This is a genomic window from Pseudomonas sp. P39-UII1 (assembly GCF_039672635.1).
Lineage (GTDB): Bacteria > Pseudomonadota > Gammaproteobacteria > Pseudomonadales > Pseudomonadaceae > Aquipseudomonas.
On sequence record NZ_JBDFPP010000026.1, the window covers coordinates 1 to 56,553 of the forward strand.

At 63.3% G+C, this 56,553-nt stretch carries 52 protein-coding genes and 1 other RNA gene (1 of these 53 only partly in view); 36 read left to right on the forward strand and 17 right to left on the reverse strand.

Annotated features, from left to right (window positions below; genetic code table 11):
• Window positions 1-78, forward strand: a 78-nt coding sequence (locus tag ABEH27_RS22510; protein WP_146146908.1) for an integrase core domain-containing protein, incomplete at its 5' end; no start/stop codon positions are given.
• A gap of 60 nt (window positions 79-138) precedes the next feature.
• On the opposite strand, the gene ABEH27_RS22515 is transcribed toward ABEH27_RS22510, so the two are convergent.
• From ABEH27_RS22515 to ABEH27_RS22535, 5 genes are all read right to left on the reverse strand, one after another.
• A complete protein-coding gene (locus tag ABEH27_RS22515) occupies window positions 139-357 on the reverse strand; it encodes a YgdI/YgdR family lipoprotein (RefSeq protein WP_346615686.1) in 219 nt (72 codons plus the stop codon).
• Between the two features lie 81 nt (window positions 358-438).
• Complete coding sequence (locus ABEH27_RS22520; RefSeq protein WP_346615687.1) at window positions 439-1,017, reverse strand: BON domain-containing protein; 579 nt, start codon at window positions 1,015-1,017, stop codon at window positions 439-441.
• Window positions 1,014-1,607, reverse strand: coding sequence for a phosphoheptose isomerase (locus ABEH27_RS22525; RefSeq protein ID WP_008097558.1), 594 nt, complete (start codon window positions 1,605-1,607; stop codon window positions 1,014-1,016). Before ABEH27_RS22525 ends, ABEH27_RS22520 begins: the two co-directional genes overlap by 4 nt.
• Before the next feature lie 86 nt (window positions 1,608-1,693).
• The gene (locus ABEH27_RS22530; RefSeq protein WP_346615688.1) at window positions 1,694-2,065 is read right to left on the reverse strand and encodes a YraN family protein; all 372 of its coding nucleotides are present in this window, start codon (window positions 2,063-2,065) and stop codon (window positions 1,694-1,696) included.
• Window positions 2,065-3,882: a penicillin-binding protein activator gene (locus ABEH27_RS22535; RefSeq protein WP_346615689.1), complete on the reverse strand. Its 1,818-nt coding sequence runs from the start codon at window positions 3,880-3,882 to the stop codon at window positions 2,065-2,067. Before ABEH27_RS22535 ends, ABEH27_RS22530 begins: the two co-directional genes overlap by 1 nt.
• Window positions 3,883-4,070: 188 nt before the next feature.
• Here ABEH27_RS22535 and rsmI point away from each other — a divergent pair, with 188 nt between their 5' ends.
• The 18 genes from rsmI (at window position 4,071) to lpxC (ending at window position 23,488) form a co-directional block, all read left to right on the forward strand.
• The gene (gene rsmI / locus ABEH27_RS22540; RefSeq protein ID WP_346615690.1) at window positions 4,071-4,946 is read left to right on the forward strand and encodes a 16S rRNA (cytidine(1402)-2'-O)-methyltransferase; all 876 of its coding nucleotides are present in this window, start codon (window positions 4,071-4,073) and stop codon (window positions 4,944-4,946) included.
• A 67-nt stretch (window positions 4,947-5,013) separates the two neighbouring features.
• Window positions 5,014-5,373: RNase P RNA component class A (rnpB, locus tag ABEH27_RS22545), an RNA gene on the forward strand.
• 307 nt (window positions 5,374-5,680) lie between these two features.
• Entirely contained in the window at window positions 5,681-6,136 is a 456-nt protein-coding gene (gene mraZ / locus ABEH27_RS22550; protein WP_011535546.1) for a division/cell wall cluster transcriptional repressor MraZ, read from the forward strand.
• Window positions 6,137-6,138: 2 nt separating this feature from the next.
• Entirely contained in the window at window positions 6,139-7,080 is a 942-nt protein-coding gene (gene rsmH / locus ABEH27_RS22555) for a 16S rRNA (cytosine(1402)-N(4))-methyltransferase RsmH (RefSeq protein ID WP_346615728.1), read from the forward strand.
• Window positions 7,077-7,370 (forward strand): cell division protein FtsL, encoded by a 294-nt coding sequence (gene ftsL / locus ABEH27_RS22560; RefSeq protein ID WP_346615691.1) that lies wholly within the window; start codon window positions 7,077-7,079, stop codon window positions 7,368-7,370. The genes rsmH and ftsL overlap by 4 nt, the downstream gene beginning before the upstream one ends.
• Window positions 7,370-9,103, forward strand: a complete 1,734-nt coding sequence (locus tag ABEH27_RS22565; RefSeq protein WP_346615729.1) for a penicillin-binding protein 2 — start codon at window positions 7,370-7,372, stop codon at window positions 9,101-9,103. The genes ftsL and ABEH27_RS22565 overlap by 1 nt, the downstream gene beginning before the upstream one ends.
• Window positions 9,100-10,590: a UDP-N-acetylmuramoyl-L-alanyl-D-glutamate--2,6-diaminopimelate ligase gene (locus ABEH27_RS22570; protein ID WP_346615692.1), complete on the forward strand. Its 1,491-nt coding sequence runs from the start codon at window positions 9,100-9,102 to the stop codon at window positions 10,588-10,590. The genes ABEH27_RS22565 and ABEH27_RS22570 overlap by 4 nt, the downstream gene beginning before the upstream one ends.
• Window positions 10,583-11,950, forward strand: coding sequence for a UDP-N-acetylmuramoyl-tripeptide--D-alanyl-D-alanine ligase (murF, locus tag ABEH27_RS22575; protein ID WP_346615693.1), 1,368 nt, complete (start codon window positions 10,583-10,585; stop codon window positions 11,948-11,950). Before ABEH27_RS22570 ends, murF begins: the two co-directional genes overlap by 8 nt.
• Complete coding sequence (gene mraY, locus ABEH27_RS22580) at window positions 11,950-13,032, forward strand: phospho-N-acetylmuramoyl-pentapeptide-transferase (RefSeq protein WP_346615694.1); 1,083 nt, start codon at window positions 11,950-11,952, stop codon at window positions 13,030-13,032. The genes murF and mraY overlap by 1 nt, the downstream gene beginning before the upstream one ends.
• Window positions 13,033-13,038: 6 nt before the next feature.
• Complete coding sequence (gene murD / locus ABEH27_RS22585; protein ID WP_346615695.1) at window positions 13,039-14,385, forward strand: UDP-N-acetylmuramoyl-L-alanine--D-glutamate ligase; 1,347 nt, start codon at window positions 13,039-13,041, stop codon at window positions 14,383-14,385.
• Window positions 14,385-15,596 carry a putative lipid II flippase FtsW gene (gene ftsW / locus ABEH27_RS22590; RefSeq protein WP_346615730.1) on the forward strand — a complete coding sequence of 404 codons (1,212 nt, stop codon included), beginning with the start codon at window positions 14,385-14,387 and terminating at the stop codon, window positions 15,594-15,596. Before murD ends, ftsW begins: the two co-directional genes overlap by 1 nt.
• Window positions 15,586-16,665 (forward strand): undecaprenyldiphospho-muramoylpentapeptide beta-N-acetylglucosaminyltransferase, encoded by a 1,080-nt coding sequence (gene murG, locus ABEH27_RS22595; RefSeq protein WP_346615696.1) that lies wholly within the window; start codon window positions 15,586-15,588, stop codon window positions 16,663-16,665. Before ftsW ends, murG begins: the two co-directional genes overlap by 11 nt.
• Complete coding sequence (gene murC, locus ABEH27_RS22600; protein ID WP_346615697.1) at window positions 16,658-18,106, forward strand: UDP-N-acetylmuramate--L-alanine ligase; 1,449 nt, start codon at window positions 16,658-16,660, stop codon at window positions 18,104-18,106. Before murG ends, murC begins: the two co-directional genes overlap by 8 nt.
• Entirely contained in the window at window positions 18,103-19,059 is a 957-nt protein-coding gene (locus ABEH27_RS22605; RefSeq protein ID WP_346615698.1) for a D-alanine--D-alanine ligase, read from the forward strand. Before murC ends, ABEH27_RS22605 begins: the two co-directional genes overlap by 4 nt.
• A gap of 6 nt (window positions 19,060-19,065) precedes the next feature.
• The gene (locus tag ABEH27_RS22610; RefSeq protein WP_346615699.1) at window positions 19,066-19,935 is read left to right on the forward strand and encodes a cell division protein FtsQ/DivIB; all 870 of its coding nucleotides are present in this window, start codon (window positions 19,066-19,068) and stop codon (window positions 19,933-19,935) included.
• A gap of 14 nt (window positions 19,936-19,949) precedes the next feature.
• Window positions 19,950-21,212 carry a cell division protein FtsA gene (gene ftsA / locus ABEH27_RS22615; RefSeq protein ID WP_346615700.1) on the forward strand — a complete coding sequence of 421 codons (1,263 nt, stop codon included), beginning with the start codon at window positions 19,950-19,952 and terminating at the stop codon, window positions 21,210-21,212.
• Window positions 21,213-21,267: 55 nt separating this feature from the next.
• Window positions 21,268-22,464, forward strand: coding sequence for a cell division protein FtsZ (gene ftsZ, locus ABEH27_RS22620; RefSeq protein ID WP_016488958.1), 1,197 nt, complete (start codon window positions 21,268-21,270; stop codon window positions 22,462-22,464).
• 112 nt (window positions 22,465-22,576) lie between these two features.
• Window positions 22,577-23,488 carry a UDP-3-O-acyl-N-acetylglucosamine deacetylase gene (lpxC, locus tag ABEH27_RS22625; RefSeq protein ID WP_012312873.1) on the forward strand — a complete coding sequence of 304 codons (912 nt, stop codon included), beginning with the start codon at window positions 22,577-22,579 and terminating at the stop codon, window positions 23,486-23,488.
• A gap of 61 nt (window positions 23,489-23,549) precedes the next feature.
• Here the strand turns inward: lpxC and ABEH27_RS22630 are convergent, their stop codons facing one another.
• Window positions 23,550-24,005: a DciA family protein gene (locus tag ABEH27_RS22630; protein WP_346615701.1), complete on the reverse strand. Its 456-nt coding sequence runs from the start codon at window positions 24,003-24,005 to the stop codon at window positions 23,550-23,552.
• 369 nt (window positions 24,006-24,374) lie between these two features.
• Here ABEH27_RS22630 and secA point away from each other — a divergent pair, with 369 nt between their 5' ends.
• The 4 genes from secA to ABEH27_RS22650 all read left to right on the forward strand — a co-directional run bounded on the left by secA (window position 24,375) and on the right by ABEH27_RS22650 (window position 30,216).
• Complete coding sequence (secA, locus tag ABEH27_RS22635) at window positions 24,375-27,110, forward strand: preprotein translocase subunit SecA (protein WP_346615702.1); 2,736 nt, start codon at window positions 24,375-24,377, stop codon at window positions 27,108-27,110.
• Between the two features lie 178 nt (window positions 27,111-27,288).
• Window positions 27,289-28,506 carry a bifunctional glutamate N-acetyltransferase/amino-acid acetyltransferase ArgJ gene (argJ, locus tag ABEH27_RS22640; protein WP_346615703.1) on the forward strand — a complete coding sequence of 406 codons (1,218 nt, stop codon included), beginning with the start codon at window positions 27,289-27,291 and terminating at the stop codon, window positions 28,504-28,506.
• Window positions 28,507-28,642: 136 nt separating this feature from the next.
• The gene (locus tag ABEH27_RS22645; RefSeq protein WP_346615704.1) at window positions 28,643-29,275 is read left to right on the forward strand and encodes a glutathione S-transferase; all 633 of its coding nucleotides are present in this window, start codon (window positions 28,643-28,645) and stop codon (window positions 29,273-29,275) included.
• Complete coding sequence (locus tag ABEH27_RS22650) at window positions 29,272-30,216, forward strand: Nudix family hydrolase (RefSeq protein ID WP_346615705.1); 945 nt, start codon at window positions 29,272-29,274, stop codon at window positions 30,214-30,216. The genes ABEH27_RS22645 and ABEH27_RS22650 overlap by 4 nt, the downstream gene beginning before the upstream one ends.
• A 196-nt stretch (window positions 30,217-30,412) precedes the next feature.
• Here the strand turns inward: ABEH27_RS22650 and ABEH27_RS22655 are convergent, their stop codons facing one another.
• The 3 genes from ABEH27_RS22655 to ABEH27_RS22665 are packed head-to-tail and all read right to left on the reverse strand — an operon-like array spanning window position 30,413 to window position 33,966.
• Window positions 30,413-30,979 carry a cob(I)yrinic acid a,c-diamide adenosyltransferase gene (locus ABEH27_RS22655; protein WP_346615706.1) on the reverse strand — a complete coding sequence of 189 codons (567 nt, stop codon included), beginning with the start codon at window positions 30,977-30,979 and terminating at the stop codon, window positions 30,413-30,415.
• A 1-nt stretch (window position 30,980) separates the two neighbouring features.
• Complete coding sequence (locus ABEH27_RS22660) at window positions 30,981-33,011, reverse strand: ATP-binding protein (protein WP_346615707.1); 2,031 nt, start codon at window positions 33,009-33,011, stop codon at window positions 30,981-30,983.
• A 37-nt stretch (window positions 33,012-33,048) separates the two neighbouring features.
• Window positions 33,049-33,966 (reverse strand): putative 2-dehydropantoate 2-reductase, encoded by a 918-nt coding sequence (locus ABEH27_RS22665; RefSeq protein WP_346615708.1) that lies wholly within the window; start codon window positions 33,964-33,966, stop codon window positions 33,049-33,051.
• Window positions 33,967-34,068: 102 nt separating this feature from the next.
• Between ABEH27_RS22665 and ABEH27_RS22670 the strand changes: the two genes are divergently transcribed.
• The 3 genes from ABEH27_RS22670 to ABEH27_RS22680 all read left to right on the forward strand — a co-directional run bounded on the left by ABEH27_RS22670 (window position 34,069) and on the right by ABEH27_RS22680 (window position 36,880).
• Window positions 34,069-34,554: a YajQ family cyclic di-GMP-binding protein gene (locus ABEH27_RS22670; protein WP_346615709.1), complete on the forward strand. Its 486-nt coding sequence runs from the start codon at window positions 34,069-34,071 to the stop codon at window positions 34,552-34,554.
• A gap of 114 nt (window positions 34,555-34,668) precedes the next feature.
• Window positions 34,669-35,511 carry a mechanosensitive ion channel family protein gene (locus ABEH27_RS22675; RefSeq protein ID WP_346615710.1) on the forward strand — a complete coding sequence of 281 codons (843 nt, stop codon included), beginning with the start codon at window positions 34,669-34,671 and terminating at the stop codon, window positions 35,509-35,511.
• A gap of 124 nt (window positions 35,512-35,635) precedes the next feature.
• Complete coding sequence (locus ABEH27_RS22680) at window positions 35,636-36,880, forward strand: MFS transporter (protein WP_346615711.1); 1,245 nt, start codon at window positions 35,636-35,638, stop codon at window positions 36,878-36,880.
• Between the two features lie 134 nt (window positions 36,881-37,014).
• On the opposite strand, the gene ABEH27_RS22685 is transcribed toward ABEH27_RS22680, so the two are convergent.
• Both ABEH27_RS22685 and ABEH27_RS22690 read right to left on the reverse strand, forming a co-directional pair.
• Complete coding sequence (locus tag ABEH27_RS22685; RefSeq protein WP_346615712.1) at window positions 37,015-38,562, reverse strand: AmpG family muropeptide MFS transporter; 1,548 nt, start codon at window positions 38,560-38,562, stop codon at window positions 37,015-37,017.
• Window positions 38,563-38,605: 43 nt separating this feature from the next.
• Window positions 38,606-38,959 carry an MGMT family protein gene (locus ABEH27_RS22690; protein ID WP_346615713.1) on the reverse strand — a complete coding sequence of 118 codons (354 nt, stop codon included), beginning with the start codon at window positions 38,957-38,959 and terminating at the stop codon, window positions 38,606-38,608.
• A 152-nt stretch (window positions 38,960-39,111) separates the two neighbouring features.
• On the opposite strand from ABEH27_RS22690, the gene ABEH27_RS22695 reads away from it, so the two are divergent.
• From ABEH27_RS22695 to groL, 5 genes are all read left to right on the forward strand, one after another.
• Window positions 39,112-40,122 carry a DUF481 domain-containing protein gene (locus ABEH27_RS22695; protein WP_346615714.1) on the forward strand — a complete coding sequence of 337 codons (1,011 nt, stop codon included), beginning with the start codon at window positions 39,112-39,114 and terminating at the stop codon, window positions 40,120-40,122.
• 92 nt (window positions 40,123-40,214) lie between these two features.
• The gene (locus ABEH27_RS22700) at window positions 40,215-40,946 is read left to right on the forward strand and encodes a DUF2470 domain-containing protein (RefSeq protein ID WP_346615715.1); all 732 of its coding nucleotides are present in this window, start codon (window positions 40,215-40,217) and stop codon (window positions 40,944-40,946) included.
• Between the two features lie 66 nt (window positions 40,947-41,012).
• The gene (locus ABEH27_RS22705; RefSeq protein WP_346615716.1) at window positions 41,013-41,474 is read left to right on the forward strand and encodes an FxsA family protein; all 462 of its coding nucleotides are present in this window, start codon (window positions 41,013-41,015) and stop codon (window positions 41,472-41,474) included.
• Window positions 41,475-41,715: 241 nt separating this feature from the next.
• The gene (locus ABEH27_RS22710) at window positions 41,716-42,009 is read left to right on the forward strand and encodes a co-chaperone GroES (protein ID WP_016488938.1); all 294 of its coding nucleotides are present in this window, start codon (window positions 41,716-41,718) and stop codon (window positions 42,007-42,009) included.
• A 48-nt stretch (window positions 42,010-42,057) separates the two neighbouring features.
• Window positions 42,058-43,701: a chaperonin GroEL gene (gene groL, locus ABEH27_RS22715; RefSeq protein WP_346615717.1), complete on the forward strand. Its 1,644-nt coding sequence runs from the start codon at window positions 42,058-42,060 to the stop codon at window positions 43,699-43,701.
• A 69-nt stretch (window positions 43,702-43,770) separates the two neighbouring features.
• Here groL and ABEH27_RS22720 read toward each other — a convergent pair whose 3' ends face one another.
• A complete protein-coding gene (locus ABEH27_RS22720; protein ID WP_346615718.1) occupies window positions 43,771-44,499 on the reverse strand; it encodes a phosphatase PAP2 family protein in 729 nt (242 codons plus the stop codon).
• Between the two features lie 183 nt (window positions 44,500-44,682).
• On the opposite strand from ABEH27_RS22720, the gene colR reads away from it, so the two are divergent.
• From colR to ABEH27_RS22745, 5 genes are all read left to right on the forward strand, one after another.
• Entirely contained in the window at window positions 44,683-45,366 is a 684-nt protein-coding gene (colR, locus tag ABEH27_RS22725; protein ID WP_003255215.1) for a two-component system response regulator ColR, read from the forward strand.
• Window positions 45,356-46,666, forward strand: coding sequence for a HAMP domain-containing sensor histidine kinase (locus tag ABEH27_RS22730; protein ID WP_346615719.1), 1,311 nt, complete (start codon window positions 45,356-45,358; stop codon window positions 46,664-46,666). The genes colR and ABEH27_RS22730 overlap by 11 nt, the downstream gene beginning before the upstream one ends.
• A gap of 107 nt (window positions 46,667-46,773) precedes the next feature.
• A complete protein-coding gene (locus ABEH27_RS22735) occupies window positions 46,774-47,454 on the forward strand; it encodes a methyltransferase domain-containing protein (protein WP_346615720.1) in 681 nt (226 codons plus the stop codon).
• A gap of 6 nt (window positions 47,455-47,460) precedes the next feature.
• Window positions 47,461-48,162, forward strand: coding sequence for a lipopolysaccharide kinase InaA family protein (locus ABEH27_RS22740; RefSeq protein WP_346615721.1), 702 nt, complete (start codon window positions 47,461-47,463; stop codon window positions 48,160-48,162).
• On the forward strand, window positions 48,159-48,389 hold the full coding sequence (locus tag ABEH27_RS22745) for a hypothetical protein (RefSeq protein WP_346615722.1): 231 nt from the start codon (window positions 48,159-48,161) through the stop codon (window positions 48,387-48,389). The genes ABEH27_RS22740 and ABEH27_RS22745 overlap by 4 nt, the downstream gene beginning before the upstream one ends.
• A gap of 114 nt (window positions 48,390-48,503) precedes the next feature.
• Here ABEH27_RS22745 and ABEH27_RS22750 read toward each other — a convergent pair whose 3' ends face one another.
• From ABEH27_RS22750 to ABEH27_RS22770, 5 genes are all read right to left on the reverse strand, one after another.
• Window positions 48,504-51,548 carry a multidrug efflux RND transporter permease subunit gene (locus tag ABEH27_RS22750; RefSeq protein WP_346615723.1) on the reverse strand — a complete coding sequence of 1,015 codons (3,045 nt, stop codon included), beginning with the start codon at window positions 51,546-51,548 and terminating at the stop codon, window positions 48,504-48,506.
• A 13-nt stretch (window positions 51,549-51,561) separates the two neighbouring features.
• A complete protein-coding gene (locus ABEH27_RS22755) occupies window positions 51,562-52,710 on the reverse strand; it encodes an efflux RND transporter periplasmic adaptor subunit (protein ID WP_346615724.1) in 1,149 nt (382 codons plus the stop codon).
• A gap of 238 nt (window positions 52,711-52,948) precedes the next feature.
• Window positions 52,949-54,046, reverse strand: coding sequence for a DUF1513 domain-containing protein (locus ABEH27_RS22760; protein ID WP_346615725.1), 1,098 nt, complete (start codon window positions 54,044-54,046; stop codon window positions 52,949-52,951).
• A 2-nt stretch (window positions 54,047-54,048) separates the two neighbouring features.
• Window positions 54,049-55,113 carry an imelysin family protein gene (locus ABEH27_RS22765; protein ID WP_346615726.1) on the reverse strand — a complete coding sequence of 355 codons (1,065 nt, stop codon included), beginning with the start codon at window positions 55,111-55,113 and terminating at the stop codon, window positions 54,049-54,051.
• Between the two features lie 18 nt (window positions 55,114-55,131).
• Window positions 55,132-56,553, reverse strand: partial view of a di-heme oxidoredictase family protein gene (locus ABEH27_RS22770; protein WP_346615727.1) — the 3' portion only. Its footprint extends 6 nt past the window's final position; 1,422 of the gene's 1,428 nt are visible here — the last part of the coding sequence; its start codon lies off the right edge, out of view; its stop codon occupies window positions 55,132-55,134.

Sequence of the window (56,553 nt, forward strand, 5' to 3'; positions counted from 1 at the left end):
GTGCAGATCTACAACACAGAACGGCCTCATATGGCCCTGAAAAACAAAACGCCCGATGCTGTGCATCGGGCGTTTTGAGGCCTGTCGGCCTACCTGAACAGATGTAAACCTATTTCAGGACTAGACACATCGCTGCGCTTACAGATCGCTGATCGTGCGAATCTGGTCGCGGTTGATGCGAGTCTGCTTGCCATCGAGTTGCTGGAACTCGTAGAAGCCGGAATCCTGGTCGAATTTCGGCTCGTCAACGGTCTGGAATTCGCGGCCGTCATTCAGGGTGATGAGGCTGGGCGTGGAGCAGCCTGCCAGGGTGGCGAAGGTGCCAAACAGCAGGGCAGGCAGCAAAAGCTTTTTCATGCGGTGTTTCCCGGGTTCTGGAAGGGTGGAGCACGTTCGTTGCCTACACCGGCCCGCGACAGGCCGGCCCAGGCAGAGGCATCAGTCGATGTACTCGAACAGTTTGACGATCTTCTGCACGCCCGACACGCCCTGTACCACGGCAGTGGCCGAGTTGGCTTCTTGCTGGGTCACCAGGCCGAGCAGGTAGACGATACCGTTCTCGGTGATCACCTTGATGCGCGAGCTGGGCACGGCATTGTCGGTCAGCATCTGGGTCTTGATCTTGGTGGTCAGCCAGGCGTCGTTGTTGCGCGCAAGGATGGAGGAGGGCTGCATGACCTGCAGCTCGTTGTGCACCTTCTTGACGCGCTGCACTTGGCCGGCGGTTTGTTCAGCCAGGCTCTTGAGGTCTGCCCGCGGGGTCTGGCCTGCCAGCAGCACAACGCCGTTGTAGCTGCTGACGACGATGTGCGAGCCGTTGTCCAGGTCAGGGCTGGCCTTGGAAATGTTGACCGCGGCCTTGGTTTCGATCAGCGAGTCGTCGATCTTGCTGCCGATGGTGCGTGTACCGCGATCGTCTTCGATCGGCGAGTTACGGGTCGAGGTCAATACCGAGCTGCAGCCGGTGACGCTCAGGCACAGGGTCAGGGCCATCAGGCCGAGGCGCTTGGGGATCATTCTTCACTCCCGAACAGTTGGCTGTCGATCAGATCGCACAGGCAGTGGATCGCCAGCAGGTGGACTTCCTGAATACGTGCAGTGACCGTCGAAGGCACGCGGATTTCCACGTCCTCGGGCAGCAGCAACGAAGCCATGCCGCCGCCGTCACGTCCGGTCAATGCTACGACAATCATTTCGCGATCATGTGCGGCCTGGATCGCTTGAATTACGTTGGCCGAGTTGCCGCTGGTCGAAATCGCCAGCAGAACGTCGCCGGGCTGGCCCAGGGCGCGGATCTGCTTGGAAAAGATTTCGTTGTAGCTGTAGTCGTTGGCAATCGAGGTCAGTGTCGAGCTGTCGGTGGTCAGGGCGATCGCCGGCAGGCTCGGGCGCTCGCGCTCGAAGCGGTTGAGCAGTTCCGAAGAAAAGTGCTGGGCGTCGCCGGCCGAGCCGCCGTTGCCGCAGGCGAGCATCTTGCCCTCGTTGAGCAACGCATTGACCATGACCAGGCTGGCCTGCTCGATGTGCGGTGCCAGGATGTCCATTGCCTGTTGCTTGGTATCGATGCTGGCCTGGAACAGCCGGCGGATTCGGGATTGCATGTCCATCTGGTGACCTTAAGTGGGGCGGTGGCCTTTGCTACGCGCAACAGGGACCAGCCCGCGAAACATAGAGCAATAAAATGGGAGTGGGTTCAGCATTCGAAGGCGTTTTTCAGCCATTGAAGTGGCCGGCCTGCATGGTGGCTACCCTGCAAGGCGACTACGTCGAAGCGGCAAGGGTGGTTGGCCCAGCGAGACTCCTTCTGCAGAAAAAGGCTGGCGGCAAGCACCAGTCGCTTCTGCTTGCGCCCGTCGATACTGCCGAGGGCGCCACCGAAGCCCGCATGCAACCGGTAGCGGACTTCGACGAATACTACTGTATTGGCGTCGAGCATGACCAGATCAAGCTCACCGCCTTTGCATCGCCAGTTGCGCGTCAGTAGCTGCAACCCTTGACCTTGAAGGAACTCAAGGGCCTGGTTCTCTGCAGCCTGGCCAGCGCTGGTTGGCGATGCGTCAGGCATCAGCGAGCGGTATCCGGCAGGCGTTTGACCTGGCCACCCGAGAATTCGGCCCATGGCAGCTGGCGTTCGATGCGCTGGCTGGGGTTCATGCTCAGGCTGCCGGAAAGGCCTTGCACGCGGTTGTCTGGCAGCGCTTTCAGCTGGCCCAGGCGCGGCGCCAGGCTGTAGGCATCAACGCCCATGGCATACAGGCGGCCGAGGCTGCCGGCGGCTTGGGGCCATTGCTGAACTACCTGCTGGCGCAGGCTGTTGGTGGTGTCCAGCAGCCATGGCGTTTCGCAGAAGCGGATGCCGTTCATGTCGTTGTACTGGTTGACGTCACCGCTGGCACTGTACAGGTTCGAGGTGGCGTATACCGGTACGTCGCCGGCGTACTGGAAGTTCAGGGTCGGTTTGATCTGCTGCGCCTGTTGCGGGGTCGAGGCCAGGAAGATGAAATCGATGTCCTGGCGGCGCGACGGCTGCGCAGCAATGGTGCCGCCGACGGTGCTCTGCAGGCTTTGCGCGCGGCCTTCGCTCTGGCGCAGCTGGAACAGGTTGGCGATCTGTTGGGCGAGGGCGACAGGCTGGGCGATGCGCTCGGCGGCGATGATGGTGCCGCCATTGCCTTCCCAATCCTGACGGAAGGCAGCGAGCACGCGGTCGCCCCATTCACCGCTCGGCACCAGGGCCACGGCACGGACCTTGCCGTCGGCACGGGCGCGCCGCGAGACTTCGCGGGCTTCGTCTTCGGCGGCGAGGCCGAACTGGAACAACTGCGGCGGGGCGGTCTGGCCGGCGTCGGCGTAGTTCAGGGCGAGGGTGGTGATTGGCAATTGCGCGTTGGCGGCAAGCTTCTTCACCAGCGGCTTTTCCAGCGGGCCGACCACCAGTTGCACGCCATCGGCCTGGGCCTGGCGATAGAAGTCGTCGAGCGAGCCGATGCGCGAGCTGTCGTACACCTGCACCGCTGGCGCCTGCTGGCCAGCCTGCTGGGCCTGGAAGTGGGCGGCCATGAAGCCGTCACGCAGGGCGCGCGCCACACCGGCCAGCGGGCCTTCCTGGGGCAGCAGCAGGCCGATCTTGGTCAGCGGCTGGCTGGCCAGCTCCTTGAGCCTGGTCAACGGCAGAGGCAGTTGCTTGGCTGCCGGGTGATCGGGGTTCTGTTTGCGCCAGGTGTCGATGGCTGCCTGCTGCTGCTCCAGGGTGCCAGCGCTTTTCACTGCCAGGGCCAGGCTGGTCCAGCCAGCCAGGGTCTGGTTGTTGGCAGGCTGCTGCAGTTGTTCGGCAGGCAGCGATGCCACCAGCGCCCAGATCGCGTCGTTGTTGGCGCTGGCGGCCTGGCCGCTGAGCAAAGGCGTCAGCAGTACACGTTGCTGGGCTGCAGCCAGGGCCTGGCCATCGGCCTCAAGGGCGGCTGCGTGCACGCTGTAGGTGCGCACCTGCTGCTCTTCCGGCAGCTCGGCGATGTGCTGCAGGCTGGGGTGCGACAATGCGCTGAGGGCAGCCTTGGGCTGGTTGCGGCTCATCGCCAGTTCCGCGCTCAGGGTGGCAGCGAAAATCTGCTGGGCAGGCTTGAGCGTATCCATCGGGACCTGCTCGAGAATGCGTGCGGCGCGCGGGTAGTCCTTCTGCTGGTAGGCCAGGTCGGCAGCGCTCAGGCGCAGCAAGGCAGCGTCCTGCGCGGACTTGCTGGTCGCCGCTTTTTCAAGCAGTTGCTCGATGCTGGCGTCCGGGGTGCGTGGCAGCTCGCCCAGGCTGGATGAGGGCGAGCTGGCGCAGGCTGCCAGCAAGGCAGCGAGGCAGAGGGCTGTGAACAGCCGCAGGCAAGCGATCATGTAAAGGTCCTGTTACTCGATCAAGTTGGCCGGCAATTGTACCGAAGCGTTGGCCGGGGCGCGATCATGCTGATTGCAGAACCTTCACTATAGGTGGCTGGGCGGTGGATGCGGGTGAAGTTCTTTGCGCCCTGTTGCCGGCGCTCGGGCTACAATGGCGCCTTTGATCCGAAAGACAGGTGTGCGCAGTGACTGATGTGGCAGGGGCTTCGAAATCCACCGTGGGGACGCTGTACGTGGTCGCTACCCCTATCGGCAACCTCGACGACATGAGCGCCAGGGCATTGAAGGTGCTGGCCGATGTCGCCCTGATCGCCGCCGAGGACACCCGGCATTCGATCCGCCTGCTGCAGCACTTCGGCATCGATACGCCCTTGGCAGCCTGCCATGAGCACAACGAGCGCGACGAAGGTGGGCGCTTCATCACCAAGCTGCTGGCCGGCGAGGATGTGGCGCTGGTGTCCGATGCCGGTACCCCGTTGATTTCCGATCCGGGCTACCACCTGGTGCGTCAGGCGCGTGCTGCGGGCGTCAACGTGGTGCCCGTGCCAGGTGCCTGCGCCTTGATTGCTGCACTCTCGGCGGCGGGACTGCCGTCTGACCGATTCATCTTCGAAGGTTTCCTGCCGGCCAAGACTGCCGGTCGTCGGGCGCGTCTGGAGCAGGTCAGGGAAGAGCCGCGTACGTTGATCTTCTATGAAGCACCGCACCGTATCCTTGAATGCCTGGAAGACATGGAGCTGGTGTTCGGGGGCGAGCGCCCGGCGTTGCTGGCGCGTGAGCTGACCAAGACCTTCGAGACCCTCAAGGGGTTGCCGCTCGCCGAGTTACGGGCATTCGTGGCCGGTGATTCCAACCAGCAGCGCGGCGAGTGTGTGGTGCTGGTGGGCGGCTGGAGCGCACCTGAAGGCGAGCAGGCCATCAGCACCGAAGCGCAGCGCGTGCTAGACCTGCTGCTGGCCGAGTTGCCCCTCAAGCGTGCAGCGGCGTTGGCGGCGGAAATCACCGGTGTGCGCAAGAACCTGTTGTATCAAGTAGCACTGGAAAAGCAGAAAGAGCAGTAGTGGCTATTTGATATAAGTTGCGGTATCGCTTGTTCTTGAGCGCGCGTGCCGTTAACCTTGTCGGCGGAGAGTCGATCGGACAGTCGCTGCCGCCTTTTGTTCCGCAAAAGACGGGGGAGGAAAGTCCGGGCTCCATAGGGCAGAGTGCCAGGTAACGCCTGGGAGGCGCGAGCCTACGGAAAGTGCCACAGAAAATAACCGCCTAAGCACTTCGGTGCCGGTAAGGGTGAAAAGGTGCGGTAAGAGCGCACCGCACGGCTGGCAACAGTCCGTGGCTAGGTAAACCCCACTCGGAGCAAGACCAAATAGGGTTCCATCAGGCGTGGCCCGCGTCGGAACCGGGTAGGTTGCTAGAGGCGTCCAGTGATGGCCGTCGTAGAGGAATGACTGTCCTCGACAAAACCCGGCTTACAGATCGACTCTCCACCTCTTCCCTTCTGCTTGATCGATAGCAGATCCTTCCTGGTAATACCGAAAAGATCTTACTCTTCATAAATCACTTTAACTTCGAACTGCATTCGTTTGAGTCGGTTTGATTTTTCACGTTTTTTTTATCCCCTGGCACACCTTCCTCCTTCCTTTATCGCGCTAAATCTCGGTCCTGTAAGGGTTTTCCTTATGAACGTGCCTTGACGGTGCAGCGGGCGGATTCCTATAGTGTGCGCAAGTGGCAGAAAGTGGGATGAAGTGGGTTTTCTGGCACAAAAAAGCTAACATTGTGGGGAATCGCAGCCGTGTTCCGCGGAGCCAACGCCGTCAGCCTCGATGCAAAGGGCCGTCTCGCAATGCCGAGCCGGTACCGTGACGAGCTCGATTCGCGCTGCAATGGTCAGCTGATCGTGACCATCGACGCCGTTGACCCCTGCTTGTGTGTTTACCCCCTCGATGAGTGGGAACAGATTGAAGCCAAGTTGCGCGCCTTGCCGTCGTTGCGTGAGGAAAACCGCCGCCTCCAGCGTTTGCTGATTGGTAATGCGGTTGACCTGGAGCTCGATGGCAGTGGGCGTTTCCTGGTGCCGCCCCGTCTGCGTGAGTACGCCAAGCTGGACAAGAAGGCGATGCTGGTGGGGCAGCTGAACAAATTCCAGCTGTGGGATGAGGATGCCTGGAACGCAGTTTCGGCAGCCGATCTTGCAGCTATCCAACAACCGGGCGCCATGCCCGACGATTTGCGTGACCTGATCCTGTGACCATAGATAGCGGCTTCAACCACATCACCGTCCTGCTCGACGAAGCTGTCGAGGCATTGGCCCTGCGCGCCGACGGTTGCTATCTCGACGGCACTTTCGGTCGAGGCGGGCACAGCCGTCTGATCCTCAGCAAGCTGGGGCCGCAAGGTCGGCTGCTGGGCTTCGACAAAGATCCACAAGCGATTGCCACCGGGCAAGCGCTAGCGGCCGAAGACGGCCGCTTTGTCATTGTGCAGCGCAGTTTTGCCGAGCTGGGGGCCGAGGTGGCCGAGCGCGGCCTGGACGGCAAGGTCAGCGGTATCCTGCTTGACCTGGGCGTTTCCTCGCCGCAGCTGGACGACCCTGAGCGTGGCTTCAGCTTCCTCAATGATGGCCCGCTGGACATGCGCATGAACCCTGACCAGGGCATCAGCGCCGCCGAGTTCATCGCCACCGCGCCTGCGGAAGAAATCGCCCGCGTATTCAAAGAGTACGGCGAGGAGCGTTTTGCCGGGCGCATGGCGCGAGCCGTCGTGGAGCGCCGTGAAAAGCAGCCTTTCACCCGTACCGCCGACCTGGCCGAAGTGCTCAAGGTCGCCAACCCCGCCTGGGAAAAGGGCAAGAACCCGGCTACCCGCGCCTTCCAGGGCCTGCGCATCCACGTCAACAACGAGTTGGGCGACCTCGAGACAGGCCTTGAGGCTGCACTCGATGCGCTGGAGGTCGGCGGTCGCCTGGCGGTGATCAGCTTCCATTCGCTCGAAGACCGCATCGTCAAACTGTTCATGCGCAAGCTGGTCAAGGGTGAGGCAGACAACCTGCCGCGCAACCTGCCTGTGCAGCACAAGGTCTTCGAGCCAAAAATCAAGCTCATCGGCAAGGCACAATTCGCCTCGGAAGCGGAACTCAAAGCCAACCCGCGGTCGCGCAGCGCCGTGATGCGGGTGGCGGAGAAGCTTCGGTGAGCCGGCTATTTGCCAAGCCTTTGCCAGGCGGAAGCTTCCTGATGCTTCTGCTGTTTGTCGGTGTGCTCGTTTCGGCCATCGCCGTGTCGTATAGCGCCCACTGGAACCGCCAGTTGCTCAACACTTTGTACGGTGAATTGAATGAGCGCGACAAGGCCCAGGCCGAGTGGGGCCGGCTGATCCTCGAACAAAGTACCTGGACCGCTGCCAGCCGTATCGAGAGCCTGGCCTCCGAGCAGCTGAAAATGCGTGTGCCTGCGGCTGACGAAGTGCGGATGGTGGCGCCATGATGAAGCTCGAAGGCGCACTCTACCCTTGGCGTTTTCGCGTAGTGATCGGCTTGCTGGCGGTGATGGTCGGTGCCATCTGCTGGCGCATCATCGACTTGCAGGTAGTCGACCGTGACTTCCTCAAAGGCCAGGGCGATGCCCGCAGCCTGCGTCATATTCCTATCCCGGCACACCGTGGTCTGATTACCGACCGCAACGGTGAGCCGCTGGCCGTCAGCACGCCGGTCACCACCTTGTGGGCAAACCCCAAGGAGATGCAGGCGTCCAAGGAGCGCTGGCCGCAGCTGGCCGCGGCGCTGGGGCAAAATGCCCAGCAGCTGACCGAGCGCCTCACCCAGCAGGCGGGCAAGGAATTCATCTACCTGGTCCGTGGCCTGACCCCGGAGCAGGGCCAGCACGTGCTCGACCTGAAAGTGCCTGGGGTGTACGGCCTCGAAGAATTCCGCCGCTTCTATCCGGCCGGCGATGTCACCGCCCACATGGTTGGCTTCACCGACCTCGACGACCACGGTCGTGAAGGGGTGGAACTGGCCTACGATGAGTGGCTGGCCGGTGTGCCTGGCAAGCGGCAGGTGATCAAGGACCGACGCGGCCGGCTGATCAAGGACATCCAGGTGACCAAGAACGCCAAGGCCGGCAAGACCTTGGCGTTGTCCATCGACCTGCGCCTGCAATACCTGGCCACCCGCGAGCTGCGCAACGCCATCGCTGAACAGGATGCCAAGGCCGGCAGCCTGGTGATCATGGACGTGAAGACCGGTGAGGTCCTGGCCATGGTCAACCAGCCGACCTACAACCCGAACAACCGCCGCAGCATGTTCCCGGCCGCGATGCGTAACCGCGCCATTATCGACGTGTTCGAGCCAGGCTCGACCGTGAAGCCGATCTCCATGAGTGCCGCATTGCAGAGTGGCCGCTGGAAAACCACCGACAAGGTCGAGGTCTACCCGGGCAGCCTGCAGATCGGCCGATACACCATCAAGGACGTTTCCCGAAGCGAAGGCCCGATCCTCGACCTGACCGGCATCCTGATCAACTCCAGTAACGTCGGCATGAGCAAGATCGCCTTCGACATCGGCGGTGAAGCCATCTACCGGGTCATGTCCCAGGTCGGCCTGGGCCAGTACACCGGCCTGGGCTTCCCGGGCGAGCGGGTTGGCAACCTGCCCAACCACCGCGAGTGGCGCAAGGCCGAGACAGCAACCCTGTCGTACGGCTATGGCGTATCGGTTACCGCATTGCAGCTGGTTCATGCCTACGCGGCGCTGGCCAACGACGGCAAGATGGTGCCGCTGTCGATCCTCAAGGTCGACAAGGCGCCGGAAGCCGTGCAGGCCATCCCGAAAGAAACCGCTGAAACCGTGCAAGGCATGTTGCAGCAGGTGATCGAAGCGCCGCGCGGGGTGTTCCGTGCCCAGGTGCCGTTCTATCACGTGGGTGGCAAGTCGGGCACCGCGCGTAAAGCCACCGTGGGGTCCAAGGGCTACACCGAAAACGCCTACCGCTCGCTGTTTGCAGGCTTCGGCCCGATGAGCGACCCGCGTTACGCCATCGTCGTGGTCATCGATGAGCCGAGCAAGGGCGGTTACTTCGGTGGCCTGGTATCTGCGCCAGTGTTCAGCAAGGTCATGTCGGGCACCCTGCGGCTGATGAACGTGCCGCCGGATAACCTGCCGCCAGCCACAGACCCGCAGCAAGTCAATGCAGTACCCGCCAAGGGAGGGCGTGGATGATGACAATGCCACTGAGCAAGCTTTTCGCCGACGCCAGCCGCGACCCCTTGATCCGTGAGCTGACCCTGGACAGCCGTGCCGTGCGCCCGGGCGACCTGTTCCTGGCCGTACCGGGCGCCAAGGTCGATGGCCGCGATCATATCGCCGATGCCCTGGCCCATGGCGCCGCTGCAGTCGCTTATGAAGTGCAGGGCGCCAGCGTGCTGCCGATCACCGACGTGCCGCTGATTCCGGTCAAAGGCTTGATCGCCCAGCTGTCGTCCATCGCCGGTCGCTTTTACGGCGAGCCGAGCCGTCAGCTGAACCTGATCGGGGTTACCGGCACCAATGGCAAGACCAGCGTCACCCAGCTGTTGGCGCAGGCGCTTGATGCGCTTGGCCAGCGTTGTGGCCTGATCGGTACGCTGGGTACCGGTTTCTACGGCGAGTTGCAGAGCGGCCGCCTGACCACGCCAGACCCGATCGCCGTGCAGTCGACCCTTTACGACCTGAAGAAGGGCGGCGCCAAGGCCGTGGCGATGGAAGTGTCCTCGCATGCCCTGGAGCAGGGCCGTGTCGCTGCGCTGGAATTCGACATCGCGGTCATGACCAACCTGTCCCGTGATCACCTCGACTACCACGGCAGCATGGAGGCCTACGAGGCCGCCAAGGCCAAGCTGTTCGCCTGGCCCAGCCTGCGTTGCCAGGTGGTCAACCTGGATGACGACTTTGGCCGTCGCCTGGCGGCAGACTTCGCCCGCCGCCCGAACGCTGACCATGTCGAGACACGGCTGCTCAGCTACAGCCTGGAAAACCCGGACGCTTCCCTGTACTGCCGTGAAGCGAAGTTCGATGACGATGGCGTGCGCGCAGTGCTGGTGACCGCCCAGGGTGAACGCACCTTGCGCAGCCAGCTGCTCGGCCGCTTCAACCTGAGCAACGTGCTCGCGGCCGTGGCGGCGTTGCTGGCGCTGGATTACTCGCTGGACGAAATTCTCAAAGTCACCCCACAGCTGCAAGGGCCTGTTGGCCGCATGCAGCGCCTGGGCGGTGGCAAGAAGCCGCTGGTGGTGGTCGATTACGCACACACTCCAGACGCCCTGGAAAAGGTCCTCGAGGCCTTGCGCCCTCACGCCCATGGCCAGCTGCTGTGCCTGTTCGGCTGTGGTGGCGACCGCGACCGCGGCAAACGCCCGCTGATGGCCGAGGTTGCCGAGCGCCTGGCTGACCGTGTGCTGGTCACCGACGACAACCCGCGTAGCGAAGACCCGCAAGGCATCTTCGACGATATTCGCCCTGGTTTTGCCCAGCCTGCCGACGTCGAATTCGTCGCTGGCCGTGGCGAGGCCATTGCCCGCCTGATCGCTACCGCTGCCGCCGACGACGTCATCGTTCTGGCTGGCAAGGGGCACGAGGACTATCAGGAGATCCATGGCGAGCGCCATGATTTCTCCGATCTGGTCGAAGCCGAGAAGGCACTTTCAGCCTGGGAGGCTCCACATGCTTAAGCCCATGACACTCAGCCAGCTGACCACAGCACTGAGTGCTCGGCAGGTCGGCGCCGATGCCAGCTTCACCGGTGTCAGCATCGATAGCCGCAGTGTCGGTGCCGGGCAGTTGTTCATTGCCCTGACCGGCCCGCGTTTCGATGGCCATGACTACCTGGCTGATGTGAAGGCCAAGGGTGCCGTGGCGGCTCTGGTCGAGCGTGAGGTCGCCGATGTCGACCTGCCACAACTGCTGGTCAAGGACTGCCGCGTGGCGTTGGGCCAGCTGGGTGCGCTGAACCGCGCCGCATTCGACAAACCGGTGGTGGCCATTACCGGCTCCAGCGGCAAGACCACGGTCAAGGAGATGCTTGCCAGTATCCTGCGCACCCGTGGCCTGGTGCATGCGACCCGCGGCAACCTGAACAATGACCTCGGCGCACCGCTGACCCTGCTGGAAATCGCCCCGGAGCACAGCGCTGCGGTGATCGAGCTGGGGGCGTCGCGCATTGGTGAAATTCGCTACACCGTCGGCCTTGCCCGGCCGCAGGTGGTCATCATCAATAACGCCGGTACTGCCCATGTCGGCGAGTTCGGCGGCCCAGAGAAAATCGTCGAAGCCAAAGGCGAAATCCTCGAAGGCCTGGGCGAGGGCGGTACGGCCATTCTGAATCTGGACGACAAGGCTTTCGCTACCTGGAAAGCCCGCGCCGGTGCGCACACGGTCATCAGTTTCGCCCGCAGCGATATCAAGGCGGACTTCTACGCCAGTGACATCGGTCGCGATGCCCGTGGCTGCCCGTCGTTCACGCTGCATGGCGCCGGTGACTCGGTGGCGGTGCAACTCAACGTGCTGGGTGAGCATAACGTCAGCAACGCCCTGGCCGCCGCGGCCGCCGCCCATGCCGTTGGTCTGAGCCTGAACGGCATCGCCGCCGGCCTGAATGCCGTGCAGCCGGTCAAGGGCCGCACCGTGGCGCAGATCGCGCCTAACGGCGTGCGGGTGATCGATGACAGTTACAACGCAAATCCCACCTCGATGTGCGCGGCCATTGATATACTCGCCGGCTTTTCCGGGCGCACCGTTCTGGTGCTTGGGGATATCGGCGAACTGGGCCAGTGGGCGGAGGAAGGCCACCGTCAGGTGGGCGATTACGCACGCGGCAAGGTCGACGCCCTGTATGCAGTGGGTACCAACATGATTCATGCGGTCACGGCGTTCGGCGCCGATGGCCGGCATTTCGCTACTCAAGCTGAGCTGATCGAAGCCGTTCGCGCCGAGACTGCCAGCAATACCACTATCTTGATCAAGGGCTCGCGCAGCGCTGCGATGGAAAACGTCGTGGCTGCACTGTGCGGTGCCAGCGGGGAGAAACATTAATGCTGCTGCTGTTGGCTGAGTATCTGCAACAGTTCCACAAGGGCTTCGCGGTCTTCCAGTACCTGTCCCTGCGCGGGATCCTCGGTGTACTGACCGCGTTGTCGCTGGCACTGTGCCTGGGCCCGTGGATGATCCGTACCCTGCAGATTCGCCAGATCGGTCAGGCTGTCCGTAATGACGGCCCGCAATCGCACTTGTCCAAATCAGGCACCCCTACCATGGGCGGTGCCTTGATCCTGTCCGCCATCGGCATCAGCACCCTGCTGTGGGCCGACCTGTCCAACCGTTACGTGTGGACGGTGCTGATCGTCACGATGTTGTTCGGGGCCATCGGCTGGGTCGACGATTACCGCAAAGTGATCGAAAAGAACTCGCGTGGCCTGCCGAGCCGCTGGAAGTACTTCTGGCAGTCGGTGTTCGGCCTGGGTGCTGCAATCTTCCTGTACAAGACAGCGCCGACCAGTGTCGAAACCACCCTGATCGTGCCGTTCCTCAAGGACGTCACCATTCCGCTGGGTATCGGCTTCGTCATCCTGACCTACTTCGTCATCGTCGGCTCGAGCAACGCGGTCAACCTGACTGACGGCCTGGATGGCCTGGCGATCATGCCAACGGTCATGGTCGGCGGCGCCCTGGGCATCTTCTGCTACCTGTCGGGTAACGTGAAATTCGCCGAATACCTGCTGATCCCGTACGTACCCGGCTCGGGCGAACTGATCGTGTTCTGCGGCGCGTTGATCGGCGCGGGCCTCGGCTTCCTGTGGTTCAACACGTATCCGGCCCAGGTGTTCATGGGCGACGTCGGCGCGCTGGCGCTGGGCGCCGCGCTGGGCACCATCGCCGTGATCGTGCGCCAGGAAATCGTGCTGTTCATCATGGGTGGCATCTTCGTCATGGAAACCCTGTCGGTGGTGATCCAGGTCGCCTCCTTCAAGTTGACCGGCAAGCGCGTGTTCCGCATGGCGCCGATCCACCACCACTTCGAACTCAAGGGCTGGCCTGAGCCGCGCGTGATCGTCCGTTTCTGGATCATCACCGTGATTCTGGTGCTGATCGGCCTTGCAACCCTGAAACTGAGGTAGACGAGCGTGTCACTGATCGCTTCCGACCAATTCCGCATCGTTGTCGGCCTCGGCAAGAGCGGCATGTCCCTGGTTCGCTTCCTGGCGAGCCGGGGCATTGCCTTTGCGGTCGCCGACACCCGTGAGCAGCCGCCGGAACTGGACACCCTGCGCCGTGATTACCCGCAGGTGGAAGTACGCTGTGGTGAACTGGACGTGGACTTCCTGTGCCGCGCCAATGAGCTGTACGTGAGCCCCGGCCTGGCCCTGGCTACCCCGGCGCTGCAGCAGGCTGCAGCGCGTGGCGTCAAACTGTCCGGCGACATCGAACTGTTCGCCCGCCATGCCAAGGCTCCGATCATCGCGATCAGTGGCTCCAACGCGAAAAGCACCGTGACCACCCTGGTCGGCGAGATGGCTGCCAAGGCAGGCAAACGCGTGGCTGTCGGTGGCAACCTGGGCACCCCGGCCCTGGACCTGCTCAGCGATGATGTCGAGCTGTACGTCATGGAGCTGTCGAGCTTCCAATTGGAAACCACCGACCAGCTCAACGCCGAAGTCGCCACCGTGCTCAACATCAGCGAAGACCACATGGACCGCTACAGCGGGCTGCCTGCCTATCACTTGGCCAAGCACCGGATTTTCCGTGGCGCCCAGCAGGTGGTGGTCAACCGCCAGGACGCCCTGACCCGGCCGCTGCCGGTGGAAGGCCGCCCATGCTGGACCTTCGGCCTCAACCAGCCGGACTTCAAAGGGTTCGGCCTGCGTGAAGTGGATGGCGAGAAATACCTGGCCTTCGAATTCCAGGCGCTGATGCCGGCGCGCGAGCTGAAAGTGCGTGGCGCCCACAACCAGAGCAACGCCCTGGCGGCCCTGGCCCTGGGCCATGCTGCAGGCCTGCCGTTCGAGCCGATGCTCGCGGCCCTGCGCGAGTTCGGTGGCCTGGCCCATCGTTGCCAGTGGGTGCGTGAACGCAACGGCGTGAACTGGTACGACGATTCCAAGGCCACCAACGTTGGCGCAGCGCTGGCAGCCATCGAAGGCTTGGGCGCGGACATCGAAGGCAAGCTGGTGCTGATCGCCGGTGGTGACGGCAAGGGTGCCGATTTCGCTGCCCTGCGCGAGCCGGTCGCACGCTTCTGCCGCGCCGTGGTGTTGCTCGGCCGTGATGCCGAGCGCCTGGCTGAAGCTCTGGGCGACGGCGTACCACTGGTGCGGGTCAAGGCCCTGGACGAGGCCGTGCAACAGTGTGCCGACCTGGCACAGCCCGGCGATGCCGTGCTGCTGTCGCCAGCCTGCGCCAGCCTCGACATGTTCAAGAACTTCGAAGAACGCGGGCGCCTGTTCGCCCAGGCGGCGGGGGGGCTGGCATGATCTTCGGCATCCTCAAGCCGTACCCGTCGCCGCTGATCAGCGGCCGTGGCATCGACCTCGACTTCGCCTTCCTGGCCGGCTGCCTGGCGCTGCTTGGCCTGGGCCTGGTGATGATCACTTCGGCGTCGTCGGAAGTAGCGGCGGTGCAATCGGGCAACCCGCTCTACCACATGTTCCGCCACCTGGTGTACGTGGCCATCGGCCTGGTCGCCTGCGGCGCGACCATGATGGTGCCGATCGCCACCTGGCAGCGCATGGGCTTCATGATGCTGGTCGGTGCCTTCGCGCTGCTGGTCATGGTGCTGGTGCCCGGCATCGGTCGTGAAGTGAACGGCTCGATGCGCTGGATCGGTTTCAGCTTCTTCAACGTCCAGCCCTCGGAGATCGCCAAGGTCTTCGTGGTCATCTACCTCGCAGGCTACCTGGTACGCCGGCAGACCGAGGTGCGCGAAAGCTGGATGGGCTTCTTCAAACCGTTCATCGTGCTGCTGCCGATGGCTGGCCTGCTGCTGATGGAGCCGGACTTCGGCGCCACCGTGGTGATGATGGGCGCCGCCGCAGCCATGCTGTTCCTCGGCGGGGTGGGGCTATTCCGCTTCAGCCTGATGGTGGTGCTGGCGGTGGTTGCGGTATTCGTGCTGGTGCAGGCGCAGCCTTACCGGATGGCACGTCTGATCACCTTCACCGACCCCTGGTCCGACCAGTTCGGCTCCGGCTACCAGCTGACCCAGGCACTGATTGCCTTCGGCCGCGGCGAGTGGCTGGGCGTGGGCCTGGGCAATAGCGTCCAGAAGCAGTTCTACCTGCCCGAAGCGCACACCGACTTCGTGTTCTCGGTGCTCGCCGAAGAACTGGGTGTGGTCGGTTCGCTGGTGACCATCGCGCTGTTCGTCTTCGTCACCGTCCGCGCCCTGTACATCGGCCTGTGGGCCGAGAAGGCCAAACAGTTCTTTGCCGCCTACATGGCGTTCGGCCTGGCGTTCCTCTGGATCGGCCAGTTCCTCATCAATATCGGCGTGAACGTCGGCCTGCTGCCGACCAAGGGCCTGACCTTGCCGTTCCTCAGCTACGGGGGCAGCTCGCTGGTGATCTGCTGCGCCTGCGTAGGCTTGTTGCTGCGCATCGAGTGGGAGAGCCGCACGCACCTGGGCAGCGAGGAGCACGAATTCAAGGAAAGCGATTTTGCCGAGGAGACCAGTCATGGCCGCTGACGGCAAGAACGTACTGATCATGGCAGGCGGCACTGGGGGCCATGTGTTCCCGGCCCTGGCCTGCGCCCGTGAATTCCAGGCGCGCGGTTACAGCGTGCACTGGCTGGGCACCCCGCGCGGTATCGAAAATGAGCTGGTGCCGCAGGCCGGCTTGCCGCTGCACCTGATCCAGGTCAGCGGCCTGCGTGGCAAGGGCAAGCTGTCGCTGCTCAAGGCGCCGTTCACCCTGGTCAAGGCCGTGCTGCAAGCGCGCCGGATCATTCGGCAGCTCAAGCCGGTCTGTGTGGTCGGCTTTGGCGGCTACCTCACAGGCCCAGGCGGCGTGGCTGCACGCCTTTGCGGCGTGCCGCTGGTGATTCACGAACAGAACGCCCGTGCCGGGACTGCCAATCGCCTGCTGGTGCCGCTGTCGGCACGCGTCTGCGAAGCGTTCCCAGGTACCTTCGAGGCCAATGACAAGCTGCGTACCACTGGCAACCCAGTGCGCCCGGAGCTGTTCATGGACGCACACCGTGCGCCCCTGGCCGAGCGCCGCGCCCGCCTGTTGGTAATGGGGGGCAGCCTGGGTGCGGAACCATTGAACAAATTGTTGCCTAAGGCCCTGTCCGAGGTGCCCGCGAACCTGCGGCCCGAGGTGTTCCATCAGGCCGGCAAGAGCCACGCGCCGATCACCGCCGAGCGTTATCAGGAGGCGGGGGTCGAGGCTCAGGTAGAACCGTTCATCAAAGACATGGCCCATGCCTATGGCTGGGCCGACCTGGTGGTGTGCCGGGCCGGTGCCCTGACTGTCAGCGAACTCGCGGCGGCGGGCCTGCCTTCGATGCTGGTGCCTTTGCCCTATGCGATCGACGACCACCAGACCCACAACGCCCAATATCTGGCTCGGGAAGGCGCCGCCTTCCTTATGCCACAAGCGACAACTGGCGCAGCGCAGCTCGCTGAACGCCTGAACGAGGTGCTGATGCAACCCGAGAAACTCAACACCATGGCAGGCACCGCACGGCGCCTGGCCAAGCCTGCAGCAACCAGCACCGTGGTCGATATCTGCCTGGAGGTGGCCCATGGTTGAAAGCCAGAAAGCCATGCCCCACCCGAAAATGGGCCGGATCAACCGCATCCACTTCGTCGGCATCGGCGGCGTGGGCATGTGCGGTATCGCCGAAGTACTGCTGAACCTGGGCTACCAGGTGTCCGGTTCCGACCTCAAGGCGTCGCCGGTCACCGAGCGCCTGGAGTCGTTCGGCGCCGAGATCTTCGTCGGCCACCGCGCCGAGAACGCCGCCAATGCCGATGTGCTGGTGGTGTCCAGCGCCATCAACCCGGCCAACCCGGAAGTTGCCACCGCCCTTGAGCGGCGCATTCCGGTGGTGCCGCGTGCCGAGATGCTCGCCGAGCTGATGCGCTATCGCCACGGCGTCGCTGTTGCCGGTACCCACGGCAAGACCACCACCACCAGTTTGCTGGCCTCGGTGTTCGCCGCAGGCGGCCTGGACCCGACCTTCGTCATTGGTGGCCGCCTGACCGCTGCGGGCACCAATGCCCAGCTGGGCACCAGCCGCTACCTGATCGCCGAAGCCGATGAAAGCGACGCGAGCTTCCTGCACCTGCAACCGATGGTCGCCGTGGTCACCAACATCGACGCCGATCACATGGCCACGTACGAAGGTGACTTCAACAAACTGAAGAAAACCTTCGTCGAGTTCCTGCACAACCTGCCGTTCTACGGCCTGGCCGTGATGTGCCTGGATGACCCGGTGGTGCGCGAGATCCTGCCACAGGTCAAGCGCCCGACCGTGACCTATGGCTTCAGCGAAGAGGCCGATATCCGCGCCATCAACGTGCGCCAGCAGGGCATGCAGACCCATTTCACCGTGCTGCGCCGCGACTGCGAGCCGCTGGAAGTGTCGGTGAACATGCCCGGCAACCACAACGTGCTCAACGCGCTGGCCACCATCGCCATCGCCACCGACGAAGGTATCAGCGACGAAGCCATCGTCCAGGGCCTGTCGGGCTTCCAGGGCGTCGGCCGACGCTTCCAGGTATACGGCGAGCTGCCAGTCGACGGCGGCAGCGTGATGCTGGTCGACGACTACGGCCACCACCCGACCGAAGTGGCCGCGGTGATCAAGGCCGTGCGTGGCGGCTGGCCAAGCCGGCGCCTGGTGATTGTCTATCAGCCGCACCGTTATAGCCGCACCCGCGACCTGTACGACGACTTCGTACAAGTGCTGGGCGATGCCAACGTGCTGCTGCTGATGGAGGTCTATCCGGCCGGCGAAGAGCCGATCCCTGGGGCCGACAGCCGCCAGCTGTGCCACAGCATCCGCCAGCGCGGCAAGCTGGACCCGATCTACATCGAACGTGGCGCCGAGCTGGCGCCGGTGGTCCAGCCGCTGCTGCGCGCCGGCGACATCCTGCTGTGCCAGGGTGCCGGTGACGTCGGTGGCCTGGCCCCGCAATTGATGAAAAGCCCGCTGTTCGCTGGCGCCAAGCAGGAGAAGTCGAAATGACCAGCGCCTACGACAAGTTGCACTCGACCCTGGACGTCAAGGCATTCGGCCGCGTGGCTGTGCTGTACGGCGGCAAGAGCGCCGAGCGTGAGGTATCGCTGAAGTCCGGCGCCGCGGTGATCGAAGCCCTGACCAGCGCCGGTGTGGATGTCGTCGCCATCGACGTGGGCGACGACCTGCTGGCACGCCTGCAAAGCGAGAAGATCGACCGCGCCTTCATCATCCTGCACGGCCGTGGCGGTGAAGACGGCAGCATGCAAGGCCTGCTGGAGTGCCTCGGCATCCCTTACACCGGCAGCGGCATCCTCGCTTCGGCCCTGGCCATGGACAAGCTGCGCACCAAGCAGGTGTGGCAGAGCCTGGGTATTCCGACCCCGCGCCACGCCGTATTGGCCAGCGAAAGTGATTGTGTTGCAGCAAGTACGGAACTGGGCTTCCCGCTGATCGTCAAACCTGCCCATGAAGGCTCTAGCATCGGCATGGCCAAGGTGAGCAGCGAGCAAGAATTGATCGCTGCCTGGAAGGACGCTGCCAATTACGATTCGCAAGTTCTGGTCGAGCAATGGATCCACGGCCCGGAGTTCACCATCGCGGTTCTGCGTGGCCAGGTGCTGCCGCCGATCGCGCTGGGCACCCCGCACGTGTTCTACGACTACGACGCCAAGTACATCGCCAACGACACCCAGTACCGCATCCCGTGTGGCCTGGACACCGTCAAGGAACAGGAACTGATCGACCTGACCGCGCGCGCCTGCGATGCCATTGGCATCGAAGGCTGGGGCCGGCTGGACGTGATGCAGGACGAGCAGGGCCGGTTCTGGCTGCTCGAAGTCAACACCGCACCGGGCATGACTGATCATAGCCTGGTGCCCATGGCGGCCCGCGCGGCCGGCCTGGACTTCCAGCAACTGGTGCTGGCGATCCTGGCCGACAGCGTAGCGACGCGAGGTTAACAAGCCATGCAAGGCGCGATGATACGTCAGCAGCAACCCGTTACCGGCCGTAGCAAGCCGGTGCCGCGTGGTGCCAGCCGACTGGTGGCCGACGAGCCCGTATCGTCGCGCCTGCCGCGGCCGAGCCTGGGTGGCCTCAAGCGCCTGCTGTGGCCGGTATTGCTGGTGGCCGCAGGCTTTGGCGCCTACGAGGGCGCCGTTCGCCTGATGCCCTATGCCGACCGGCCGATCACCAAGATCGACGTGCAGGGCGACCTCAGCTACATCAGCCAGCAGTCGGTGCAGCAGCGGATCGCGCCCTACGTGGCGGCGAGCTTCTTCAGTGTCGACCTTGCTGCCATGCGTGTGGAGCTTGAGCAGATGCCGTGGATCGCCCACGCCGAGGTGCGTCGGGTGTGGCCGGACGAAGTGGTGATCCGCCTTGAAGAACAGCTGCCGGTGGCACGCTGGGGTGACGAGGCTTTGCTCAACAACCAGGGCCAGGCCTTTACCCCGCGCGAGCTGGCCAACTACGAGCACCTGCCGCAGCTGGCCGGGCCGCAGCGTGCCCAGCAACAAGTCATGCAGCAGTATCAGGTACTGAGCCAGATGCTGCGCCCCTTGGGCTTTTCCATCGCTCGCCTGGAGCTGCGCGAGCGGGGCAGTTGGTTCCTGACCACCGGTGCAAGCAGCGCCGGCCCAGGCATCGAGCTGCTGTTGGGGCGCGACCATCTGGTGGAGAAGATGCGCCGTTTCATTGCCATTTACGACAAGACACTCAAAGAGCAGATCACCAACATCGCCCGCATTGATCTGCGTTATTCCAACGGACTTGCCGTTGGTTGGCGGGAACCGAACGCACCGACGACGGCCCAACCCGCCGTTGCGAAGAATTAGAGAGAGGCAGGACCATGGCAAACGCGCATAGCGGCAAAATGATCGTCGGGCTGGACATTGGCACCTCCAAGGTGGTGGCGCTGGTGGGTGAAGTGGGCGAAGACGGCACCCTCGAGATCGTGGGTATCGGCACCCATCCGTCCCGCGGCCTGAAGAAGGGCGTGGTGGTGAACATCGAGTCGACCGTGCAGTCGATCCAGCGCGCAGTGGAAGAAGCGCAGCTGATGGCAGGCTGCCGCATCCACTCGGCCTTCGTCGGTGTAGCGGGCAACCACATCCGCAGCCTGAACTCCCACGGCATCGTCGCGATCCGCGACCGCGAGGTCAGCGTCGCCGACCTCGAGCGTGTGCTCGACGCCGCCCAGGCGGTGGCCATTCCGGCTGACCAGCGCGTGCTGCACACCTTGCCCCAGGACTACGTGATCGATAACCAGGAAGGCGTGCGCGAGCCGCTGGGCATGTCTGGCGTGCGCCTGGAAGCCAAGGTTCACGTGGTCACCTGCGCGGTCAACGCGGCGCAGAACATCGAGAAGTGCGTACGCCGCTGCGGCCTGGAAATCGACGACATCATCCTCGAGCAGCTGGCTTCGGCCTACTCGGTGCTGACCGACGATGAAAAAGAACTTGGCGTGTGCCTGGTGGACATCGGCGGCGGCACCACCGACATCGCCATCTTCACCGAAGGCGCAATCCGGCACACCGCGGTGATCCCGATTGCCGGCGACCAGGTGACCAACGACATCGCCATGGCCCTGCGTACACCGACCCAGTACGCCGAGGAAATCAAGATTCGCTACGCCTGCGCCCTGGCCAAGCTGGCCGGCGCCGGCGAGACCATCAAGGTGCCGAGCGTGGGCGACCGTCCACCGCGCGAGCTGTCGCGCCAGGCCCTGGCCGAAGTGGTAGAGCCGCGTTACGACGAGCTCTTCACCCTGATCCAGGCCGAGCTGCGCCGCAGCGGTTACGAGGACCTGGTGCCAGCCGGCATCGTCCTCACCGGCGGCACCGCGAAGATGGAAGGCGCCGTCGAACTGGCCGAAGAAATCTTCCACATGCCGGTACGCCTGGGCGTACCGCACAGCGTTCGGGGGCTGAGCGACGTGGTGCGCAACCCGATCTATTCCACCGGTGTGGGCTTGCTCACTTACGGCCTGCTGAAGCAGTCCGAGGACCTGATCCTGACCGGTAACAGCAACAGCAGCAACAACAGCTATGGCGATGAACCGAAGGCCCCAGTACTTGAGCGCTTCAAGAAGTGGGTCCAGGGCAACTTCTAAGTTTCAAAGCAGTAGTGGTAGGCGCGACAACTAGAGAACTGTAAGGAGAGGGAAAATGTTCGAGCTCGTAGACAACGTCCCGCAAAGCCCGGTCATCAAAGTGATCGGCGTCGGCGGTGGCGGCGGCAACGCCGTCAACCACATGGTGAAGAGCAGCATCGAAGGCGTCGAATTCATCTGCGCCAACACCGATGCCCAGGCGCTGAAAAGTATTGGCGCACGCACCATCCTGCAACTGGGTACCGGCGTGACCAAAGGTCTGGGTGCCGGTGCCAACCCGGAAGTCGGCCGTCAGGCCGCGCTGGAAGACCGTGAGCGCATCGCCGAGGTGCTGCAGGGCACCAACATGGTGTTCATCACCACCGGCATGGGTGGCGGTACCGGTACCGGTGCGGCGCCGATCATCGCCGAAGTGGCGAAGGAAATGGGCATCCTCACCGTAGCCGTGGTGACCCGTCCGTTCCCGTTCGAAGGTCGCAAACGTATGCAGATCGCCGATGAAGGCATCCGCATGCTGGCCGAGAGCGTCGACTCGCTGATCACCATCCCCAACGAGAAGCTGCTGACCATCCTGGGCAAGGATGCCAGCCTGCTGTCCGCCTTTGCCAAGGCCGACGATGTACTGGCCGGTGCCGTTCGCGGTATCTCCGACATCATCAAGCGCCCGGGCATGATCAACGTCGACTTTGCCGACGTGCGCACCGTGATGGGCGAAATGGGCATGGCGATGATGGGTACCGGTTGCGCAAGTGGCCCGAACCGTGCACGCGAAGCCACCGAAGCGGCGATCCGCAACCCGTTGCTGGAAGACGTCAACCTGCAGGGCGCCCGCGGCATCCTGGTGAACATCACCGCAGGTCCAGACCTGTCGCTGGGTGAGTACTCCGACGTGGGTAGCATCATCGAAGCCTTCGCCTCCGACCACGCGATGGTCAAGGTGGGCACCGTGATCGACCCGGACATGCGTGACGAATTGCACGTGACCGTGGTTGCCACTGGCCTGGGCGCGCGCATCGAGAAGCCGGTCAAGGTCGTCGACAACACCCTGCAGACCGCTCAGCAGGCATACGAGGCTTCCAACCCGGCCCCGGTTCGCCAGGAGCAGCCTGCGGTCAACTACCGTGACCTGGAGCGCCCGACCGTCATGCGCAACCAGGCCCATGCAGGTGCCGCTGCGGCAGCTAAACTCAACCCACAGGATGACCTGGATTACCTGGATATCCCAGCCTTCCTGCGCCGTCAGGCTGATTAATGGAATTTATCAGGGGTATAAGGGTGGTTGGTGTTCAGCAAAGGCCGGGTCTGTTATTATCCCCAGCCTTTGTTGATACCTGTTCGCAATTTGCGATGAAGCGGCCAATGCCATGATTAGACAACGCACCCTGAAGAATACCATCCGTGCCACAGGCGTCGGCCTGCACTCCGGGGAGAAGGTCTACCTGACCCTCAAGCCTGCGCCTGTCGACACCGGCATCGTCTTCCGTCGCGCCGACCTCGACCCTGTGGTCGAGATCCCGGCACGTGCGGCCAACGTCGGTGAGACCACCATGTCCACCACGCTGGTCAACGGTGACGTCAAGGTCGATACCGTCGAGCACCTGCTCTCCGCCATGGCGGGTCTGGGCATCGATAACGCCTACGTCGAGCTCTCCGCCTCGGAAGTTCCGATCATGGATGGCAGCGCCGGTCCCTTCGTATTCCTGATTCAGTCTGCTGGCCTGGAAGAACAGGACGCAGCCAAGAAGTTCATCCGTATCCTGCGTGAAGTAACAGTGGAAGAGGGCGACAAGCGCGCCACTTTCCTGCCTTTCGAAGGCTTCAAGGTGAGCTTCGAGATCGACTTCGATCACCCGGTCCTCAAGGGCCAGACCCAGAGCGCAGTCGTCGACTTCTCCAGCACCTCGTTCGTGAAGGAAGTCAGCCGCGCCCGTACCTTCGGTTTCATGCGTGACATCGAGTACCTGCGCAAGCACAACCTTGCGCTGGGCGGCAGTGTAGAAAACGCCATTGTTGTCGATGAGACCGGCGTACTTAACGAAGACGGCCTTCGTTCCGAAGACGAATTCGTCAAGCACAAGATCCTCGACGCCATCGGCGACCTGTATCTGCTGGGCAACAGCCTGATCGGCGAGTTCAAGGGCTACAAGTCCGGGCACGCGCTGAACAACCAGCTGCTGCGCAAGCTCATTGCCGAAACCGATGCCTGGGAAGTGGTCACCTTCGAAGATGCCAGTACGGCACCGATCTCTTATATGCGCCCTGTTGCAGCCGTGTAAGTTCGAACACTCTCTCTAGTGATTAAGGCCACCTTCGGGTGGCCTTTTTTATATCTCGGCTTCAGCTTTTACCCTTGGCGTGGCTGGCCAGGCGCTCCAGTGCCTCGCGCAGCCTGGGGTCGCTGATGCCTTCGGCGGTATCACGAATGCTCTCGGCGGCACTGTGTGACAGCTCGGTGCTGTTGCCGCCGCGCCTGGCCGGCACCAGCGGGGGCTGCACCTTGTACAGGATGCGCTGCAGGTTGCCGAATGCCTCCAGTGCCTGAAGCTGGCGCATCAGGCGCTTCTGCTGGTAGCGCAGGCGTGTGGCCCAGTGCCCGTCGGTAACCACCAGCAACAGCGTGCCGTCGCGCCACGACGCCACATGGCAATGCTCACGCGCAGCAGGCTGCAGCTGGCTTTCCAGCAGGCGTTGCAGATGTTCCAGGCGCTCGGCCTGGTTCAGCAGCAAGCGCAGCGGGCGCACCTGGCGCAACAGCGCGGAGGGCGGCTGGGCGGGGGAGGGTTTGTAGGCCATGGGGTACGTATGAAGTTACAAGATCGGCAGTCTAACATCTCTGTCGCCTGTGCCGGCCTAATCGCCGCAAAGCAGGGCCTGAGGCCTGCGGCTATTCCTGTGGCAGCCGACTTGCCGGCGATAGGGCCAGGACAGACGCTGAAGGATACGAGCCATTCTCGATACGTTTCATCATGCATCGGGTTGAACTCAGGGAAAATGCCCCTATCTTAGAAAAGCCCCGCCTGAGCGCTGTGCCAGCATCGTGGTAAACCACCACTTTCCTCACCATCGTTTCCGGGTAGAATGCTCGTTCGCATGCGGCCTCAGGGCTGCACGGGCGACTCATGGGGCCGCCCTCCATCCCTACGTGTGGAAGATCCTGCCGATATGTTTGCGCCTTTGTTAAAGAAACTTTTTGGAAGCAAGAATGAGCGTGAAGTCAAACGCATGCTCAAGACGGTAAGTATCGTCAATGCCTTCGAAGAGAAAATGGTCGCCCTCTCCGATGAGCAACTGCGCGCCAAGACCGCAGAGTTCAAGGAGCGCCTGGCCAAAGGCGAGACACTGGACCAACTGCTGCCTGAAGCCTTCGCCGTGGCCCGTGAGGCCGGCAAGCGCGTGATGGGCATGCGCCACTTCGACGTGCAGCTGATCGGCGGTATGACCCTGCACGAGGGTATGATCGCAGAAATGCGCACCGGTGAAGGCAAGACCTTGGTCGGTACCCTGGCCGTCTACCTCAATGCCTTGTCCGGCAAAGGCGTGCACGTGGTTACCGTCAACGATTACCTGGCCCGCCGTGACGCCAACTGGATGCGCCCGCTGTACGAATTCCTCGGTCTGTCCGTGGGCATCGTCTCGGCGTTCCAGCCGCCTGAAGAAAAGCGCGCTGCGTATGCGTCCGACATCACCTACGGCACCAACAACGAGTTCGGTTTCGACTACCTGCGCGACAACATGGCGTTCAGCCAGGAAGAGAAGTTCCAGCGTGAACTCAACTTCTCGGTCATCGACGAAGTCGACTCGATCCTCATCGACGAAGCGCGTACCCCGCTGATCATCTCCGGCCAGGCCGAGGACAGCTCCAAGCTGTACATCGAGATCAACCGCCTGATCCCGCGCCTGACCCAGCACATCGAAGAAGTCGAAGGCCAGGTCACCCAGGAAGGCCACTTCACCATCGACGAGAAGAGCCGCCAGGTCGAGCTCAACGAAGCCGGTCACCAGTTCATCGAAGAGATGCTCACCCAGGCCGGGCTGCTGGCCGAGGGCGAGAGCCTCTACTCGGCGCACAACCTGGGCCTGCTGACCCACGTTTACGCTGGCCTGCGTGCGCACAAGCTGTTCCACCGCAACGTCGAGTACATCGTCCAGGACGGCCAGGTTCTGCTGATCGACGAACACACCGGCCGTACCATGCCGGGCCGCCGCTTGTCCGAAGGCCTGCACCAGGCCATTGAGGCGAAAGAGAACCTGAACATCCAGGCCGAGAGCCAGACCCTGGCGTCGACCACCTTCCAGAACTACTTCCGTCTGTACACCAAGCTGTCCGGCATGACCGGTACCGCCGACACCGAAGCGTTCGAGTTCCAGTCGATCTATGGCCTCAACGTGATGGTCATCCCGCCGAACAAGCCGCTGGCGCGTAAGGACTTCAACGACCTGGTGTACCTGACCGCCGACGAGAAATACGCTGCGATCATTGCCGACATCAAAGAAAGCATGGTTCTCGGTCGCCCGGTTCTGGTGGGTACCGCGACCATCGAAACCTCCGAGCACATGTCGGCCCTGCTGCAGAAAGAGGGTATCGAGCACAAGGTACTGAACGCCAAGTACCACGAGAAAGAAGCCGAGATCATTGCCCAGGCCGGTGCCCCGGGTGCGCTGACCATCGCCACCAACATGGCCGGCCGTGGTACCGACATCCTGTTGGGCGGCAACTGGGAAGCCGAAGTGGCTGCCCTGGACAACCCGAGCGCCGAGCAGATCGCGCAGATCAAGGCTGACTGGCAGAAGCGTCACCAGCAGGTGATCGAGTCGGGTGGCCTGCACGTGATCGCCTCCGAGCGCCACGAATCGCGCCGTATCGACAACCAGCTGCGTGGCCGTTCCGGTCGCCAGGGCGACCCAGGCTCCAGCCGCTTCTACCTGTCGTTGGAAGACAGCCTGATGCGCATCTTCGCCTCCGACCGGGTGAAGAACTTCATGAAGGCGCTGGGCATGCAGTCTGGCGAGGCCATCGAGCACCGCATGGTCACCAATGCCATCGAAAAGGCGCAGCGCAAGGTTGAAGGCCGCAACTTCGACATTCGCAAGCAGCTGCTCGAATACGATGACGTGGCCAACGAACAGCGCAAGGTGATCTACCACATGCGCAACAGCCTGCTGGCGGCCGAGAACATCGGCGATACCATCGAGGAGTTCCGCAAGGAAGTGCTCGACGCCACCATCAGCCAGCACATTCCGCCGCAGTCGCTGCCTGAGCAGTGGGACGTGGCCGGCCTGGAAGCTGCGCTGTCCAGCGACTTCGCCATGAAGCTGCCGATCCAGCAGTGGCTCGACGAGGATGATCACCTCTACGAAGAGACCCTGCGCGAGAAGCTGCTGAAAGAAATCACTACCGCCTACACCGAGAAGGAAGACCAGGCCGGCATCGACGCCCTGCGCACCTTCGAGAAGCAGATTTTGCTGCGCGTGCTGGACGACCTGTGGAAAGACCACCTGTCGACCATGGACCACCTGCGCCACGGTATTCACCTGCGTGGCTATGCGCAGAAGAACCCGAAGCAGGAGTACAAGCGCGAATCCTTCAGCCTGTTCCAGGAGCTGCTCGAGTCGATCAAGCGCGACACCATCCGCGTGCTGTCGCACGTTCAAGTGCGCCGCGAAGACCCGATCGAAGAAGAAGCCCGCCTGCGCCGCGAAGCCGAAGAACTGGCCAGCCGCATGCAGTTCCAGCATGCCCCGGCGCCAGGCCTGGAGAGCGAGCAGCTGAGCGAAGAGGGTGCTGAAGTGGCCGTGGCAGCTGCCCCGGTGCGCAACGACCAGAAGCTGGGCCGCAACGAGCCGTGCTGGTGTGGTTCGGGCAAGAAGTTCAAGCATTGCCATGGGCAGATCGAGTGATCTGAACCTCTCGCAGTAACGTGACAAAACCGGGGCCGCTGTGCGCCCCATTCGCGGCCCAAGGCCGCTCCCACAGGGACCGCGTGCGTTCTTGTGGGAGCGGCCTTGTGCCGCGAATGGGGCGCGAAGCGGCCCCGCTCTTCCATCATCATTTCACCGTTTTTCTAGGAGCGCTCTAATGGCTGTTGGTCTTGGTCCTTTGCCCACCCTGCACCCGGTTCCGGGTTTTGAACTCGGCATCGCGTCTGCCGGCATCAAGCGCCCAGGGCGCAAGGATGTAGTGGTCATGCGCTGCGCCGAAGGTTCCAGCGTGGCTGGCGTGTTCACCCTCAACGCCTTCTGTGCAGCGCCGGTGATCCTCTCCAAGCAGCGCGTTCAGGGCACCGTGCGCTACCTGCTGACCAACACCGGCAATGCCAACGCCGGTACCGGCGCACCGGGCCTGGCCGCTGCCGAGCGTACCTGCGCCAAGCTGGCAGAGCTGACCGGCGTACCCGCCGAAGCGGTGTTGCCGTTCTCCACCGGTGTAATCGGCGAACCGCTGCCGGTCGAGAAGATCGAAGGCGCCCTGCAGGCCGCACTGGATAACCTGTCGGAAAACAACTGGGCCGAAGCCGCCACTGGCATCATGACCACCGACACCCTGCCCAAGGGGGCCAGCCGCCAGTTCCAGCACGAGGGCGTGACCGTCACCGTGACCGGTATCAGCAAAGGCGCCGGCATGATCCGCCCGAACATGGCCACCATGCTCGGCTACATCGCCACCGACGCCAAGGTCGCCCCCAAGGTGCTCAAGGACCTGATGCTCGACGGTGCCAACAAGTCGTTCAACCGCATCACCATCGATGGCGACACCTCGACCAACGACTGCTGCATGCTCATCGCCACCGGCAAGGCCAACCTGCCGGAAGTCACCGAAGCCAGCGGGGCGCTGTTCGAAGCGCTGAAAAAGGCTGTGTTCGAAGTGTGCATGGAAGTGGCCCAGGCCATCGTCCGTGACGGCGAAGGCGCCACCAAGTTCGTTACCGTGCAGGTCAACGGCGGTGGTAACCATCAAGAGTGCCTGGACGTCGGTTACGCCGTTGCCCATTCGCCGCTGATCAAGACCGCGCTGTTCGCCTCCGACCCGAACTGGGGCCGTATCCTGGCCGCTGTGGGCCGTGCCGGTGTGCCGGAACTGGATGTCAGCCTGATCGACGTGTACCTCGACAACGTTTGCATCGCCAGCCAAGGCGGCCGCAGCCCGAGCTACACCGAGGCGCAGGGTTCGGCAGTGATGGCCCAGGAAGAAATCACCATCCGTATCGAGCTGGGCCGTGGCCAGTGCAGCGAAACCATCTGGACCACCGACCTGTCCCACGAGTACGTGAAGATCAACGCCGAATACCGTACCTGATGCAACAGGGGCCGCTTCGCGGCCCATCGCGACACAAGGCCGCTCCTGCATCGGTCTGCGCTTTTCTGCAGGAGCGGCCTAGTGTCGCGAAAGGGCTGCGCAGCAGCCCCATAATTCCGAACAATGGAGCCGACCCATGAGCTATCACCTGATCATCGGCGACAAGCTGTATTCTTCGTGGTCGCTACGCGCCGCCCTGGCCCTTGAACTGGCCGGTGTGCCCTACGAAGAAACCCTGATCAAACTCAACCAGCCCGACACCCGTCGGCGCATCCTGGCATTCTCCTCTACCGGCAAGGTGCCGCTGCTCAAGACCGAGCACGGCGTGATCGCCGACTCTTTGGCCATCGCCGAATACCTCAACGAATGCCACCCCGAGGCCCAGCTGTGGCCGGCCGACGTGGCCGCACGTGCCCAGGCCCGCTCGGCCTGCGCACAGATGCACAGCGGCTTCTTCGCCCTGCGTGGGGCCATGCCGTTCGACCTGTCGCGGGATGAGGGGCTGGAGAATGTTCCGCTGGACGTGCAGGTGGACATCGACCGAATCGTCGCGCTGTGGTCCGAATGCCGTCTGGTGTCCAAGGACAGCGGGCCGTTCCTGTTCGGCAAAGCGACCCTGGCCGATGCCTTCTTCGCCCCGGTGGCCGTGCGCTTGCGCAGCTACCGCGTAGAAGTGCCCGCGCAGGCAGCCGCTTACATCGAGACTATTTACCAGTGGCCAGCCTTCAAGGCCTGGCAACAAGCTGGCCTGGCGGAGCGTGAAGGGTGAAACGGATTCATGTAGCAGCAGCGGTCATTCGCGGTAACGATGGCCGCATTCTCATTGCCCGGCGCGCCGATGGCCAGCACCAGGGCGGCCTCTGGGAGTTTCCCGGCGGCAAGGTGGAGGAGGGCGAAAGCGTTGAAACGGCGCTGGCCCGCGAGCTTCGCGAAGAGCTTGGTATCGAAGTGACCCGTTCGCGGGCGCTGATCAAGGTCAGCCACGATTACCCTGACAAGCAGGTATTGCTAGATGTCCGCGAGGTTCAGGCGTTTACGGGCGAACCCCATGGTGCTGAGGGCCAGCCGCTGGCCTGGGTTACGCCACGGGAGCTTGCGGATTACGACTTCCCCGAGGCCAACAAGCCGATCGTGGCCGCCGCGCGCCTGCCGGACCAGTACCTGATTACCCCGGACGGCCTGGAAGTGCCCCAGATGCTCAAGGGCATCCAGAGGGCTGTGGCCAATGGTACCCGCTTGATCCAACTGCGCGCGCCGGACATGTACGACCCCAAGTACCGGGACGTGGCGGTGGATGCAGTGGGGCTGTGTGGCGGCAAGGCACAGCTGATGCTCAAAGGGCCGCTGGAGTGGCTGGGCGACTTCCCGTCTGCCGGTTGGCACCTGACTGCAGCGCAGCTGCGCAAGTACGCCGCCAAGGGCCGGCCATTCCCCAAGGAGCGGTGGCTGGCAGCGTCCTGCCACACGGCCGAGGAGCTGGCGCTGGCGGAGCAGATGGGCGTTGATTTCGTCACCCTGTCGCCGGTGCAGGCGACCCAGACACACCCTGAGGCGGTGCCGCTGGGCTGGGAGGAGGCGCAGCGGTTGATTGCAGGGTTCAGCCACCCGGTGTTCTTGCTCGGTGGGGTCGGGCCGGGCGAGCGTGAGCGGGCGTGGGAAGCTGGCGCGCAAGGTGTTGCCGGGATTCGGGCGTTCTGGCCTGAGGCTTGAGTGGCCTGGTCGAGGGGCCGCTTCGCGGCCCTTTCGCCGGCAAGCCGGCTCCCACAGGGACTGCGCCGGCCGCACGGGCATTGGATGACTTTGTGGGGGGCCGCTTCGCGGCCCTTTCGCCGGCAAGCCGGCTCCCACAGGGACTGCGCCGGCCGCGCGGGCATTGGTGACTTTGTGGGGGCCGCAACTCGCGGTGTCAGCTTGCTGGCTTATCCGCCGCCTGCCATAACACCTCGGCAACCCCCTGCCGCCGCCCGATGATCCGCGCCGCGACAAACAGCAGATCCGAAAGGCGGTTGATGTACGCCAACCCTACGCCTGCCAGCGGTTCCACAGCATTCAACTGCTGACACCGCCGCTCCGCACTGCGCGCCAGGCTACGGCACACATGGGCTTGGGCGATCAGCGCCGAGCCGCTGGGCAGAATGAAGTTTTTCAGCGGCCCCAGCTCTTCGTTCCACACATCGATGGCGGCCTCCAGCCGCTCCACTTCGGCCTGGTTCAACGCTTGGTAACTGGGCATCGCCAGTTCGCCGCCCAGGTCGAACAAACGGTGCTGGCAGGGCGCCAGAACCTCGCTGACCTCGTCCAGCCCCTGCTCGGCCAAGCCGGCCAGCAGCAGCCCAAGCTGGCTGTTGAGGCTGTCCACCTCGCCGATCGCTTCGATCCGAGGATGGTCCTTGGGCACCCGGCGCCCATCGCCCAGGCCGGTTTCGCCTTGGTCGCCGGTGCGGGTGTAGATCTTCGACAGGCGATAGCCCATGTCATGCCTCCGTTTTGGTCGGCGCCGCCGCTGCTGGCAGGCCCAGGGGCAGGCGCAGGGTGAAGCAGGTGCCCTGGCCGGGCGTGGACTGCACTTCCATCTGCCCCTTGTGGTTGTTGGTGATGATGAAGTACGAAACCGACAGCCCAAGGCCAGTACCCTGGCCGATCTCCTTGGTGGTGAAGAACGGCTCGAAGGTGCGCTTGCGCACGGCCTCGGGCATGCCGACGCCATTGTCCTCGACCTGGATTTCCGCCCAGGGCGGGCTGAGCCGGGTGCGCAAGGTGATGCGCCCGGGTTCGTTGGTTTGCGGCCGCTGGTGGATGGCCTGGGCGGCGTTCTTCAGCAGGTTCAGCAGCACTTGCTCCAGTTCGTTGGCGGTACACGGCACCGGGCCGAGGTTGGGGTCGAACTGACGGACGATCGCCTGGCCCTTGAAGTCGAAGCCGATGGCCAGGTCGAAGTCGTTGCCGGCGATCTCCACTGCCTGGTCGATCAGCGCTGGCAAGTCGCAGGGCGCCAGTTGACGATTGCTGCGGCGGCTGAAGCTGAGCATGTGGGTGACGATTTTGGCCGCCCGGGCGCCAGCCTGCTGAATGCCGTTCAGCAGCTGCGGCACCTCGCGGCTTTCCAGGTAGCGGTTGACCATGGGCAGGTCGATGCCCAGTTCGCTTGCCTGCTCCTGATTGCGCGGCAGTTCTGGCGAGAGGCGCCGGCGGATGTTCTGCACGTTGTGCAGGATCGCCCCCAGCGGGTTGTTGATCTCGTGTGCCATGCCCGCGGCGAGGCCACCGACCGAGAGCATTTTTTCCGATTGCACCATCATTTCTTCCAGCGACAGACGCTGGGTAATGTCGTCGATACGGATGACCACGCCACGGCCGCCACCGCCCATCAGCGGGTAGAAGGTCAGCGCATAATGGCGCAGGTCATCGTCCTTGGGCCAGGTAACCCGTTCGATCTTCGCCACGCGGTGTTTCTCCACGGTCTCCTTGAGCTGTGGCAAAAACGGCTTGAGCGGTTCGAAGGCGATGAAGATCGGCTGGTTGAGCGCCTCGTCCAGCGGCGTGCCGGAGAGCACCGTGGCTTCGTGGTTCCACTGGGTTACGTAGAGCTGTTCGTCGAGGGCGATCAGCGCCGAAGGCATGGAGTCGATGATGCTGTTGAGGTAGTTCTGAAAGCCGGTGAGCTTTTTCTCGATCTTGCTGCGCACCTGGACTTCCAGCTCCAGTTTGCGGTTGGTATGACGGGTTTCCTCGGCCAGGCCCTGGGCCTGGTCGTAAGCGTCCTGAAATTCGTCGCGGGTGCGCTTGAGCTGCTGCTCGCGCGCCTCGATGCGCGAGAGCATGGTGTTGAAGGCGTCGGCCAGGCTGCCGATTTCGTCGTCGTTGCCGCGTTTGGCGCGCATGGCGTAGCTTTCTTCGCGGGTGACCTGGCGGCTGAGCTCTTCGAGCTGGTTGATCGGCTGGGTAATCAGGCGCTTGATCTGCCGGGCGATCACCAGCCAAAGCAGAATGCTGAACACCAGGATCGCCAGGCTGGCACTGAGCGTGCCGGTGTAGAAGGCTGTAGGAAGTTCGCTGCTGGCCACCAGCAGCAGGTGGGCTGGCGGGCTGGCATCGCGAGGGATGCGGATCAGCTGGGTGCTGCGAAACTCCATCAGGCGCCAGCCGTCGATGTTGCGATACCGTTTGGGCAGGGCCAGGGGGTCGCCATGCTGCAACTGGGCCAGCAGGCGGCCATCGCCACCGTAGACGGCCGCGGCGCGCAGCGGGGTGTAGCTGTCCAGTTCCTTGAGCAGCGCCGTGGCGGTGTCCTGATTGTCACCGGCGCGGGCTGCCAGTTGCGGGTTGGCGACCAGCCGGCCAATGGTCTGCAAGGCTTGCGGCGCCATGCTCTCCTGGGTGATCCAGTAGGCGGCGCTGATGAACGTGAGGTTGGCCACCAGCAGGATGGTCACCAGCAGCACCAGCAGGGCCGCCAGCAGCTTCTGCCCGACCGGGAGGTTTTCCAGGCGTTGGCGCAAGGTCATGGGCTAGGCAATGTCCGTATCCGGTTGAGAGGGCGCGTCAGGCGCAGGGCAAACCACGCGCACGCAGGTTATCGACCAGGCGCCGGTGCAGGCGTTCCAGCTGCGGCAGCACCATGCCGTGGCGGGCTGCGGCGCGGCAGGCATGGCCGAGCAGGTAGTGAACCTCGGTACGTCGGCCCGCGCGCACGTCCTGGTACATGGAAGAGTAGTTGGCTGAGGTGGCGAGGATCACCCGTTGCACTTCTTCGTCGAGGTTTTGCGCAGCCTCCGGCTGGCCGCAGCGTTGCAGCAGCTGGGCCAGTTCATTGCTCAAGCCGTCGACTTCGCTCAGGTGCGCCAGCAAGCCGCCGTTGTGGCAGTCGTGCAGCACGGTCAGCGGGTTGATCGCGCAATTAAGCGCCAGTTTGCGCCACAGGCGGGTGAGGATGTCCACGGTCCATTCAGCCGGAATGCCGGCCTCGTGCAGGTCGTCGAACCATTCGGGTATGCCTGGGTTGGCGGGGTCGCCCAGCCAGTTGAAGCCGTGGCCGGCAAAGCGCACCCGCCAATCGTCCTCGCGGAACGCACCCTCGGTGCTCGAGGCGAAGATGCAGCGGGCATGCGGGACCTGGTCTGCGACCTCATCCTGGCTGCCAAGACCGTTCTGCAGCAGCACGATTTCGGCGCCATCGGCCAAGCGCGCGGCCAGGCGATCGATTGCCGGCGCCGCGTCATAGGCTTTGCACGCCACCAGCAGGCGGTGCACGGGCCCGCTGGACTCGGCAGTTTCGGCAGGGATCGCGTAATGCGTCGGCTGGTCCTGTTCCACCAGCGTCAGGCCACCGGCCTGCTGGTAGGCCTGCAAACGCTGCCCGTCGCGCAGGATCAGGCGCACTGCCTTGCCCGCCCGCGCCAGGCGGCAAGCCCAGAGGCTGCCGAGGCTACCGGCGCCGAGAATATGCCAGGTGCTGCTCATCTGCGTTTCGCAACCCGTTATAATGAGTCCGCATTTTAACCTTCTAACCCCGACGCGCTCCATCTTCAGACTGAGCGCGCTTTTATTTTATGGAGAACAACCATGCCTTCGTTCGACGTGGTATCGGAACTGGACAAGCACGAAGTGCAGAACGCCGTCGAAAACGCCATCAAGGAGCTCGACCGCCGTTACGACCTCAAAGGCAAGGGCAGCTTCGAGTTCAAGGACAAGGAGCAGACCGTGATGCTGACCGCCGAGGCCGAGTTCCAGCTCGAGGCGATGATCGAGATCCTGCGCCTGGCGCTGGTCAAGCGCAAGATCGACGTCAAATGCCTGGAAACCAAGGACGCGTACCCTTCCGGCAAGGAAATGAAGCAGGAAGCCAAGTTCCGCGAAGGCATCGACAAGGAGCTGGCGAAGAAGATCGTCGCCCACATCAAGGACGCCAAGCTCAAGGTTCAGGCCGCTATCCAGGGTGAGCAGGTGCGCGTCACCGGCAAGAAGCGCGACGACCTGCAAGAGGCCATCGCGGCCTTGCGCGCCAAGGAATTCGACATGCCGCTGCAGTTCAACAACTTCCGCGATTGATGCGGGCGTTGCCAGGAACCCCTGTGGCGCAATGATGTCCATCGGGTCCATGGCCGCTGAAATGCCTGCGGCCAGTTTTACCGCGTACATGCCGTTCGGCATCAGGAGATGAACATGGATTTGAACGCTGAAGTCGATCAGCTGGTCCGCCAATCGCAGACCTGGATCCCCTTGATCATGGAATACGGCAGCCGTGTGCTGCTGGCACTGCTGACCCTGGCGGTCGGCTGGTGGATCGTCAACAAGGTCAGCGCCCGCCTGGGCAAACTGGTAGCCCTGCGCAACGCCGACCTGGCTCTGCAAGGCTTCATCAGCACCCTGGCCAACATCGTCTTGAAGGTACTGCTGCTGGTCAGCGTGGCCTCCATGATCGGCATCGAGACCACCTCGTTCGTCGCCGCCATCGGTGCCGCCGGCCTGGCCATCGGCCTGGCCCTGCAGGGCAGCCTGGCCAACTTCGCGGGTGGTGTGCTGATCCTGATGTTCCGCCCGTTCCGCATTGGCGACTGGATCGAGGCGCAGGGCGTCAGCGGTACCGTCGACAGCATCCAGATCTTCCACACCGTGCTGCGTACCGGTGATAACAAGACAGTGATCATGCCCAACGGCAGCCTGTCCAACGGCATCATCACCAACACCAACCGCCAGCCGACCCGCAAGGTGGTGTTCGACGTGGGTGTGGATTACGAGGCCGACCTGCAGAAGGCGCGCAACGTGCTGCTGGAGCTGGCGCAGGACCCGCGCGTGCTGCCCGACCCGGCGCCGCAGGCCGTGGTGGCAACCCTGGGTGACAGCTCGATCACCGTGTCGCTGCGCCTGTGGACCAAGACCAGCGATTACTGGGACGTGATGTTCATGCTCAATGAACAGGCGCGTGACCGCCTGAAGGCCGAGGGTATCGACATTCCGTTCCCGCAGCGGGTGATTCGCGTGGTGCAGGAAACCGCAGCGCAGTAATTGCTGCCAGGAATCCGGGGCCGCTTTCGCGGCCCTTTTTTTTGCCCATTACACTTGTTCACAGCCAAATTCCGCCATTTCTGGCATATACCCTGACCGCACCTGCCTCTAGCTGAACGCCATCATGAAACCACTGCTGTACATCACCCCCCTCAGAGCCCTGCTGTTCGGCCTGACCCTGGCCCTGTTCGAGCTGCTGACCTACCTGGCCAGCGACGCGGTCATGCCAGCCATGCCGGTGGTGGTCGACCACCTGAACGCCAGCCCGGAGTACATCCCCCACGCCCTCAACCTGTACCTGCTGGGGGGCGTGGTACTGCAGTGGCTGATCGGCCCGCTGGCCGACCGCTATGGCCGCCGCCCGTTGCTGCTGGTCGGCTGCGCTTTCTTCGGTGCGGCCTGCCTGGCCACTTATTGGGTGCAGGACATCGGCCTGTTCAACCTGCTGCGCCTGCTGCAGGGCATCGGCCTGGGCTTCGTGGTGACGGTCAGCTACCCGGCCCTGAACGAAGCATTCAGCGAAGCCGATGCGGTACGCATGATGGCCCTGTTGGCCAACATCGCCTTGCTGTCGCCGCTGTTGGGTCCATTGGTGGGCACATTGATGTTGCAATGGCTGGACTGGCGCTGGCTGTTCGTGGCGTTTGCCGTGGGTGCCGTGCTGGTGTGGGGCCTGCTGTACCGCCTGATGCCCGAGACCCTGGGGGTGGAGCGTCGCGACGGCTCGCGCCTGCCGTTCACGCCGATTCACCTGCTGCCGTTGCTTGCCGGTTACGGCCAGTTGCTGGCGAACCGCCGCTTTGTCGCCGGCAGCGCCGCATTGGGGCTGGTGGGCCTGCCGCTGATCGGCTGGATCGGCCTGTCGCCTGTGCTGCTCATCCACGACGAGGGGTTGAGCACCCTGGAATACGCGTTGTGGCAGTTGCCCGTGTTTGGCGGGCTGATCCTTGGCAACCTGATCATCAACCGCATCGCCGACCGCTACCCACTGCCAGCCCTGGTGCGCGGTGCCCTGTGGCCTTACCTGGCCGGCTTGTGCCTGATGGTGCTGGCGACCTGGTACTGGCCCACGGTGACCAGCGTGGTGGCGGGGATGTCGCTGTATGCGCTTGGCCTGGGTGTCGCCAACGCAGTGCTGTACCGCATGACGCTGTTCTCCAGCGATCAGAGCAAGGGCTTGGTCTCGGCGATGCTGGGGATGATCACCATTGCCTTGCTGGGGCTGGGCGGCGCGGTGATGGCGATGATCGGGGCGGGGGCGAGCCTGCTGCACTTTGCGCTGGCCGCAGGGGTGGCGGGGGCGTTGGCGCTCTGGCCGTTGTGGTTTGTAGTGGGGGGCCGGCCGGACGAAGGGGCTGTCGCGCAGTAATCTTCAGCGCCTGCTCTGGCGTCTTCGCGGGGCAAGCCCGCTCCCACAGGTCCGTCACCTATTTCAAGATCGGTGATGGACCTGTGGGAGCGGGCTTGCCCCGCGAAGAGGCCAGAGCAGGCAGCGGAAATCTCTCAGGGCCGCTCGGCCGCTGAGTTTTCAACCGGTGCCTGCTTGCCACGGCCCACTTCCTGCCGCCATTGCAAGGCGATCAGGATCAGCGTCGGCACGCCCAGCAGCGCGGTAATCAGGAAGAAGTCGTGATACCCGAACTTCTCCACCATCACTCCCGAATAGCCGCCGATCAGGCGCGGCAGCAACAGCATGATCGAGCTGAGCAGGGCATATTGCGTGGCCGAGAACTTGAGGTTGGTCAGGCTCGACAGATAGGCGACGAACGCTGAGGTGGCCAAGCCTGAACTGAAGTTGTCCAGCGAAATGGTCACCACCAGCATCTCCAGGTTCGGCCCCATATCGGCCAGCATCAGGAACAGGATGTTGGTGGCAGCCGAAGCTGCGCCGCCGATGAACAGGATCGGCAAGATGCCGAACCGCACGATCAGCAAGCCACCCGCGCCCGCGCCGACCAGGGTCATGATCAGGCCGAAGACCTTGCTGACACTTGCGATCTGGTCCTTGGTGAAGCCCATGTCGATATAGAACACGTTGGCCATCACGCCCATCACGGTGTCCGACATGCGATAGGTGGCGATCAGCCCGAGCAACAGCAGCGCCTGCCAGCGGTAGCGGGTGATGAAGTCGTTTACTGGCGTCAGCACCGGTGCCAGGCCGCGGCGGCCCATGCTCGACAGGCATGCCCAGGTCAGCAGTGCGTAGAGAATCAGGCGCAGGAAGGCACGGTCTTCCAGCAGCAGGTCGAGGGGCGTTGCATCGCCGAAGATGACACTGGCCCAATCGGTGTTGAACAGCTGGGTGAAGCTTGCCGGTACCGACACCAGCAGAATGATCAGCACGAACACCGAAGCCAACTGGTGAATCAGGCCGTAGCGCGCCGCCGACAACTGGGTGCGCAGGGGCACGGGGGGCTCGCGCATCACCAGGGTGGTGAACAGCGCAGGCAGCATCATCACGCCGAACAGCACGTAGGTGCCGGCCCAGGCCTTGTGCAGGTAGCTGAAGCCGGTAGAGCCGAACCATTCGGCAAAGAACAGCGCACCGGCGGTGGCCAGCAGGGCGGCGATCCGGTAACCGGCCATGTAGCTGGCGGCAAGGGCTGCCTGGCGCTGGTCGTCGGCGATTTCCAGGCGATAGGCATCGACGGCGATGTCCTGGGTGGCCGAGGCGAACGCCACCAGCACCGCCAGGGCAATCAGCCACGACAGGTGTTGCTGCGGGTCGCACAGGCTCATGCCGACCAGGCCGATCACCACCAGCGCTTGTGACAACAACAGCCACGAACGCCTGCGCCCAAGCCCGCCCAGCAGCGGCAGGCGCCATTGGTCGAGCAGCGGTGACCATACCCACTTGAAGGCATACGCCAGGCCGATCAGGCTCGCGTAGCCAATGGTTTCGCGCGCCACGCCAGCTTCGCGCAGCCACACCGAAAGGGTCGAGAACACCAGCATGTAGGGCAGACCGGCGGCAAAGCCGAGCAGCAAAAGCACCAGGGTTGACGGGCTGGCATAGGCAGCAAGCGCAGCGCGCCAGGTTTTACGGGGCATGGGCCAACATCTGCCTCAAGTTTGCGAAAACAAAACGCGCACTCTAACCGCTGTGCTCCATCGGGCGCCAGCCATGGCGCGTCATATCCACACGATTATTGGTTACATTAACGCCCTCCGCACGTAACCGTGCCCGTTGTTCATCGCCCGATGGCGTACCCAGCGCCAGGCTCAGACGCCCACCTGCGCCCAACACGCGATGCCATGGCAAGCGGGTATCGGCCGGAAGCTGGCCAAGGGTTCGCCCGACCCAGCGCGCTGCACGGCCAAGGCCGGCCAGCTCGGCAAGTTGACCATAGCTGACCACCTTGCCTTCAGGCACTTGGCCCAGCACCGAATACAGCGCCGTTCGTCGGGCTTGCGGGGCATCCAGCGTGTGCGCAAATTCCTCAGACATCGCGGCAGCCCTGGCCTGAAGTGAAACCGGACCAATGGTCACGGCAAATGAGAGTTGAACTCAACGGCATGATGGTCGGTCTGTCCTTGCTCTGGTCGTCGGTATCTGGATAATCCCCGGCTTTTTCGCCCAATCGAACCCATAGTCCGCTTATGCATTCTAGATCGTTGTTGTGCCTGTTGACCGCTTCCCTGTGCGCTGCTCCTGCGTTCGCCGACACCGTGTGGATGAAAAACGGTGACCGCTTGAGCGGCAAGATCCGCGTCTTCGACGGCGGCAAGCTGCTGCTGGAAACGCCTTATGGCGGCTCGATCTCCCTGGACTGGAAACAGGTTCAAACCCTCGAGAGCGATCAGGAACTGCTGGTCAAGCAGGATGCCTACAACGGCGAAAAGACCAAGTCGCTCAAGGCGGCCGAGGCGGGCAAGGTGACCCTGGCCAACGGCGAAGCGCCGAAGACCGTCGAGCTTGCCAGTATCCAGCAGATCATGAAGCCCAAGCCGGTGGTGGAAGACCTGGTCTGGAAGGGCAATGTCGATGCTGCCCTGGACTACAAGCGTGCCGAGAACGATACCGACGACTACGACATCGGCTTCAAGACCACCGCCCGCCATGGCCGTTGGCGGCACAATGCCGAAGGCGAGTACAACCGCGAAACCAAGGACGACGTCACCACCGCCAACAACTGGAGTGCCGAGTACGCACTCGACCGCTTCATTACCGAGAAGTGGTTCTGGCAGGGGCGGCTTGAATACAAGCGCGACCACGTCGAAGACCTGGCGCGCCAGCGTACGGTCGGTACTGGCCCGGGCTACCAGTTCTGGGACGACGAACTGGGCGCATTCTCGCTGGGTTCGCTGATCAACCGCACCGATTTCGAATACCAGGATGGCGGCAAGGACAACTTCTATTCGGCGGCGGTGAAGTGGGATTACACCCGTTACCTGATCGGCAAGAACGTCCAGCTGTTCACCAATGGCGAGTTCGCCAAACCGCTGGGTGGCGTGGCCGACTATTCGCTGGATGCCGAAGTAGGCCTGCGCTACAAGGTCACCGAATGGGCCTCGCTCAACCTCAAGGCAGAAAAGGACATCATCACCGGCACACGTGAAAGTGACCTGGACAAGACCCGTTACACCGCAGGCTTCGGTGTAACCTGGTAAATACCCGGGGGGCGTCAAGCAGCCCTGGTGGCACTGGCGGGTGATAATGATTATCTTGTCACCCATCCAGTCCGCCTGCAGGAGCCCCTTCAGTGAGTACCAATGCCATCCGCCCCGCCCGGGAACTGCTGCTCAAAGAGTACCGCGGCGTGCTCTCGACCCATTCCAAGTCCATGCCCGGCTTTCCCTTCGGGTCGGTGGTGCCGTATTGCCTGGATGCCGATGGCAACCCGCTGATCCTCATCAGCCGCATCGCCCAGCACACCCACAACCTGCAGAAAGACCCGAAGTGCTCGCTGCTGGTCGGCGAACGTGAAGCCGAGGATGTGCAAGCCGTTGGCCGCCTGACGGTGATGGCCGAGGCTCACAAGCTGGTCGACGAAGCCGCCATCGAGGCGGCTGCCGAGCGCTACTACCGCTACTTCGCCGATGCTGCCAATTACCACAAGGCGCACGACTTCGACTTCTGGGTACTGCAACCGGTACGCCACCGTTACATCGGCGGCTTCGGTGCAATTCACTGGCTCGACCAGGTAACCCGGGCCAACCCGTTCGCGGGCAAGGCCGAGGCCAGCATGATCGAACACATGAACAGCGACCACGCCAACGCCATCGCCCATTACGTCGAGTTGAGCGACCTGCCGCGCAGCGCACCTGCGCAGATGGTCGGCATCGACAGCGAAGGCATGCACCTGCGTATTGGCCAAGGCGTTCATTGGTTACCGTTCCCGTCTATTTGCAACACGCCGACACAAGTTCGCGAGGCCCTGGTTTTGCTGGCGCGCGCCGACCAATGGCCGACTGCGACGGAAGTCGAAGCTTGAAAAACCGAGCACACGCATCCATGTGATGGTCGTAAGGGAAGATTGTCTTCCGTCGAGGAATCCTTGATGCGTGCTTTTCTACTGCTGTTTTTGCTGTTTCCTGTGCTGGAGCTGTTCGTTTTCGTCAAGGTCAGCGCAGCCATCGGTTTCTTTCCGGCGCTGCTGTTGATCATCGCCGGGTCCGCACTGGGTGTGCTGGTGATGCGTGTGGCCGGCCTGGCCACCGCCCTGCGTGCCCGTGAGAGCCTGCAGCGTGGCGAACTGCCCGCCGAGGACATGTTCCAGGGCATGATGCTGGCAGTCGGCGGCGGCCTGTTGTTGTTGCCGGGCTTCATCAGCGACGTGCTGGGCCTGCTGTGCCTGCTGCCGTTCACCCGCCACCTGGCCGCGCGCAAGATGCGTCAGCGTGCCGAGGCCCAGGCCATGCGCCAGCGGGCGTTTCAGGACGACCCCTTCCAGGCACAGCCGCGCGACAGCGGCCACCGGCCGAATGTCATCGAAGGCGAATACGAACGCCGCGACAAGTAACCACCCCAGGGGCCGCTTTGCGGCCCCAAGCTTTTCATGCCGCTGAAAAATTTTCTGCAGCAAGCCTTGTAATTGATTATGTCGGCCTCATGTATGTGGTCACCGCAAGGTTTCTGGCGGCAACGCCAGACAAAACACAGGTGGCTCGCCCATCGCGGGCCACCCCCGGCAACGCCGGACCGCATCAACCCGCCGGTGTCGACACCGGCCGATGAAAACCACAATTTGGGAGAGATCGACAATGAAGCTTCGTCCTCTGCATGACCGCGTAGTCATCCGTCGCAGCGAAGAAGAATCGAAAACCGCTGGCGGTATCGTCCTGCCGGGTTCGGCCGCTGAAAAACCAAACCGTGGCGAAGTTGTCGCCGTCGGCACCGGTCGCATCCTGGACAACGGCGAAGTTCGCGCGCTGGCCGTGAAAGTGGGTGACAAAGTGGTTTTCGGCCCGTATTCGGGCAGCAACACCGTGAAAGTTGATGGCGAAGACCTGCTGGTGATGGCCGAGAACGAGATTCTCGCTGTCGTCGAAGGCTGATTTACCCGACTTCCCGTTACTCCAAAGAATTCCAAGGATTAAACGATCATGGCTGCTAAAGACGTAAAATTCGGCGATTCCGCCCGCAAGAAAATGCTCGTTGGTGTCAACGTTCTGGCTGACGCGGTAAAAGCTACCCTGGGCCCGAAAGGCCGTAACGTTGTCCTGGCCAAGAGCTTCGGCGCGCCAACCATCACCAAAGACGGTGTTTCGGTTGCCAAGGAAATCGAGCTGAAAGACGCCTTCGAAAACATGGGCGCCCAGCTGGTCAAGGAAGTTGCTTCCAAGGCCAACGACGCTGCCGGTGACGGCACCACCACCGCGACCGTTCTGGCTCAGGCCATCGTCAACGAAGGCCTGAAAGCCGTCGCTGCCGGCATGAACCCGATGGACCTGAAGCGCGGTATCGACAAGGCCACCGCTGCTGTCGTCGCCGAACTGAAAAACCTGTCCAAGCCATGCGCCGACTCCAAGGCCATCGCCCAGGTAGGCACCATCTCCGCCAACTCTGACGACTCCATCGGCAGCATCATTGCCGAAGCCATGGAAAAAGTCGGCAAAGAAGGCGTGATCACCGTTGAAGAAGGCTCGGGCCTGGACAACGAACTGTCCGTCGTAGAAGGCATGCAGTTCGACCGCGGCTACCTGTCGCCGTACTTCGTCAACAAGCCAGACACCATGGTTGCCGAGCTGGAAGGCCCGCTGCTGCTGCTGGTCGACAAGAAAATCTCCAACATCCGCGAGCTGCTGCCAGTGCTGGAAGCCGTTGCCAAGGCCGGCCGCCCACTGCTGATCGTTGCTGAAGACGTCGAAGGCGAAGCGCTGGCTACCCTGGTAGTCAACAACATGCGCGGTATCGTCAAGGTTGCTGCGGTCAAGGCACCAGGCTTCGGCGACCGCCGCAAAGCCATGCTGCAGGACATCGCTGTCCTGACCGGCGGCCAGGTCATCTCCGAAGAAATCGGCCTGTCCCTGGAAACCGCTACCCTGGAGCACCTGGGTAACGCCAAGCGCGTCATCCTGTCCAAGGAAAACACCACCATCATCGACGGCGCTGGCGTTGAAGATGACATCCAGGCACGCGTCAAGCAGATCCGCGCCCAGATCGAAGACACCACTTCGGACTACGACCGTGAGAAGCTGCAAGAGCGTCTGGCCAAGCTGGCTGGCGGTGTTGCCGTGATCAAGGTCGGTGCAGGCACCGAAGTTGAAATGAAAGAGAAGAAAGCCCGCGTTGAAGACGCCCTGCACGCTACCCGTGCAGCCGTCGAAGAAGGCGTGGTGCCTGGCGGTGGTGTTGCCCTGGTGCGCGCTCTGAATGCAATCGTTGACCTCAAAGGCGACAACGAAGACCAGAACGTCGGTATCGCTCTGCTGCGTCGCGCTGTCGAAGCGCCGCTGCGTCAGATCACTGCCAACGCCGGCGACGAGCCAAGCGTTGTGGCCGACAAGGTCAAGCAGGGTTCGGGCAACTACGGCTACAACGCTGCTACCGGCGAATACGGCGACATGATCGAGATGGGTATCCTCGACCCAGCCAAGGTCACCCGTTCGGCACTGCAAGCTGCTGCTTCGATCGGCGGTCTGATGATCACCACCGAAGCCATGATTGCCGATGCACCGAGCGAAGCTCCAGCTGGCGGCGGTATGCCAGACATGGGCGGCATGGGTGGCATGGGCGGCATGATGTAAGCCAGCCTTACCCCTAGCTTGAGGAAAAGCCCCGCCTAGTGCGGGGCTTTTTCGTTTGTCAGGGCTTTATCAGGCAATACCGCGCTCGGCAGCGGTTACCTCCGTCACCCGGCGTCGATACAGGATCAGGTAGTACGACCCCAACCCGATCAGCCAGCAAAACACCGCTGTCCAAATGTTATGCGACAGAAAGTGCGCCCCCTGCATCATCCTCCCCACCGACAACACCGACCCGGCCACCAAGGCCACCGCAAATGCCACCCGCGCCAGGCGCGGGCGCCGATCACGCAGCATGAAGAACAACCCGAACAGGCAGAAACCGGTGGCCGCATGCCCGCCGGGCCAGCACAGCCCTGGCTTGTCGGTTGCGGGGCGCGGCTCCAGCAGCTTGCTGTAGGTTTCCTTGCCGCCAAACTGGCTCAGGCTCCAGGGGCACTGCACTTGTGTGACCTTTTTCAACGGTGTGACGAAGGCCGTGGAAAGCCCCAGCGCCAGCACCAGGCAGCCCAGTTCGCGGCGCCAGCCGAACAGGCGCTGCCAGAAGAAACTCGCGGCAAATGCCACCAGCGCCACCAGCCCCATCAGGATTACACCCTGCTTGACCCGATCATGCAGAATGTTCTCGAGCAGATAGCTGTGGCGGCCGATGAACTCGCCGGCGGTCTGATCGAAAAACAGGTTGGCCACGTCCATGTCGACCGAGGTCAGTTCGAGGAGGATCAAGGCCACTGCAGTTGCCAGCGGAATTCCCAGATACAACCAGTAATTGATCGGACGAGGGCGAATGCGTTGTTGCATGACGGCTCCAAAGGGGGCGGAAAAGACCGGGGATTGTCCTGCGGCCGCTATGCTGTGTGCGTGAAGGATCAGTGAAAAATCCGTCAACTTCGCTGAATTTGCCGTGGGGCTGGCACAGTCCGGGCGATGGCCTTAAGCTGCGCCTGCCGCGCACCCCAGCGAAGCGCCGCTCAGGAGAACCCGATGCGCATTCTTTTGGTTGAAGACAACCGCGATATCCTTGCCAACCTTGCCGATTACCTGGGCATGAAGGGCTACACCGTCGACTGTGCCCAGGACGGTCTGTCCGGCCTGCACCTGGCCGCCACCGAGCACTACGACCTGATCGTGCTCGACATCATGCTGCCGGGCATCGATGGCTACACCCTGTGCAAGCGCCTGCGCGAGGATGCCCGCCGCGATACGCCGGTGATCATGCTGACCGCCCGCGACCAGCTGGACGACCGCCTGCAAGGCTTCCGCTCCGGCGCCGACGACTACCTGCTCAAACCGTTCGCCCTGTCGGAGCTCGCGGCACGCATCGAAGCCGTGTTGCGCCGCGCCCAAGGGGGTGGGCGGCGTACGTTGCAGGTCGCCGACCTGAGCTACGACCTCGACACCCTCGAAGTCACCCGCCAGGGCCGCCTGCTCAAGCTCAACCCGGTCGGGCTCAAGCTGCTCGCCGTGCTGATGCAGAAGAGCCCGCACGTGCTGCGCCGCGAGGTGCTTGAAGAGGCGCTGTGGGGCGACGACTGCCCCGACAGCGACAGCCTGCGCAGCCATGTACACCAGCTGCGCCAGGTGATCGACAAGCCGTTCGAAAAACCTTTGCTGCATACCGTCCATGGCGTCGGCTATCGCCTGGCCGAGGGCCGTGATGGAGTTTAAGCAAAGCCTGGCGCAGCGCATCATCATTGCGTTTGCGCTGATGAGCGCACTGGTTGCCGGGGCCTTCGCCTTCGGTATCGTCGCCACCGTGCACCTGGTCGAGGAGCGTTTGATCTCATCGGTGCTGGGCGGCGACCTGCAACGCCTGTTGCGCATGGACAGCGTCAGTGACTGGAGCCACCGCCCGCGCCCTGACCAGTTGTTCTACTTCAGTGGCGGGCGTGATGACTTCGAGCTGCCCAAAGACCTGCGCCACCTTGATAAAGGCTTCCACGAGGTATTCCGCGACCAGTTGTCCTACCACGCGATGGTGGAGATCGTGGACGGTCGCCGCTATGTGCTGCTGCAGGACCAGAGCGATTTCGAAGAGCGTGAGCGGGTGCTGTTCGCCGTCGTTGTGGTGGGCTTTGTGCTCAGCCTGGTGCTGGCGGTGTTCCTCGGCTGGCTGCTGGCGCGGCGGGTGATGGCGCCGGTGATCCGCCTGGCGCGGCAAGTACGCCACCGAGACCAGTTGCTTGGCCTGGCACCGCCCCTGGCACCGGATTATGCCGCCGATGAAGTCGGCCAGTTGGCCGTGGCGTTCGACGATACGCTCGGCCGCCTGCGCGATGCACTGACACGGGAGCGCCTGTTTACCAGCGATGTCAGCCACGAGTTGCGCACGCCGCTGATGGTGCTGGCCACCTCCTGCGAGCTGCTGATCGAGAACCCCAACCTGGATACCCGCTCACGCAGCCAGGTGGAGCGGATTGCCCGGGCCACCGAAGAAATGCGCGAGCTGGTCAAGACCTTCCTGATGCTTGCCCGTGCCCAGCGTGACCAAGGCGCCGTGGCATCCCAGGCGACACTGCGCGAAGTCGCCGATGACCTGATCGGCGTGTGGCGCGATACCATCGAGCAGAAGGGGCTGGCGCTGTACTTCGATGGCCGCGTCAGTGCCGGCCCGTTGTTGTACAACGCGACCTTCCTGCAATCGGTGATGGGCAACCTGCTGCGTAACGCTGCGCACTACACCGACAGTGGTTACATCCGGCTGAGCCTGGAGGCCAATGGTTTCAGCGTCGAAGACAGTGGTGTGGGCATCCCGGAAGAGCAGCGCGAAGCGATGTTCAAGCCCTTCGTGCGCGGCGACGAGCGGCGGGGTGAAGGCCTGGGCCTGGGCTTGTCGCTGGTGCAGCGGATTTGTGACGATCAAGGCTGGCGGGTGACACTCACGTCCACCGCACCCCATGGTTGCCGATTCCAGGTGGATTTGAGCCAAGGCGCGGAGAAGACTGACCCGTCCCAGCTCTGCGAGTAATGCGCTGAAACATCTTGCTTTGGTGATAACACTTTTTTCACATTGGCATAACCTGTTTCCAACGCGGTGTTACCTAAGGTGAGCGCAATGGAGCCAGGAGATGCCCAATGCGTAGCCCAATCAAACTCGAATTTTCCGAGAAGTACGACCAGCAACATGCTCGCGAGTACTTCCTCAAGCACCAGGATGGGCTGGCGCGTCGCCTGTCCCACAAGCGTGACGAGCAATTGGCGCGCCGTGCCCTGGCGCTGGCCGGAGAACCGGGCTTGGTGCTCGATCTGCCCTGCGGTGCCGGGCGGTTCTGGCCGCTACTGGCAGAAAAACCCAACCGGGTGATCATTGGTGCCGACAATTCCGAGGCGATGATCGAGACAGCCTGTGCGGCACAACCGCCGGAGGTGGTGGCGCGGGTACGGCCCTTGCAAACATCTGCTTTCGCGATCGATCTACCCGATAACGCGGTGGACAGCATTTTTTGCATGCGGCTGTTCCACCACATTGGCGAGCCCGCTCATCGGAAAACAATTCTTTCGGAATTTCAAAGGGTTAGCCGTGACAGCGTAATCCTGTCATTGTGGGTGGATGGTAATTTCAAGGCATGGCGGCGGCAGAAACTCGAGCAGCGGCGCAGTGCCAAGGCCGAGCAGGGCAGCTACCAGAACCGTTTTGTGTTACCGGCAGAGACAGTTGAAGAAGAATTCAAGGCCGCCGGCTTCAGAATCCAGGAGCGCCTCGATTTCCTGCCGTTCTATGCCATGTGGCGGGTCTATGTATTGCGTAAGGGGTAGTGTTTGATGGCTGTAGCCCAGAGCGGGGAGTCACGCTTCGATTTTTACTGGCGGCAACAGGGCGAATGGGTTGAAGAACCTAACCAGCGGCGTGGTGGTGAGAGTGGTGTGCAACGGCTGAACGACGGCAACGGCAAGCTGCTTTATGCCAAGCGCCAGGTCGGCCATATCTACCGCAGCCTGCTGCATCCGTTCGGCAGGCCGACGGTACTGCGTGAGCTCGACGCGCTGAACAGCTTTGAACAATTGGGCGTACGTGTACCGCGTATCGTCTTTTGTGGTGCAGAGCGCGATGCCGAGCACAATTGGCGTGCGCTGCTGGTCAGCGAGGCGCTGGATGGCTTCGTCGAGCTTGATACCTGGCACGCCGAAGGTGCCCGCGAGCGCTACCCGCAGGTGGTGCACGAGCGCATGCTCAAGGACCTGGCCGACAACCTCGCGCGCATGCACCTGGGCCACTGGCAGCATGGCTGCCTGTACGGCAAGCACGTATTCATCAAGGTGATCGGCGAGGGTGAGCAGGCCCGGGTCGAAGTCGCGCTGCTCGATCTCGAGAAGTGCCGCCGCCGCATCAGCTGCCAGCGCGCGGCCGGCAATGACTTGCGCCAGTTGCGCCGCCATTCGTCGCTCAACGACGCAGAATGGCAGCAGCTGCTCTACTTTTACCAGATGGCGTTTGGCAGCGCTGTCAAAGGGTTAGGGCAATGAAACTAGAAATCGCTCGAGCTTTGTTTCTGGTAGCTGGGCTGGCGGTGACCACGGTGGCGGTAGCTGCCTGGGAAGAGCCGCGGCCGGTGGTGTTCAGCAAGGCTGAGCAGGCAGAGCAGTGCGCGTTGCCGAAGGAAGTCAAGCAACATCAGGTTCAGGCTCAGCCTGATCATGACCTGCTGCTGTTCCTGTTCGGCTTGCGACAGGGGCTTCGGCCGTTCGGCTGACCCGTTCGAGCAAACAAGGCCCCGCAGTTGCGGGGCCTTTGCTTTTCGGGTGTTGGAACATTCAGGTTCAACGGGTTGACTGTGGTAGCGGGCTTGCCCCGCGAAGAGGCCGTCTCAGGCGACAACAGTCTCCTTGACCACCGTCTTGTGCGCCAGCAGGGTATAAATGCAAGGCAACACAAACAGGGTGAACAATGTCCCGATCGACATCCCGGTCGCAATCACCGTGCCGATGTCGAACCGGCTCACGGCCCCGGCCCCGGTCGCCAAGATCAGCGGCACCATGCCAAACACCATCGCCGCAGTAGTCATGAGTACCGGCCGCAGGCGAATGGCCGCCGCTTCTTCGATGGCCTCGCGCACGCTCAAGCCCTTTTCCTCACGCAACTGGTTGGCAAACTCGACGATCAGGATGCCGTGCTTGCTGATCAGGCCGATCAGTGTCACCAGCCCGACCTGGGTGTAGATATTCATGCTGGAGATGCCCAGGAACAGCGGCAGCAGCGCCCCGCAGATCGACAGTGGCACCGTCACCAGAATCACCAGTGGGTCGCGGAAACTTTCGAACTGCGCCGCCAGCACCAGGAAGATGATCGCCAGGGCCAGGCCAAAGGTCACCCACAGCGCGCTGCCCTCCTGAATGTACTGCCGCGCGGCACCGGCATAGTCGAACGAAAACCCGTCCGGCGCCTCCTCGGCGGCGATGTCCCGAACCGTCTGCAAGGCCTCGCCGATGCTGACCAGGGGGACGCCCTGGATAATCGCCGAGTTGAGCTGCTGAAACTGGTTGAGCTGGCGCGGGCGGGCGCGGTCGCTGAGGGTTATCAGGGTCGACAACGGCAGTAACTGACCCTGGTCGTTCTTCACGTAGTAATTGTTCAGCCAGCCGGCGTTGTCCCGGTAGGGCCGTTCGACCTGAGCGATCACCTTGTAGCTGCGGCCTTCCAGGGTAAACCGGTTGATCTCCGCTTCGCCCAGCAAAGTAGCCAAGGTGCCGCCCAGGGTGTCCATGGACACGCCCATCTGCGCCGCTTTGGCCCGGTCGATGTCGACTACCACCTCGGGCTTGTCGAACGCTAGGTCGATGTCGAGGAAGGCGAATTTGCCTGATGCCTGGGCGCGCTCCTTGACCCGCTGGGCCACCTCCAGCAGCGCCGGGTAATCGCCCGCGGTATTGATCACGAACTGGAACGGCAAACCTTCGCCGGTGCCCGGTAATGACGGTAGGTTGAAGCCGAAAATCTGCAGGCCGCCGATTTCTTCGAGCTTGGCCTGTACCTGGGGCAGCAGTTCCATTTGCGTACGCTCGCGCTCGTTCCACGGTTTGAGCAGGAAGCCGCCTATGCCACTCTGCACCCCATTGAAGCCATTGATCTGGAACGATGAGTAGTACTCGGGGAAGGCCTTGAACAGCGGCGTGAACTGGTCGGTGTAGGCGTTCAGGTAATCGAGGTTGGCTGGCTGCGGCGAGCTGCTGATCATGAAGATCACCCCTTGGTCCTCGTTGGGCGCCAGCTCGTTCTGGGTGAACTTGAGCAGCACCGGGATCAGGCACAGGATGATCACTGCGAACACCAGCACCACCGGGCGGCTGTCCAGGGTGGTGCGCAGCAGGCGCTGGTAGCGGTTTTTCAGGCGCTCGAAGATCAGGTCAAGGCGATGGGCCAGGCCGTGGGCATTCTGCTCCTGGCGCAGTAACAGTGCGCACATCATGGGCGACAAGGTCAGGGCAACGATGCCTGAGATGATCACCGCACCCGCCAGGGTCAAGGCAAACTCCTTGAACAGGGCACCCGTAAGCCCGGTCAGAAAGCCGATCGGCGCATAGACGGCAGCCAGGGTGATGGTCATCGACACCACCGGCATGGCGATTTCCCGTGCACCTTCCAGCGCTGCGTCGAACGGCGTCTTGCCTTCTTCCATGTGCCGATGGATGTTTTCCACCACGACGATGGCGTCGTCCACCACCAGGCCGATGGCCAACACCATCGCCAGCAGGGTCAGCAGATTCAGCGAGTAGCCCATCATCTGCATGAAGAACAGCACACCGATCATCGACAGCGGGATGGTCACCACCGGGATCAGCACCGAGCGCAGCGCGCCGAGGAACAGGAACACCACCACGATGACGATCAGCACCGCTTCGCCGAGGGTCTTGATCACTTCGTCGATGGAGGCCTGGATGAACAGCGTGGCGTCATAGGCGATCGAGACCTTGAGCGCGGCAGGCAGCTGGCTTTCCAGCTCCGGCATGATCCGCCGGACCTCCTTGATCACGTCCAGCGGGTTGGCCGCCGGGGTGGCTTTGATGCCGATGTACACGGAGGGGATGCCGTCGAACGAACTGACCGTGTCGTAGTTTTCCGCACCCATTTCGACCCGCGCCACATCACCCAGCAGCACCCGGCTGTCGCCTGCAGTCTTGACCGGCAACGCGGCGAAGGCCTCGGCCGATTTCAGCTCGGTGTTGGCATTGATGCTGGTGACCACGTACTCGCCCTTGACCTCACCGGCGGCAGCCAGGAAGTTGTAGCGGCGCACTGCGTTGGTCACATCGGTGGCAGCCAGGCCGAAGCCGGCCAGCTTGACCGGGTCGATCCAGATGCGCATGGCAAATACCTGGTTGCCGAGGATCTCTGCCTCGGCCATGCCTGGCAAGGTCGCAAGCTTCGGCTGGATCACCCGGGACAGGTAGTCGGTGATCTGCGGGTTGCTCATGTCCTTGCTGTAGAAGCTGACGTACATCAGTGCTGAAGCGTCCGCCGCTTCCTTGCTCAGCACCGGGTCTTCGGAGTCCTGCGGCAGCTGGTTGCGCACTTCATTGGCCTTGGCCAGCAGCTCGGTGAACAGGCGGTCGCTGTCGGCGCCAATGCGCGCGTAGATGGAGATGATCGAGAAGTTCTGCCGGCTCACCGAGGTCATGTAGTCGATGCCTTCGGCGCTCGCCAGGCTTTGCTGCAGTGGCTGGGTGATATAGCCCTGGATGGTCTCGGCGTTGGCCCCGGGGTAGGCGGTGGTCACCGTGATCAGTGCGTTTTCCATCTGCGGGTACTGGCGGATCTGCAGCTTGCTCCAGGCCTGGAAGCCCAGCAGCAGGATCAGCAGGCTGACCACGCTGGCCAGTACCGGGCGGCGGATGAACGGGTCGGTGAACGCCATGCCTGCCTCCGGGTCAGTCCGCGCGCGGGGCGCCAGGTTCGGGTTTGAGGGCGGTGTCCTGGCCGATGCGGATGGCGGCGCCCGGGGTCAGCTTGAGCTGCCCGGCGGTGACCACCTGCTCGCCAGCCTTGAGCCCCTTGCTGACCACCACCACGCCATCGCGGCGTTCGCCGGTCTGCACGCTGCGCTGTTCGGCGCTGAGCTGCGGTTGGCCCTTGTCATCCTGCTCGGGGTTGCCGTCCTTGTCTTTCCTGGGCGTGGCCACATACACCGAGTTGCCATACAGCGTGTAGGTGATGGCGCTTTCTGGCACCACCACTTGCGGCTGCGGGTTGGGCAGCAGCACCAGCAGGTTGGCGAACATGCCCGGCAGCAGCTTGCCATCCGGGTTGCCCAGGGTGGCGCGCACCAGCAGGTTGCGTGTGCTCTCGTCGACCTTGGGGTTGATCGCGCTGAGGCTGGCAGGGAAGCTCTGGCCAGGGTAGGCAGCCACTTGGACCAGCACCTGTTGGCCCAGGCTCAACTGCGGCAGCGCCTGCTCGGGCACATTGAAGTCGACGTAGAGGCTGGACAGGTCCTGCAGGGTGGCAATCACGGTGCCGGGGGCCAGGTAGCCGCCCACATCCACCTGGCGGATGCCGATGGTGCCGCTGAACGGCGCGCTGATGCTCTTTTTGGTCTTCGACGCCTTGAGTTGGTCGACCACCGCCTGATTGCGCCGGTACTGGGCGGTTAGGCGGTCGTACTCGCCACGGGAAATGGCCGAGTCGCCTACCAGTTGGCTGCCACGGCCGAAATCGACTTTGGCCAGCCCCAGGTCGGCCTGGGCAGTGCCGAGCAGGGCGGTTTCCTGGTCGTCGTTTAGCTGCAGCAGCAGTTGCCCGGCCTTGACCTTCTGGCCGGAGTCGAAGTGCAGCGATTTGACCGTGCCTTCGACCTCAAGGCTGAGTTCGACGCCCTGCAGTGCCTTGAGGCTGCCTACAGCCGGCAGGCGTTGCTGCCACTGGCGCTCTTCGGCCAAGGCTGCGGCCACGGTGACGGGTGGCTTGGGAGCGGTGAACAGCTGGATTTGCTGATAGACCGAGAAGGCCTTGTAGCCCCCCAGGGCCAACACGATCAGCAGAACCACGGCCAACATGATGAGCATGCGCCGGCGCAGCATAGGTCCGGTTCCTTGGAAGCGTGATTGTTATTGGTCTTGGCACGACAACGGGCGATCCTGCCCACGTGCGGATGGGGGAAGTATTGACTGTTTTTGGCGGGTTGGGGAGATGTATCGACTGGGCGGGCCCTATCGCCGGCAAGCCGGCTCCCACAGGTACAGCGCATGCCTTCAGGCCGGTGGTGTACCTGTAGGAGCCGGCTTGCCGGCGATAGGGCCGGTACAGGCGGCCCGAGTGTCAGACCAGGTGCAGATGGTTGTCCCAGAACCCGGACGGCAGCTCCATCGGCTGGCCGATCAGTTCTTGCTTGCGGCAATCATAGAAGCGGCAGCGCCCCTGCCCGGAAGTCACCACAAAGCCGTCCTTCACTGCGCCAACCCCCGCACAATCCGGCATCGGCGCATCGAGCTTCACCGCGCCACTGTCCAGGTCCCAGACAAACAGGCGATTGGCCCGCGGTGCGGTCAGTGCGACCAGGCGCAGGTCGCTGTGGATGGCAACGCTGGCAGTGTATTGCGCCATCGACTGCAATTGCCGCTCCGGTACCGGGAAGGCCTTGAAGGGCTCGCCCGGGCGCTTGATCGCCAGCAGCTCGGCTGTTTCATCGGCAGCGCCCATGAACTGCTGGCAGGCGGCGATGGTGCCGTCGCTACCCACGGCCAAGTGGCGCACGCTGTTCATCTGCTGAGCCAGGGTTTCCTTGCTCAGCAGCGTGCCGTCGCGCTGCATCAGCACCAAGCTTGGCTGCATGGCGTTGAGGTTCATTTCGACCCGGCTCTCGGCCTCGGTGCGGATCCCGCCGTTGGCCACGATCAGGGTTTCGCCATCCGGCAGCCATGCCACTTCATGCGGGCCGATGCCGTGGGTAGGAATCTCGCCGGTGTGCACCAGGCGTTCGCCTTCGAAGCGGTACACACCGAGCACGCCACGGCCTGGGTCGGTGGTGTCGTTCTCGGTGGCATACAGCCACTCACCGCCTTTATGGATTACCGCATGGCCGTAGAAGTGCCGGTCTGGCTGCGAGCTGACAGTCTGCAGCAGGCGCCCGTCGCGCAGGTCGACCAGGTAACTTTCGGTACCGGGGCGGCGGGCGACGAACAGGGCGATCGGCAGTTCGGGGTGGTTGATGATGGCGTGGCAACGCTGGGCCACCTGGGTGCTGAACACCTGGGTGCCGTCCAGGCGGAACCCGACCGCATAGTGCTTGCCGTCGCCATCGTCACGCGCCGACAGCAGCAAGGGTTCGCTGCCTTTGTTGCGGAACAGGCTCCAGCCCCCCAGGGTCAGGGCGCTGAGCAATACGCTACCGAGTTTGATGGCCTGGCGTCGCAGCATGATCAGTCACCGTCGTTGGCATTGAAGCCCAGCTGGATGTTCAACGCCTTGGCCAGTTCGCCTTCGTGCAGGCGGTGGACGACGTTGAGGCTGTCGTAGATCTGGTTGAGGGTTTGCTGGCCGGCGTCATCGGCCAGCAGCTCGCCCAGCGTCTTCTGGTTGTCGGCCAGCAGTTTCAGCGAGGTAGCGTAGGCGTCGTCGATCTTCTGCGCCAGGGCTTTCTGGTCGCTGCCCAGCAGGCCGCGCAGGCCCTGGTTGTCGACCCCTACCCAGACCGCCTGGGCAGCCTTGAGGGTGGCTTCCAGGCTCTTGATCGACGAATGGCTGCGCCAGGCTTCGGCCTGCAGCGGCTGCGGGATGCCCTTGCTCTGGCGGCCCATCGGCGCGCCAAGCTTCTTCTTCAGGGTATCCAGGGCAGTCACCTGGGAGCGCAGCAGGTCGGCGATGGCCTCGTGCGAGTCGGCGTAGCGCTGGTTGGGGAACTTGGTCATCTGCGAGAGCATGCCGTCGGTGCTGTTCCAGCCCTTGAGAATCTCTTCGGCCAGGGCTTTCTGGTGTTCACCGATGGCGACCAGCAGCGGGCAGTAGCGGGCTTTCTGCTCGGCAGTGGCGATGTCCGGCTTGCTGTCGAACAGGATGTACTCGTATGCCGAAAGGCCGCGCACCACGACGCTGGCTTTGCCCAGCGCGGCGGCGTCGACCGGCTTGTCACCGTTCACCAGCTGCTCGACCTGGCGGCCGACCAGGTTTTTCTTGTCGGGCCAGAACTGTACCTGCCAGGCGCGGTTGCCCTCGGCCAGCGGGCCGACCAGCAGCGGCTGCAGTTCAGCCCAGGCTTTTTGCGCGTTGAGGAAGTCGGCGCGGGCGGTGTCCAGGCTTTCCTTGCCTTCGCAGTAGGCCAGGGCGCTGACGGCCAGCTGACGGTCGGCTTCGACCCAGCGGCTGTAGGTCGGCAGGATCACCTGCTTGGCGATGGCGGCGGAGGTCACCGCCTGCGGGTCCTGCGGCGAGCAGGCACCGAGGGCGAGTGCGGCGAGGCTGGTGAACAACAGTTTGGGTCGGAACATGCCCGGCTCCTTGCGCGTTTAAAGTGAGTTCAGAAACGCCAGCAGCGCGGCGCGCTGCTCGGCATTGAAGGTCAATACATGGTCCCGCGCCGCCTGTGCTTCGCCGCCGTGCCAGAGCACGGCTTCGAGCAGGTTGCGGGCGCGGCCATCATGCAGATACTGGGTGTGGCCACTGACCGTTTCGGTCAGGCCGATGCCCCACAGCGGTGGCGTACGCCAATCCTGGCCATTGGCGGCGAATTCGGTGCGTTCGTCGGCCAGGCCCGGGCCCATGTCGTGCAGCAGCAGGTCGCTGTAGGGGCGGATCACCTGGCCGGCCAGCTCGGGCTCGGTGGTGTCGGCGGCGGTGGTGAACTGTGGCGTGTGGCAGCCCTGGCAGCCGGCCTTGAAGAACAGGTTCTTGCCGGCCAGCACCTGCGGTGCGCCGACATCGCGCCGGGCGGGTACGCCGAGGTTGCGGGTGTAGAAGGTCACCAGGCGCAGAATGTTGTCGCTGACTTCGTTTTCGCCGTCGGCGCCGTCGCCATTGGGTGCGGCCAGGCAGTCGCGCTGCGCCGCGGTGCAATCGTCCTTGGGCTGCAGGGTGCTGGTCAGACCCATGTCACCGTTGAAGGCATGCACATTCTGCTGGTTGACGTTGGGCTGCCCGGCCTTCCAGCCGAAGCGGCCGACCACGGTGGTGCCCTGGGCGTCGTCCCAGACCCGGTTGGCCCGCCCGCGGATGCCGTCGCGGTTGCGGTCGTCCGGGTCTTCGTTGGCGAGGATGTCGGCTTCGGGGATGGCTTCGAGCAGGCCCAGGCCGATCATCGGCGGGGCCACGCGCGCGGAGAAGCGCGTGTCTGGGTGCATCGGGCCGTAGCCGAGCTGGGTGATCTGCAGGCTCGGGCGGCGCAGTTCGACCTGGTGGCCATCCTTGAAGGCAACGGTTTGGCCGGTGTAGCTCACTCGTACCTTGCCTTCGGGCGCCACACCGGGCACGGCCATGTCCTGCAACTGGGTGCCGTAGACCGGCTCTGGGACTACGCCCAGGCGCTCGATCTCCTTGGCCAGGTAAGGCTGGTCGGGGATCGACAGGCGCACCAGCATCGACACGGCGTTGCTGGCGCCTGGCTCTGGCGGATGGCCACGGCCATCGCGCACGTGGCAGTTCTGGCAGGCGTTGGTGTTGAACAGCGGGCCGAGCCCATCACGCGCGGTGGTGGTGGATGGCGCGATTACCCAAGGGTTGCGAAAGAAGCTGTTGCCGACGGCAAAGTCCAGGCGCCGCTCGGGCGACAGGTTGGCCGACGGCAAGGAAAAGGCGTTGCGGTCGCTGCGCTGGACGGTCGCCTGGCCACCGGACAACGCTTCGCCGGGCTCGGCCTGGGTGAAACGCGGGGCGTCGTCACAGGCGGCGAGGGCGAGGGCCAGCAGCAGAGGGGAGAGTCGGGACAGCGACAA

Bases quoted from the DNA above. Each gene is read 5' to 3' on its own strand.
- ABEH27_RS22515 (WP_346615686.1), bottom strand. From the start codon at position 357: ATGAAAAAGCTTTTGCTGCCTGCCCTGCTGTTTGGCACCTTCGCCACC.
- ABEH27_RS22520 (WP_346615687.1), bottom strand. From the start codon at position 1,017: ATGATCCCCAAGCGCCTCGGCCTGATGGCCCTGACCCTGTGCCTGAGC.
- ABEH27_RS22525 (WP_008097558.1), bottom strand. From the start codon at position 1,607: ATGGACATGCAATCCCGAATCCGCCGGCTGTTCCAGGCCAGCATCGAT.
- ABEH27_RS22530 (WP_346615688.1), bottom strand. From the start codon at position 2,065: ATGCCTGACGCATCGCCAACCAGCGCTGGCCAGGCTGCAGAGAACCAG.
- ABEH27_RS22535 (WP_346615689.1), bottom strand. From the start codon at position 3,882: ATGATCGCTTGCCTGCGGCTGTTCACAGCCCTCTGCCTCGCTGCCTTG.
- ABEH27_RS22565 (WP_346615729.1), top strand. From the start codon at position 7,370: ATGAAGCTCGAAGGCGCACTCTACCCTTGGCGTTTTCGCGTAGTGATC.
- ABEH27_RS22570 (WP_346615692.1), top strand. From the start codon at position 9,100: ATGATGACAATGCCACTGAGCAAGCTTTTCGCCGACGCCAGCCGCGAC.
- murF (WP_346615693.1), top strand. From the start codon at position 10,583: ATGCTTAAGCCCATGACACTCAGCCAGCTGACCACAGCACTGAGTGCT.
- mraY (WP_346615694.1), top strand. From the start codon at position 11,950: ATGCTGCTGCTGTTGGCTGAGTATCTGCAACAGTTCCACAAGGGCTTC.
- murG (WP_346615696.1), top strand. From the start codon at position 15,586: ATGGCCGCTGACGGCAAGAACGTACTGATCATGGCAGGCGGCACTGGG.
- murC (WP_346615697.1), top strand. From the start codon at position 16,658: ATGGTTGAAAGCCAGAAAGCCATGCCCCACCCGAAAATGGGCCGGATC.
- ABEH27_RS22605 (WP_346615698.1), top strand. From the start codon at position 18,103: ATGACCAGCGCCTACGACAAGTTGCACTCGACCCTGGACGTCAAGGCA.
- ABEH27_RS22610 (WP_346615699.1), top strand. From the start codon at position 19,066: ATGCAAGGCGCGATGATACGTCAGCAGCAACCCGTTACCGGCCGTAGC.
- ftsA (WP_346615700.1), top strand. From the start codon at position 19,950: ATGGCAAACGCGCATAGCGGCAAAATGATCGTCGGGCTGGACATTGGC.
- ftsZ (WP_016488958.1), top strand. From the start codon at position 21,268: ATGTTCGAGCTCGTAGACAACGTCCCGCAAAGCCCGGTCATCAAAGTG.
- lpxC (WP_012312873.1), top strand. From the start codon at position 22,577: ATGATTAGACAACGCACCCTGAAGAATACCATCCGTGCCACAGGCGTC.
- ABEH27_RS22630 (WP_346615701.1), bottom strand. From the start codon at position 24,005: ATGGCCTACAAACCCTCCCCCGCCCAGCCGCCCTCCGCGCTGTTGCGC.
- secA (WP_346615702.1), top strand. From the start codon at position 24,375: ATGTTTGCGCCTTTGTTAAAGAAACTTTTTGGAAGCAAGAATGAGCGT.
- argJ (WP_346615703.1), top strand. From the start codon at position 27,289: ATGGCTGTTGGTCTTGGTCCTTTGCCCACCCTGCACCCGGTTCCGGGT.
- ABEH27_RS22645 (WP_346615704.1), top strand. From the start codon at position 28,643: ATGAGCTATCACCTGATCATCGGCGACAAGCTGTATTCTTCGTGGTCG.
- ABEH27_RS22655 (WP_346615706.1), bottom strand. From the start codon at position 30,979: ATGGGCTATCGCCTGTCGAAGATCTACACCCGCACCGGCGACCAAGGC.
- ABEH27_RS22660 (WP_346615707.1), bottom strand. From the start codon at position 33,011: ATGACCTTGCGCCAACGCCTGGAAAACCTCCCGGTCGGGCAGAAGCTG.
- ABEH27_RS22665 (WP_346615708.1), bottom strand. From the start codon at position 33,966: ATGAGCAGCACCTGGCATATTCTCGGCGCCGGTAGCCTCGGCAGCCTC.
- ABEH27_RS22670 (WP_346615709.1), top strand. From the start codon at position 34,069: ATGCCTTCGTTCGACGTGGTATCGGAACTGGACAAGCACGAAGTGCAG.
- ABEH27_RS22675 (WP_346615710.1), top strand. From the start codon at position 34,669: ATGGATTTGAACGCTGAAGTCGATCAGCTGGTCCGCCAATCGCAGACC.
- ABEH27_RS22680 (WP_346615711.1), top strand. From the start codon at position 35,636: ATGAAACCACTGCTGTACATCACCCCCCTCAGAGCCCTGCTGTTCGGC.
- ABEH27_RS22685 (WP_346615712.1), bottom strand. From the start codon at position 38,562: ATGCCCCGTAAAACCTGGCGCGCTGCGCTTGCTGCCTATGCCAGCCCG.
- ABEH27_RS22690 (WP_346615713.1), bottom strand. From the start codon at position 38,959: ATGTCTGAGGAATTTGCGCACACGCTGGATGCCCCGCAAGCCCGACGA.
- ABEH27_RS22695 (WP_346615714.1), top strand. From the start codon at position 39,112: ATGCATTCTAGATCGTTGTTGTGCCTGTTGACCGCTTCCCTGTGCGCT.
- ABEH27_RS22705 (WP_346615716.1), top strand. From the start codon at position 41,013: ATGCGTGCTTTTCTACTGCTGTTTTTGCTGTTTCCTGTGCTGGAGCTG.
- ABEH27_RS22710 (WP_016488938.1), top strand. From the start codon at position 41,716: ATGAAGCTTCGTCCTCTGCATGACCGCGTAGTCATCCGTCGCAGCGAA.
- groL (WP_346615717.1), top strand. From the start codon at position 42,058: ATGGCTGCTAAAGACGTAAAATTCGGCGATTCCGCCCGCAAGAAAATG.
- ABEH27_RS22720 (WP_346615718.1), bottom strand. From the start codon at position 44,499: ATGCAACAACGCATTCGCCCTCGTCCGATCAATTACTGGTTGTATCTG.
- colR (WP_003255215.1), top strand. From the start codon at position 44,683: ATGCGCATTCTTTTGGTTGAAGACAACCGCGATATCCTTGCCAACCTT.
- ABEH27_RS22730 (WP_346615719.1), top strand. From the start codon at position 45,356: ATGGAGTTTAAGCAAAGCCTGGCGCAGCGCATCATCATTGCGTTTGCG.
- ABEH27_RS22735 (WP_346615720.1), top strand. From the start codon at position 46,774: ATGCGTAGCCCAATCAAACTCGAATTTTCCGAGAAGTACGACCAGCAA.
- ABEH27_RS22740 (WP_346615721.1), top strand. From the start codon at position 47,461: ATGGCTGTAGCCCAGAGCGGGGAGTCACGCTTCGATTTTTACTGGCGG.
- ABEH27_RS22745 (WP_346615722.1), top strand. From the start codon at position 48,159: ATGAAACTAGAAATCGCTCGAGCTTTGTTTCTGGTAGCTGGGCTGGCG.
- ABEH27_RS22750 (WP_346615723.1), bottom strand. From the start codon at position 51,548: ATGGCGTTCACCGACCCGTTCATCCGCCGCCCGGTACTGGCCAGCGTG.
- ABEH27_RS22755 (WP_346615724.1), bottom strand. From the start codon at position 52,710: ATGCTGCGCCGGCGCATGCTCATCATGTTGGCCGTGGTTCTGCTGATC.
- ABEH27_RS22760 (WP_346615725.1), bottom strand. From the start codon at position 54,046: ATGCTGCGACGCCAGGCCATCAAACTCGGTAGCGTATTGCTCAGCGCC.
- ABEH27_RS22765 (WP_346615726.1), bottom strand. From the start codon at position 55,113: ATGTTCCGACCCAAACTGTTGTTCACCAGCCTCGCCGCACTCGCCCTC.